Annotated in this window: 49 protein-coding genes and 1 pseudogene (1 of these 50 running past the window's edge); 14 read left to right on the forward strand and 36 right to left on the reverse strand. The window is 55.0% G+C overall.

Annotated elements, in window-relative coordinates:
- Positions 1-643: 643 nt before the first annotated feature.
- The 8 genes from DWA01_RS23020 to DWA01_RS21475 all read right to left on the reverse strand — a co-directional run bounded on the left by DWA01_RS23020 (position 644) and on the right by DWA01_RS21475 (position 8235).
- On the reverse strand, positions 644-847 hold the full coding sequence (locus DWA01_RS23020; protein ID WP_136057803.1) for a hypothetical protein: 204 nt from the start codon (positions 845-847) through the stop codon (positions 644-646).
- Positions 848-992: 145 nt separating this feature from the next.
- Positions 993-2051 (reverse strand): sulfotransferase, encoded by a 1059-nt coding sequence (locus DWA01_RS21445; RefSeq protein ID WP_114287853.1) that lies wholly within the window; start codon positions 2049-2051, stop codon positions 993-995.
- Between the two features lie 295 nt (positions 2052-2346).
- Positions 2347-2598, reverse strand: a complete 252-nt coding sequence (locus tag DWA01_RS21450; RefSeq protein WP_114287854.1) for a hypothetical protein — start codon at positions 2596-2598, stop codon at positions 2347-2349.
- Between the two features lie 32 nt (positions 2599-2630).
- Positions 2631-4145, reverse strand: a complete 1515-nt coding sequence (locus DWA01_RS21455) for a malonate--CoA ligase (RefSeq protein ID WP_114287902.1) — start codon at positions 4143-4145, stop codon at positions 2631-2633.
- Between the two features lie 186 nt (positions 4146-4331).
- Positions 4332-5822, reverse strand: a complete 1491-nt coding sequence (locus DWA01_RS21460; RefSeq protein WP_114287855.1) for a tripartite tricarboxylate transporter permease — start codon at positions 5820-5822, stop codon at positions 4332-4334.
- 58 nt (positions 5823-5880) lie between these two features.
- On the reverse strand, positions 5881-6387 hold the full coding sequence (locus DWA01_RS21465) for a tripartite tricarboxylate transporter TctB family protein (protein ID WP_114287856.1): 507 nt from the start codon (positions 6385-6387) through the stop codon (positions 5881-5883).
- The gene (locus tag DWA01_RS21470) at positions 6387-7382 is read right to left on the reverse strand and encodes a Bug family tripartite tricarboxylate transporter substrate binding protein (protein WP_114287857.1); all 996 of its coding nucleotides are present in this window, start codon (positions 7380-7382) and stop codon (positions 6387-6389) included. Before DWA01_RS21470 ends, DWA01_RS21465 begins: the two co-directional genes overlap by 1 nt.
- Positions 7383-7467: 85 nt before the next feature.
- On the reverse strand, positions 7468-8235 hold the full coding sequence (locus tag DWA01_RS21475; protein ID WP_114287858.1) for a GntR family transcriptional regulator: 768 nt from the start codon (positions 8233-8235) through the stop codon (positions 7468-7470).
- Positions 8236-8308: 73 nt separating this feature from the next.
- On the opposite strand from DWA01_RS21475, the gene DWA01_RS21480 reads away from it, so the two are divergent.
- The 4 genes from DWA01_RS21480 to DWA01_RS21495 all read left to right on the forward strand — a co-directional run bounded on the left by DWA01_RS21480 (position 8309) and on the right by DWA01_RS21495 (position 12472).
- Positions 8309-9547: a CaiB/BaiF CoA transferase family protein gene (locus DWA01_RS21480; RefSeq protein WP_114287859.1), complete on the forward strand. Its 1239-nt coding sequence runs from the start codon at positions 8309-8311 to the stop codon at positions 9545-9547.
- A gap of 19 nt (positions 9548-9566) precedes the next feature.
- Positions 9567-10352, forward strand: coding sequence for an enoyl-CoA hydratase (locus DWA01_RS21485; RefSeq protein ID WP_200832640.1), 786 nt, complete (start codon positions 9567-9569; stop codon positions 10350-10352).
- A complete protein-coding gene (locus DWA01_RS21490) occupies positions 10352-10813 on the forward strand; it encodes a PaaI family thioesterase (RefSeq protein WP_114287860.1) in 462 nt (153 codons plus the stop codon). Before DWA01_RS21485 ends, DWA01_RS21490 begins: the two co-directional genes overlap by 1 nt.
- Before the next feature lie 402 nt (positions 10814-11215).
- Positions 11216-12472 (forward strand): aminotransferase class V-fold PLP-dependent enzyme, encoded by a 1257-nt coding sequence (locus tag DWA01_RS21495; RefSeq protein ID WP_114287861.1) that lies wholly within the window; start codon positions 11216-11218, stop codon positions 12470-12472.
- A gap of 229 nt (positions 12473-12701) precedes the next feature.
- Here DWA01_RS21495 and DWA01_RS21500 read toward each other — a convergent pair whose 3' ends face one another.
- The 21 genes and pseudogenes from DWA01_RS21500 to DWA01_RS21595 all read right to left on the reverse strand — a co-directional run bounded on the left by DWA01_RS21500 (position 12702) and on the right by DWA01_RS21595 (position 37866).
- Positions 12702-13763 (reverse strand): ABC transporter ATP-binding protein, encoded by a 1062-nt coding sequence (locus DWA01_RS21500; protein ID WP_114287862.1) that lies wholly within the window; start codon positions 13761-13763, stop codon positions 12702-12704.
- Positions 13764-13787: 24 nt separating this feature from the next.
- On the reverse strand, positions 13788-15539 hold the full coding sequence (locus tag DWA01_RS21505) for an ABC transporter permease (RefSeq protein WP_114287863.1): 1752 nt from the start codon (positions 15537-15539) through the stop codon (positions 13788-13790).
- Between the two features lie 95 nt (positions 15540-15634).
- Complete coding sequence (locus tag DWA01_RS21510; protein WP_114287864.1) at positions 15635-16966, reverse strand: ABC transporter substrate-binding protein; 1332 nt, start codon at positions 16964-16966, stop codon at positions 15635-15637.
- A gap of 159 nt (positions 16967-17125) precedes the next feature.
- Positions 17126-18394, reverse strand: coding sequence for a sigma-54-dependent transcriptional regulator (locus DWA01_RS21515; protein ID WP_114287865.1), 1269 nt, complete (start codon positions 18392-18394; stop codon positions 17126-17128).
- Between the two features lies 1 nt (position 18395).
- Positions 18396-20402, reverse strand: coding sequence for an ATP-binding protein (locus tag DWA01_RS21520; RefSeq protein WP_114287866.1), 2007 nt, complete (start codon positions 20400-20402; stop codon positions 18396-18398).
- Positions 20399-21715, reverse strand: coding sequence for an ABC transporter substrate-binding protein (locus tag DWA01_RS21525; RefSeq protein ID WP_160116095.1), 1317 nt, complete (start codon positions 21713-21715; stop codon positions 20399-20401). Before DWA01_RS21525 ends, DWA01_RS21520 begins: the two co-directional genes overlap by 4 nt.
- A gap of 496 nt (positions 21716-22211) precedes the next feature.
- Complete coding sequence (locus DWA01_RS21530) at positions 22212-23705, reverse strand: aldehyde dehydrogenase family protein (RefSeq protein ID WP_114287868.1); 1494 nt, start codon at positions 23703-23705, stop codon at positions 22212-22214.
- Positions 23706-23733: 28 nt separating this feature from the next.
- Positions 23734-24522, reverse strand: coding sequence for an inositol monophosphatase family protein (locus DWA01_RS21535; RefSeq protein ID WP_200832641.1), 789 nt, complete (start codon positions 24520-24522; stop codon positions 23734-23736).
- A gap of 12 nt (positions 24523-24534) precedes the next feature.
- Positions 24535-25287, reverse strand: a complete 753-nt coding sequence (locus DWA01_RS21540) for an amino acid ABC transporter ATP-binding protein (RefSeq protein ID WP_114287870.1) — start codon at positions 25285-25287, stop codon at positions 24535-24537.
- A gap of 8 nt (positions 25288-25295) precedes the next feature.
- Positions 25296-25985: an ABC transporter permease gene (locus DWA01_RS21545; protein WP_114287871.1), complete on the reverse strand. Its 690-nt coding sequence runs from the start codon at positions 25983-25985 to the stop codon at positions 25296-25298.
- A complete protein-coding gene (locus DWA01_RS21550; protein WP_114287872.1) occupies positions 25982-26677 on the reverse strand; it encodes an ABC transporter permease in 696 nt (231 codons plus the stop codon). The genes DWA01_RS21545 and DWA01_RS21550 overlap by 4 nt, the downstream gene beginning before the upstream one ends.
- 84 nt (positions 26678-26761) lie before the next feature.
- Entirely contained in the window at positions 26762-27571 is an 810-nt protein-coding gene (locus DWA01_RS21555; RefSeq protein WP_114287873.1) for a transporter substrate-binding domain-containing protein, read from the reverse strand.
- Between the two features lie 35 nt (positions 27572-27606).
- Positions 27607-28869 carry a cysteine desulfurase-like protein gene (locus DWA01_RS21560; protein WP_235008651.1) on the reverse strand — a complete coding sequence of 421 codons (1263 nt, stop codon included), beginning with the start codon at positions 28867-28869 and terminating at the stop codon, positions 27607-27609.
- Positions 28870-28996: 127 nt separating this feature from the next.
- Positions 28997-29842: a response regulator transcription factor gene (locus DWA01_RS21565; protein ID WP_114287875.1), complete on the reverse strand. Its 846-nt coding sequence runs from the start codon at positions 29840-29842 to the stop codon at positions 28997-28999.
- A gap of 434 nt (positions 29843-30276) precedes the next feature.
- Positions 30277-31236 (reverse strand): GDP-L-fucose synthase, encoded by a 960-nt coding sequence (fcl, locus tag DWA01_RS21570; protein ID WP_114287876.1) that lies wholly within the window; start codon positions 31234-31236, stop codon positions 30277-30279.
- A gap of 9 nt (positions 31237-31245) precedes the next feature.
- Complete coding sequence (gene gmd / locus DWA01_RS21575) at positions 31246-32367, reverse strand: GDP-mannose 4,6-dehydratase (protein WP_114287877.1); 1122 nt, start codon at positions 32365-32367, stop codon at positions 31246-31248.
- A 357-nt stretch (positions 32368-32724) separates the two neighbouring features.
- Complete coding sequence (locus tag DWA01_RS21580) at positions 32725-34275, reverse strand: polysaccharide biosynthesis tyrosine autokinase (RefSeq protein WP_235008652.1); 1551 nt, start codon at positions 34273-34275, stop codon at positions 32725-32727.
- Between the two features lie 285 nt (positions 34276-34560).
- A pseudogene (locus DWA01_RS24070) lies at positions 34561-34842 on the reverse strand (Wzz/FepE/Etk N-terminal domain-containing protein); the annotation flags it as partial.
- 78 nt (positions 34843-34920) lie between these two features.
- A complete protein-coding gene (locus DWA01_RS21585) occupies positions 34921-35727 on the reverse strand; it encodes a metallophosphoesterase (RefSeq protein ID WP_114287879.1) in 807 nt (268 codons plus the stop codon).
- Positions 35717-37192: an O-antigen ligase family protein gene (locus DWA01_RS21590; protein ID WP_114287880.1), complete on the reverse strand. Its 1476-nt coding sequence runs from the start codon at positions 37190-37192 to the stop codon at positions 35717-35719. Before DWA01_RS21590 ends, DWA01_RS21585 begins: the two co-directional genes overlap by 11 nt.
- A complete protein-coding gene (locus DWA01_RS21595; RefSeq protein WP_114287881.1) occupies positions 37189-37866 on the reverse strand; it encodes a hypothetical protein in 678 nt (225 codons plus the stop codon). Before DWA01_RS21595 ends, DWA01_RS21590 begins: the two co-directional genes overlap by 4 nt.
- Positions 37867-38080: 214 nt before the next feature.
- Here DWA01_RS21595 and DWA01_RS21600 point away from each other — a divergent pair, with 214 nt between their 5' ends.
- The gene (locus DWA01_RS21600) at positions 38081-38494 is read left to right on the forward strand and encodes a hypothetical protein (protein ID WP_114287882.1); all 414 of its coding nucleotides are present in this window, start codon (positions 38081-38083) and stop codon (positions 38492-38494) included.
- Positions 38495-38547: 53 nt separating this feature from the next.
- Here the strand turns inward: DWA01_RS21600 and DWA01_RS21605 are convergent, their stop codons facing one another.
- The gene (locus DWA01_RS21605) at positions 38548-39147 is read right to left on the reverse strand and encodes a hypothetical protein (protein WP_136057804.1); all 600 of its coding nucleotides are present in this window, start codon (positions 39145-39147) and stop codon (positions 38548-38550) included.
- Positions 39148-39663: 516 nt separating this feature from the next.
- Between DWA01_RS21605 and DWA01_RS21615 the strand changes: the two genes are divergently transcribed.
- The 6 genes from DWA01_RS21615 (at position 39664) to DWA01_RS21640 (ending at position 47333) form a co-directional block, all read left to right on the forward strand.
- A complete protein-coding gene (locus DWA01_RS21615) occupies positions 39664-40326 on the forward strand; it encodes a sugar transferase (RefSeq protein ID WP_235008661.1) in 663 nt (220 codons plus the stop codon).
- A 374-nt stretch (positions 40327-40700) separates the two neighbouring features.
- A complete protein-coding gene (locus DWA01_RS21620) occupies positions 40701-42005 on the forward strand; it encodes a glycosyltransferase family 4 protein (protein WP_235008655.1) in 1305 nt (434 codons plus the stop codon).
- A 233-nt stretch (positions 42006-42238) separates the two neighbouring features.
- Positions 42239-43726 (forward strand): lipopolysaccharide biosynthesis protein, encoded by a 1488-nt coding sequence (locus DWA01_RS21625; RefSeq protein WP_114287887.1) that lies wholly within the window; start codon positions 42239-42241, stop codon positions 43724-43726.
- Complete coding sequence (locus tag DWA01_RS21630; protein WP_114287888.1) at positions 43727-44719, forward strand: sulfotransferase; 993 nt, start codon at positions 43727-43729, stop codon at positions 44717-44719.
- Positions 44720-44852: 133 nt separating this feature from the next.
- Complete coding sequence (locus DWA01_RS21635; RefSeq protein WP_136057805.1) at positions 44853-45998, forward strand: hypothetical protein; 1146 nt, start codon at positions 44853-44855, stop codon at positions 45996-45998.
- Positions 45999-46163: 165 nt separating this feature from the next.
- A complete protein-coding gene (locus DWA01_RS21640) occupies positions 46164-47333 on the forward strand; it encodes a glycosyltransferase family 4 protein (RefSeq protein WP_136057806.1) in 1170 nt (389 codons plus the stop codon).
- Positions 47334-47745: 412 nt separating this feature from the next.
- On the opposite strand, the gene DWA01_RS21645 is transcribed toward DWA01_RS21640, so the two are convergent.
- The 4 genes from DWA01_RS21645 to DWA01_RS21660 form a co-directional block, all read right to left on the reverse strand.
- On the reverse strand, positions 47746-48246 hold the full coding sequence (locus tag DWA01_RS21645) for a Pycsar system effector family protein (RefSeq protein ID WP_114287891.1): 501 nt from the start codon (positions 48244-48246) through the stop codon (positions 47746-47748).
- Entirely contained in the window at positions 48239-51304 is a 3066-nt protein-coding gene (locus DWA01_RS21650; protein ID WP_114287892.1) for an efflux RND transporter permease subunit, read from the reverse strand. Before DWA01_RS21650 ends, DWA01_RS21645 begins: the two co-directional genes overlap by 8 nt.
- A 4-nt stretch (positions 51305-51308) precedes the next feature.
- Positions 51309-52415 carry an efflux RND transporter periplasmic adaptor subunit gene (locus tag DWA01_RS21655; protein ID WP_114287893.1) on the reverse strand — a complete coding sequence of 369 codons (1107 nt, stop codon included), beginning with the start codon at positions 52413-52415 and terminating at the stop codon, positions 51309-51311.
- 554 nt (positions 52416-52969) lie between these two features.
- Positions 52970-53326, reverse strand: a complete 357-nt coding sequence (locus DWA01_RS21660) for a hypothetical protein (protein WP_114287894.1) — start codon at positions 53324-53326, stop codon at positions 52970-52972.
- 132 nt (positions 53327-53458) lie between these two features.
- Here DWA01_RS21660 and DWA01_RS21665 point away from each other — a divergent pair, with 132 nt between their 5' ends.
- Entirely contained in the window at positions 53459-53902 is a 444-nt protein-coding gene (locus DWA01_RS21665) for a MarR family winged helix-turn-helix transcriptional regulator (protein ID WP_160116096.1), read from the forward strand.
- Positions 53903-54083: 181 nt separating this feature from the next.
- On the opposite strand, the gene DWA01_RS21670 is transcribed toward DWA01_RS21665, so the two are convergent.
- A complete protein-coding gene (locus DWA01_RS21670) occupies positions 54084-54959 on the reverse strand; it encodes a DMT family transporter (protein ID WP_235008657.1) in 876 nt (291 codons plus the stop codon).
- A 124-nt stretch (positions 54960-55083) separates the two neighbouring features.
- Between DWA01_RS21670 and DWA01_RS21675 the strand changes: the two genes are divergently transcribed.
- Positions 55084-56469, forward strand: coding sequence for an aminotransferase-like domain-containing protein (locus DWA01_RS21675; protein WP_114287897.1), 1386 nt, complete (start codon positions 55084-55086; stop codon positions 56467-56469).
- A 119-nt stretch (positions 56470-56588) separates the two neighbouring features.
- Positions 56589-56795: a hypothetical protein gene (locus tag DWA01_RS21680; protein WP_114287898.1), complete on the forward strand. Its 207-nt coding sequence runs from the start codon at positions 56589-56591 to the stop codon at positions 56793-56795.
- A 292-nt stretch (positions 56796-57087) separates the two neighbouring features.
- Here DWA01_RS21680 and DWA01_RS21685 read toward each other — a convergent pair whose 3' ends face one another.
- Positions 57088-57671 carry the 3' portion of a S8 family serine peptidase gene (locus DWA01_RS21685; RefSeq protein WP_200832643.1) on the reverse strand. It continues 541 nt past the right edge of the window, so 584 of the gene's 1125 nt are visible here — the last part of the coding sequence; its start codon lies off the right edge, out of view; it ends in the stop codon at positions 57088-57090.

Here is a 57671-nt window from a genome sequence, read left to right on the forward strand (position 1 = left end):
AACAGTGAAGCTGTTAATCACATCATCGACCCGAAAGCCTAGTGACCAGATATGCAGTAGTTTGTTCATCGATTGAACCAAACCGCCCACATATCTCTTCAGATATTAAATTTTCAAAAAACACCGGAGGTCAAAAATCAACGAGGGCGCCAGATCTCCGGCACCACCCGCTCAACTCTTATCTCCGCTACCCCGGCAAACCGTCCGCATCGCTGCGTCCCTGCCCTCCGGAGCACCCCGTCCTTGCTTGCGTTTCCGTGTCGCCCGGCCGGTGAAGTGGGTTTTAGGCCCAGTAACCCAAAGCCGCAAGCGCTAAATCACACAAAGATCCACTTTCCACCCAAAAACCTCGTAACCTTCTGAAAATAAACAATCTTAATCTTCAAATGACCGCAAGACCCGGCAGCAATGCCCCCCGCCCCCACGGAAACAGACCATCTCACAACACACGCAGGCAACGACCCGATGCCCATTGGTGCCGCGACCATCGGTTTGTCGCGGCCACCTCTGCGCAGACAACTCAACAACTTGCTGGCGGATCACGTTCAGTATTCGCTCTGCCTTCTGCAGCGGAGTTGCCGCCTTTTGGCTGGCCTTTTCAGAATGGCCCGCCTCCCGCAGCGCGTTCACCTGGGGCAACTGCTCAGAAGTCGCGATTTTCAGCACAATCATCAGACAGCCGGTCAATGCACTGTTTAATCTCAGTCAGCAGCGTTTCGAGCCCTTCGAAACGGGCGGTCATATCCAGATTCTCCGAGCGCGCCTGCACATCACTCAGGATATCGAACATCCGTTCACCACAAACGGGTTGAGGAAATTCTGTTGCGGTGCGGTCAGGGCTTGCCACGGCACAACAGGACTCCAGCTCGAAATTATACTATCGGCTGATATTCCCAGCTTACGGGCCGGGTGGATAACGTTTGAGACGGAGGCGCGATGTGGCAACGGTGTTGCGGCTGCAGACCGGTAGGAAATTGCCGCCGGAGAGAAGCTCAGGATTGCCCGGATGGTTTTAGCGGGTGATGGTCCGCCGGCCGTTGCCCGGGGTATTGGTACCCGGGGTGGCGCCGCCCTGCGCGCCGGTATCCGCTGCGCCGCAACACCCGAGTTGCAGATGCGGCCGGCCCCCAGCATCTCAGGTCCAGCCCCGTCAGCCTGGCCAGCGCAGCGCGCTCAGGCAGATATTGCCCCGCCAGGATATGGGCGGTTGCATCCCCCAATGCGGGTACCCGGCGGGAGGCACCGTTTATCTGCTGTCTGATCTTTTCACGCAGATCCCGCGGCATCAGACGTTTTAGCACGCGTTGCAATTTTCCGGGCATCCGGATCATGCGCTCAACTGCCGGAAACGCGGGCACACCCGACAGGTTCACCGTTGCATTGACCCGCTCATTCAGCCGGACCTCACAGGGTGCGAGCTCCAGAAACTCACAAAGCATCTGCCAGCTGCGTGGTGCATCTGTCTGAAGGTCCTCATATAACAGGAATAAGATCTGACCCGGCGCGAATAGCCGGGTGTAGCTTTTGATCTGCTCCAGGTAATGGCCGTTTGCCGCATAGCCATGCCCCCAGCTCCAGCCCGCCTGCATCCGGCTCAGTTCCGCCTCCAGCGCATCTTCAAATTTGTGGAGATTTTCCAGGCCGTCTCGCAGGTGGTGAAGATACTGGGAAAATGCCCGGCGCACCGGATCCCGCAAAATAATAATAATTTTTGCATCCGGTCGAGCCTGGTTTATCCTGGCGGCAGCGCCGGCATCGGTAAGATAGACCGGAGACACATCCCCCCTGAGCTTATCGCGAGCACCGGCATACAGCATTTTGTAATCGGCAGCGGTCACTGTAATCAGCGCGACATAGTTGGCGTCAAAATGGCCGGCACGCGGCGCCGCATCCACGCCGCCAAAACTGAAAAATCCTGGTTCCTTTACATCTGGCAGGCAGACATCCTTGTGCTGGCGCAACCAGGACCACAGGGCCGTGGTGCCCGACTTTGCAGCGCCTACGATGTAAAACTCAGGATAACTCTGGGTACACCTGGAAAAATCTGTCATACGCGGGCTCCTTTATCCCGTGGCCGCAGCAAAGATTGCGCAGGCCCCACGTCCCGGGCCTGCGTGAATGAAATCTGTTGCAGCCAGAACAAAATCATCTGTGTCCGGGTGCGCGCGCGCCGCCCAAGGGACCATCTTGCGTGGCCTTATACCCCCTCAGAGCACGGTCTCCCATTGTCAGATAACTGCCTTGGGGACGACAATGGGAACGTCGTTGGCTGCGGATGAATGGATCAATTGGGGTATCGCTCACCCGGCCGGTTCAGCCTCCGACAGAGAAAGCATGACAACTGCATTAACCAAGTTCAATCGCACGGGCGGACAGGGGCTGGGGCAAACAAGTCGAATTGACGCCAACGGATATGGGGGCACAGCCATAGGGCGCACCGCCCTGTCCGGACGGGTTGGTCTGCACGTTGCTAAGGCCGGGCGGGCCGGAACGCCGCATTGCACTGCGTCGGCGCAGCTCAGCCAGGTTTTCAGGCACGCCGGTCATGGTTTCCTGGGCTTCTGTCTGAGCAGCTTCAGCGTTCAAATGATCCGCCACGCGCCGGGGCAGCCTGTGGGCGCAAGTTCAGATCAGCCCTGAAACACATCGCGGAACTGATCTCTCAACAGGTTTTTTTGCACTTTCCCCATCGTATTGCGCGGCAGTTCATCAATCACTTTTATCATTTTGGGGGCTTTAAAGCGCGCCAGACCATCTGAAACCGCCTGATCAATCGCCCCGAGGTTCAGCGCCTGTTCTCCGTCCGCGACCAGCACCGCCAGCACACTTTCGCCAAAATCGGGATGTGGCACCCCGATCACGGCGCTTTCAGACACGCCTGGCTGATCATCCAGCAACAGCTCAATCTCTTTGGGATAGATATTAAAACCACCGGAAATAATCATGTCTTTGTTGCGCCCGACGATGTGAATATAACCCTGCTCATCGATGCGTCCCAGGTCGCCAGTGATAAAAAACCCGTCTTCGCGCAACTCTTCGCGGGTTTTCTCCGGCATCTGCCAGTAGCCCGGAAATACATTGGGACCGCGCACTTCGATCTGACCAATCCGTCCCTGCGGCAGGTTGGCGCCCGTAACTGCATCGGTGATTTTCAGCTCAACGCCTTCAAGCGCGAAACCGACGGTGCCGGCACGGCGCTCGCCATCATATGGGTTTGAGGTGTTCATATTGGTCTCGGTCATGCCGTAGCGTTCCAGAATGCGGTGGCCGGTGCGGCTCTCAAACCGGATATGGGTTTCGGCCAGCAGAGGCGCTGAACCGGAGGTGAACAGACGCATGTGCCGGGTTAGTTCTGGCGTGAAACGAGCGTCACCAAGCAGCCTTGTGTAAAGGGTCGGCACCCCCATCATTGTGGTGGCGGCCGGCATAAGTGCGATCACCTGGTCCAGATCAAACCGGGGCAGAAAAATCATCGCACCACCAGCCATCAGAGTGACATTGCTGGCGACAAACAAGCCGTGACTGTGAAAGATGGGCAACGCATGCAAAAGCACATCCTGATCGCTGAAACGCCAGCACTCCACCAGCGTGCGTGCATTGCTCAGCAAATTGTCCTGGGTCAGCATCGCTCCTTTGGAGCGCCCGGTGGTGCCCGACGTATAGAGCAGTGCAGCCAGATCTCCGCCATCGCGGGCGACGGTGTCAAAACTGTCGGGCTGGGTTTTGGCGCAGTCCGCAAACGTGCCGCTGCCATCCCCGTTCAGGGTAAACAACTGCGTGCCGGCATCCTGGCACATCGGCTGCAGCGCGTCCTGCCCGGCACCATCACACAGAAAAACCGACGCGGTGCTGTTGGTGATAAAATAGTCAATCTCAGAGACGGTATATGCGGTGTTCAGCGGCAAAAACACCAGCCCGGCCTGGGCGCAGGCGGCATAGACTGCCAGTGCCTCCGGCGATTTTCCGACCTGAACTGCCACACGATCGCCTGGTTCAAGCCCCAGTCCGGCAAAGGTATTGGCATAGCGGGCCGCCATCGCGAGGAAGTCTTTATAAGAAAGGACGGAGCCATCCGGCAAAAAGAGAAACGGTGTGTCCCGCCCCTGGTTTGCACCAAAGAGAGTGTCATAAAGGGGATTGCTCATAACGGATCTTTCATAAATCTGAAGAATATTTTCAACGCAGATGATCTGGCCGGGCTCCGTCCTGTCGACCACAGCGCGGCCCGGCGTTGAAGAAACGCCAGCGCCGCTGGGGGCGCTGGCGGAAAACGGACCGCTCTCACAGGACAAACCGGGATCTGCTCCTGTTCCTGTGTCTGAGCCGCGGCTTTACGCGGCGGCCGCTTTTCTGCGGCGCAGGCGGACCTCACTGATCAAAGGCAGCGAGACCGACAGCACCGTCAGGATCAGCAGAGTCACCACAATCGGGCGCCCGAGAAAGCCGGTCCATTGATGATCGAAGATGATAAGCGACTGTTTCAGAGTACCTTCAACCAGACCTCCAAGGATGAGCCCCATGATGATCGGCGCCGCCGCAAAGCCGTACCGCTGCGCCCCGAAGCCCAGCAACCCGGCAAAAATCATCGTCCAGACATCCAGCAGCGACTGGTTCAACGCATAGGCGCCGACGCAGGACAAGATAAAGACCGAAGGCCAAAGAAACTGGATCGGGATCAGGGTGATGCGGGCAAACAGTTTGGCACCAAAAAACCCGAACAGACCGAAGGCCAGATTGGCAATAAGCATGGCGAGGAAGATTGAATACAACAGCGTCGGCTGTTCTGTGAACAGATGCGGGCCGGGCCGCAGCCCCTGCGCCATCAACGCGCCGAGGATAATGGCGGTGGTGGCGCTGCCGGGAATACCGAGTGCCAGTGTCGGCACCATCGCCGCCCCGGTTGCCGCGTTATTGGCCGCCTCCGGCCCGGCAATACCGCGCAGGTCTCCCTTGCCGAACTGCGACTTGTCTTTGGCAAAGCGCTTGGCTTCATTGTACCCCATCATCGCCGCGACCGTGCCGCCCTCGGCGGGCAGCAGTCCAATGAAAGAGCCGATACCGCAGGAGCGCGCAATGGTGCCAAAGCAGCTTTTGATCTCAGCCCAGTCCGGCAGACGCACCGCATTCAGCGCAATCGCCACCCTGCCCTCGTTCAGCTTGCCCGATTGTTTGATGAACTCCGCACCGGCAAACAAGCCGATCATCACCGGAATGAAATTGATACCCTCAGACAATTCCCAATTGCCAAAGGTAAAGCGCTCGATCCCGGTGGTGAAATCCATACCCACCGTCGCGATCAGCACGCCGATCGCACCACCGATCAGGTTTTTAATCGCGCTTTCGCCGCTGATCGTTGCCAACATCGACAGACCAAACAGCGCCAGCGCAAAATATTCCGGCGGACCGAAATTATAGGCCAGCCGCGACAACAGCGGCGCTGCCACGATCAGAACAATGATCGAGAATATGCCGCCGATGACCGACGACACGGCTGCCATGCCCAGCGCTTTGCCCGCATAGCCTTTCTGGGCCAGCGGATAGCCGTCAAATGCGGTGGCGGCGGCGGGTGGCGCGCCGGGCGCATTCACCAGAATAGCCGTGATAGAACCGCCAAAGGTCCCCGCGCAATACAGCGCCGACAGCAAAGCGATTGCCGGCACCGGATCCATTGACAATGTAAAGGGCAACAGCAGCGCCGTGGCCATTGTTGAGCTGAGCCCCGGCATGGCCCCCACCAGCACTCCGCCGAGGGTTCCAAGGATCACAATACCAAGCAGGTACGGATCTGAAAATCCCGCCAGAGCAAGCAGAAAACTGTCCATGATTAAATTTCTCCGATTATTGCAGACTGGCCCACGCGGTTGCGCGTTTCATCCGGGCCTAAAACAGTTTTCCCAACAGGTTAATGATCAGTCCGGGTGGAAAGTTGACGTCGAGCACAACGCCGAACAGCATATAAATAGCGAATGGAAACAGCAGCGCATAAGCGATCAGGCCCGCCGATTTCCCGGCGCCCCAGATCAGTGGCATCACGACGCAAAACAACGTCATCGCCGCAAGCGGTCCAATCGCCTCAAATGCAATTGCGAATGCAACCATCAGTGCGCCGGTCATCAACATGACCGGTTTTGGAAAATCCCGTGCGCGATCTTTGTGTTGCAGGCCAAGCGCCATCATAACAACTGTAAGAGACGCAATCACCGCAAGCACCATGCGGGGAAACGTTGCTGGTTGTACATTCTGGGCCAGCGCCGCCGGAGCCTCCCCGATGTCAAAGGAGATCCAGTAAGTCACCGCCGTGAAGGCGAGCACCACCGCACCGATGGCAAGATCCCGTGGTAAACGACCCGCTTGCGCGGGCCGTTTCATCTGTTGCTGAACCGTCATCAGAGCAAACCAAGCTCCTTGAGCGCGGTCTGGCTGTCGACGAAGATCCGGTCGATATGGTCGTTCCAGCCGTCCATGCCAACCACAGAGGAACCGGTCATGCCGCCGCTTGCCAGATAGGCCTGGTAGACCGGGTGCTGCATCGCTTTCAACAAGCCCTGCTCGAGCGACTCCATGCGATCCTCTTTGATGCCGGAGAGAACAGCAAAACCGCGCACCGTGGATACTTTGGCGTCGATCCCCTGCTCCATCGCGGTCATCACGTCGGGAATGCTGCCAATACGTTCGCCTGCCAGGGTCACAACAGGTTTGAGATCCCCGGACAGAAACTGGCTTTCGCCCTCGGCATAGTTGAGAATTGCCGCATCCATATTGCCGCCAACCAGGCTGGTGACGATGTCGCCGCCGCCCTCAAAGGGAACGATGGTATATTCAATACCTTCGGCCTTTTTGGCGAAATTGTGCAGACCGACGTGATCAGCACCACCGGCAAAAGTCGTGCCCCATTTCAGCCCGCCGCTTTTCTCCTTTGAGGCGCGGATCAGATCTTCAAGACTGTTGATCGGGCTGTTTGCCGGCACCGCAACAACGGTCGGATCATCGGTGGCACGCGCCAGACCAACAAGCTGGTCGATGGTAATCGGTATTTTCTTTTGAATGATCTGGAAAATGTGGCTTTGGGTGATGGTCAAAAAAGTATGCCCGTCACGTGGCTGAGAATTCAGGTACATCAATGCTGCAGAGCCGCTGCCGCCGCGTTTACTGACCACGGTCATGTCCTGCTTGAACACGCGACGTGCGCGCAACATCATCATGCGCGTGGTGATATCAGTGCCACCGCCAGCGCCCGCATGGGTCACCACCCTCATAGTTTGAAAGGGAAAATCTTCCTGTGCAAAAGCAGCACCGGCAAGCGATGAGCTCATGGCAACACCGCCAAAAGCCGCGGCCCCTTTGAGTAATGTTCTTCGATCTGGTTTATTATATTTGTCCATAGCGCCCTCCCTGACACGTTTTGGATATTATGAAATTGCGTTATCCTTCTGTTGCCCCTTCAACAGGGCGTTGTGTATTGTCGTTTCAGATCCGGCCCCAGGACCGGTTGTCGTCGTCGTCCTGACCGTCCGCAGCTTCAGACAGTGTCTTTTTAAAACGTTCCGACCCGGACTGAATGTGGCGCAACGCTTGCGCACGAGCAGCGGTCGGGTCGCCAGAAGCAATGGCGTCCACAATGTCCGCATGTTCGTCCAGTGATTTTGAAATATTCATCGCCACAGACAGACCACGCCGCCGGAACAAATGCATTTCTTTGACGAGACTGTCGTAAACACCCTTGGCTTTTTCATTGCGCGCGGCGTCCATAATCATGTCGTGAAATGCGATATTCAGACTGTAATAAGCCGTGCGGTCATCCGCGACACTGGCTTCCTGCATCAGTTGAAGGTTGTCGCGCAGCGCAGTCAGCAAGTCCGGATCAGGCGCTTCTGCGATATGCTGCGCCGATGCGGCACAGGCCATCGCGAAAATGGCGCCGCGCAGCTCATAAAGATTGCTGATCTCCTGAATCGTGAGCCGGCGCACATAGGCACCCCGATTGGCCACCAGATCGATCAGCCCGGAATCCGCCAGCGAGCGGATCGCTTCGCGCATCGTGCCGCGGCTGACGTTCATATCCGTCGCCAGAGCCACTTCGTTCAGCTTCTGCCCCGAGTCCAGATCGCCAGCCAGGATGCGCCGTTCAATTTCAGACCGCACCTCGCCAGCCAGCGTTTCCCGTTTCGATCCGATAAATGTTTTGTTCTGTTCCATGGCACCGACAAAAGCGTGGATCTTAAAAAATGTCAACATTTAACATTTCAATTGTCAACATTTACAAACCTGCCTATACAAAACGGAACAGATCCGCAGGGAGAACGTGCATATGACGGACCAAACTGCCCCGGAGCATATTGTGGCTCCACCACAAAAGCCTGCGGGGCGCCTGCCCCCGGCAAGTACAGCGCTTGAGCAATTTCTGGTTCTGGACCTGACTCGTGTCCGCTCCGGCCCCACCTGCGTGCGCCAACTCGCCGACTGGGGCGCGGACGTTATTAAAATTGAAACGCCGGTTGATTCCGCACAACTAGGCGGGCCGCGCCACGGCGCCGATTTTCAGAACCTGCATCGCAACAAACGCAGCGTGACCCTGAACCTGAAAACCAAAGCCGGTCTGGCAGCCTTTCGAAAGCTTGCAGAAAAAGCCGATGTGATCGTCGAAAACTTCAGGCCCGATGTAAAAAACCGCCTGGGCATTGATTATGACACCCTGTCAGCCACAAACCCGGGTCTGGTCTATGCCTCTATTTCCGGATTTGGTCAGGATGGCCCTTATAAGGAACGCCCGGGATTTGATCAGATCGCCCAGGGCATGGGCGGATTGATGTCAATCACCGGCCATCCGGGCGAAGGTCCGATGCGGGTGGGCATTCCAATCGCTGATCTGTGCGCCGGACTGCTGGCGGCCCAGGGCATTCTGACCGCTTTGCTGGAACGGACGCGTTCAGGCCGTGGGCAATGGGTGCAGACTTCGCTGCTGCAAGCGCAGGTCTTCATGCTGGATTTTCAGGGCGCGCGCTATCTGGTTGATGACGACGTCCCCGGACAGGCCGGCAACAATCACCCGACCTCAATCCCGACGGGCGTGTTCCGCACCCGTGACGGGCACATGAATCTTGCCGTCGCCGGAGAAGTGATCTGGCAGCGCTTTGCCGATGCGTTGGGACGCCCGGACTGGAAACAGGACCCGCGCTTTCACGACGCGCCTTCCAGATCCGAGAACCGCGATGCTCTGGGGCGGGAAATTGAAGAGGTCACCCTGCAGGCCACTACCGCGGAGTGGATCGACAGGATGAATGCCGCCGGTGTCCCGGCCGGTGAGATCAATGATATCGGACAAGTGTTCCGCGATCCTCAGGTCCGCCACCTCAAACTTGCGCAGCCTGTGGCCAGCCAGGAACGTGGCGACATTGAGCTGATTGGCCAGCCGATCCATATGAGCCGCACGCCAAGCCACATCACCGCTCCGCCCCCGACCGCGGGTCAGCATACAGAAGAGATTCTGTCGCAGATCGGCATCAGCGCAGCGGAAATTGAGACCATGAAACGCGACGGCGTAATCTGACATGCAAGGAATGCCTGAGATGACTGACAAAATTCTGACCGAGCGTGATGGCGACATTGCACGGATCATTTTCAACCAACCCGAAAAGCGCAACGCAGTGTCGCTGGAAATGTGGCAGGCGGTCGAAGCCGCATTGACGGAATTCGCCAAAGATGACTCGATCCGGGTGCTGATCCTGTCCGGCGCTGGCGGGCGTGCTTTTGTGTCCGGCGCCGACATATCAAAATTTGAAAGCGAACGCGCCAGCGAAGCGGGTGTCGCCAATTACAACGCCACCACCAAACGCGTCTACGACCTCGTTGAGGGTTTTGACAAACCGACGATCGCGCAGATTGACGGGTTTTGTATCGGCGGCGGTGTGGCTCTGTCGCTGTGTTGTGACATCCGCATCTGCGGCAAAGGCTCCAATTTCGCCGTTCCTGCGGCAAAGCTGGGGCTCGGGTACGGCTTTGAAGGTATCAACCGGCTGGTCAACGTGGTCGGCCCGTCTTTTGCCAAAGAGATTTTCTTTACTGCCCGCCGTTTCAACGCCGAAGAAGCGCGCATGATGGGGCTGGTTAACCGGGTAGTCGCAGATGATCAGGTCGCAAGTGCCGCAGCTGAAATGGCCGCAATGATTGGTGCCAACGCGCCGATGACTGTCAACTCAGTCAAATTCATTGTTGGTGAAACGCTCAAAGATGAATCGGCACGTGACCTGCCGGCCTGCGCAGATCGCGTCAAACAATGTTTTGACAGCAAAGACTATATTGAAGGCCGCCGTGCATTTCTGGAAAAACGCAAACCGCAGTTTGTGGGGTCCTGATGACCAGGTCTGACCGAAAAGTAGACGTCCCCCAGGCGCAGGCGCATTTTGACACTGTACTGCAGGAACACAGCCAGGATTTTGAAACCTTTTTTCTGGCACGGTTCCTCGGGCTGACGTTCGAATACCTGCCTGAAGACGTTTCAGACAGCGAAAAAGAAGTTTGCAGCATCCGCTTTCCTGTCACTGAAATGGTGATGAACCCGCAAGGCAGCCTGCACGGTGGTGTCATGGCTACAGTGATGGATATTTCGATGGGGCACCTGGTGCGAAAAATCACCGGCCCGGGAGCCACAATTGAAATGAAAGTGCAGTATCTGCGTCCGGTATTTGCAGGTGAGGCCAGATGCGAGGGCCGCTTTACCAAAAAGGGCCGCTCCATCTCCTTCATGGAAAGCCGGGTTTGGGGACCGGATGGCAAACTTGCCGCCCATGCAACCGGCACATGGAAAATGCCCTGACGATTGGCGCGCCGCGCCGCATGAAAAACAGCTCAAAGGAAGGCGGGGATGATTGAGACCATACCAGGTCCTGTCAAAGGGATCCGCCGCCCCCATTCGACGGTCTGTAAATATGAATGCGACCGCAGCTCCTCCGCAATGGGCCTGGCCAGAGACAACAATAGTGGCCTTCTGCCCGCGCCCGAAAGGAATTCCGCTTTGCTTATACCCGATATAATATTTCAACATTAGAAATCACCGGACTGAGCGGCTATGCATTAAGCAATCCGAAGCCTGTCACGCTTCATATCTTTGCTTCTTCTGGTTGGCGCGGGCGGACAGTCATGCGCCACCTGCCCCCGGAAAATACCCTGACGAAATGGCGCATCGCGTCGAGTGAACGATGATCAAAGGAAGACAAGAATGTTTGATACAAAACCGGGTCTGATCGATGAGATCCGCAACCGATTTGCACATGTAGACAGCTGCCCGTTCCAGGGACCGCGGATCTTTTTTGAAAACGCCGGCGGTGCGCTGACGTTGAAATCCGTGGCTGAGACATCGGCAAAAATGGCCGCGATCCCGGACAACCAGGGACGTGACAATCCGGCTTCCCATGAGCTTGTGCGCATTATCAACACTGCAAAAGAAGACGCGCGTGTCTTTATGAACGCACCGGACGGGCAGTTTTTTGTCGGGGAAAGCGGCACTGAATTGCTGTTCCGGCTGATCAGTGCCGCCTGTCTGGCGGGGCCGGACGGTGGCAAGGTTCTTGGCAGCTCTCTTGAACACCCCGCCACCCGCAGCGCTTGTGACCGCTGGGCCAAAATCGCCGGCAAATCCCATATCGTCGTGCCACACAACTCAGACACCGGTTCTGTCAGTGTTGATGATTACATGCCGGAACTGACAGCAGATATCCGTGTTGCCACCATATTGCACACATCGCCCGTTACCGGCATGGCCGTGGATGTGGCTGCAATTGCCGCCGCGATCCGCAAAGTTGCACCAGAATGTTATATCATCGTGGATGGTATCCAGCACGCGGCACATGGCCGGCTTGATATCGACAGCTATGGGATCGATGGCTACGTGATCTCACCCTATAAAGTGTTTTCCCGTCACGGCTATGGTCTGGCATGGGTCTCTGACCGCATGGCGGCAGTCGGACATGACAATCTGATCGGTGCGCCGGGCGAGCCTTGGGAAATGGGCACCCGCGACACCGGTTCTTATGCGACGTTTTCTGATGTGGTGAGTTATTTCGACTGGCTCGGCAGCCAGTTCTCAGATTCAGAAGATCGCCGCACCCGGATCCTGGCGGCGGGTGAAGCCATTCATGCCTATGAGAAGTCCCTGACCGATGCGATGCTGTTTGGCACCGGCAATCTCAAAGGTCTGGCGGATATGGAACGTGTGACCATTGTTGGGGGGGCGGACAATCCCCTGCGCGAAGGCCTGGTCTCGATCGCTGTCAAAGGCGTGCCAACCGTCGACGCTGTGCGTAAATTGAATGAGGCTGGCATCCGCACCCACACGCGCAAGGCTGACCATTATTCCGGCAATATTCTGGACCCGATGGGTCTGGACAGCTGCATCCGGGTGTCGATGTGCCACTATAATACATTGGCTGAAGTGGCGCAGTTTCTCACTGAGATCCGCAAACTTGCTGAAGATTAGAGAACCGCATTCATCTGAGGGGAGCGCTGCCCCCCTCAGACCTGTTCCCGGCGGATCAAAATCCCCGCCGGCACAGAGCACTGCTCGTAGCTCTTGTCCTGTTGGACGCGGTAGTTCTTGTCAGTTTTAAAACGGCCGCGACATGTTTGACTGATGAAGTCTCGCGTGTCGCGGCCGCCCAGGAGGAGCAGGGGCTGACCCCCCTGCATTTAACGGCCGAGGGAAGCCGCTAACTCGCCAGCACGACTGCTGCGCTGGAGTTAATGTTCAGAGAAACTTCGGCGCCGATATCCTGCCAGGTCTCACCAGAAACATGGCTTTGATCGATCACAATCTCTGTACCTGCGGCATCAACCAGATAGCGGATCTGGCTGCCGAGGAATTCGCGGTGCATCACAGTCCCGCTGATCGAGTTGGCACTGTCTTTCGCCACGATCGAGATGTTTTGTGGCCGCAGAACGATAGAGCCACTGTTGACCGTAGTGTCACCAACCGCGATTGCATCGCCTGTTTTGGTGACAAAGCGCGCAGCCGCACCGTCCTTTTCAACCACACCGTCAATGATGTTTGCGGTGCCAAGGAAGTTGGCCACAAACAGATTTGCCGGGGTGTCGTAAAGTACTTGCGGCGAACCAACCTGCTGGATCACACCGCCATCCAGAACCGCCATACGATCTGATGTCGTATTGGCCTCTTCCTGGTCGTGGGTCACAAAAATCGTCGTCAGACCAAGCTTGCGCTGCAGCGCCAGAAGTTCACGGCGCATTTGCACCCGCAGACTGGCATCCAGGTTTGACAGCGGTTCATCCAGCAAAAGCACCTGTGGCTCAACCACAATCGTTCTGGCCAGCGCGATCCGCTGCTGTTGCCCGCCCGACAACTGGTTCGGCATCCGGCCCGCCATCGACAGCAGCCCGACAAGATCAAGCGCAGCTTCAACGCGGGGCCCAATCTCACTCACCGGCATTTTGCGCTCTTTCAGACCAAAGGCCACGTTGTCACGCACCGACATATGTGGCCAGAGCGCGTAGCTCTGGAACACCATGCCGACATTGCGTTTCCACGGTGGCAGATCCACGATGTCGCGCCCGCCGATCAGGATCTGGCCCTTTGGTGTCGGACCAAATCCGGCAACTGCGCGCAGCAGTGTCGATTTACCCGAACCCGATGGCCCGAGGAAAGAAAAGAACTCCCCCGGTTCAATCGTCAGGTTCACCCCAGTCAAAACCTCTGTCTCACCAAACGAAAGGTGAAGGTCTTTGATTTCAATTCCAACCATATTTGTAGTCATTACATCTCTCCCATTTGGCCGCGATTAGTGCGCGTCGCCAGACATTCTCATTTTTTTGTCACGTTCAATGATGCGCTGTGAGGCATAGGTACCGACGCCCACCAGGATCACTGCAACAATACCAAGAGCCGCACCTGCACCACGTCCGGACGGCGTTTGCATGAACAGGTAGATCCCGTAAGCAAGCGGCGCGTCGCTGTCGGATGACACCAGCATGATGGTCGCTGACAGTTCCACCGCAGCTGTGGCGAAGCTGGTAACGAAGCCAGCCAGGATACCACCGGACATCAGTGGCACTACGATGCGCCGGATAGTGCTTTGCTTGGAGGCCCCGAGGCTTTCGGCGGCTTCTTCAAGCGAGATGCTCACCTGCTGCAATGCCGCCATACAGGCCCGAAGCGCATAAGGCAGACGTCGGACCATCAGAGCCAGAGCGATGATCACCCACCAACTGGCCATTGGCTCGCCGGAAAACGGCACCTGGACACCGTGGAACAGGCGCAGATAGCCAATGCCCAGAACCACACCCGGTACAGCCAGCGAAGCAGTCGCCATATAGTCCAGTGCCTGACGGCCGAACAGTTTGGTGCGCAGCACGATATAGGCGATAGCAGTGCCCAGGATCACGTCAGCAGTTGCAGCCAGGCCGGCATAAAGCACCGTGTTGGAGATATAGGTGCCGCTGTTCTCCCACATGACGACAAAGTTCTGCAGCGTGTAGTCGTCGGGCAGCGGAGCATAAGACCAGATCGTGCCGAACGAGAGCAGGAGCAAGCCGATATGGGGCGAAAGCACCATCAGCAGGATCAGGGAAACAGTGCCGTAGGCGATCCATTTCTCGCGGGTGGACAGGTCACGTTTGGACAGACCGCCGCCGCCTTTTTGCACGGTGGAATAGTCTTTGCCACGCATGAACAGGAAGGACACCCAAAGCGAGAAGATCGAGAAAGCCACCAGGATGAACGAGATAACATAGCCCATCGGGTCGCTGATGCCGATTGAAGAAATCCGCAGGAAGGCCTGAGGCGCCAGCATATTGTTCACGTTCAGAAGCAGCGGTGTGCCGAGATCATCAAACACTTTGATAAAGACCAGCACCGCACCGGCAATATAGCCAGGCATCGCCAGCGGGAATACGATGCGACGGAACATGCGCATACCGGTAGAGCCGAGATTTTGCGCAGCTTCTTCCATCGAGCGGTCAATGTTGCGCAGCGAAGTCGACAGGTTGATCAGGATAAAGGGGAAGTAGTGGATACTCTGCACGAGGATCACCCCGTTCAGCCCTTCCATAAACGGTATCGAAATACCGAACTTGTCCCGCAGGATCAGGTTGACCGAACCGTTGCGGCCAAAGATCAACTGCATCGCAACCGCGCCAACAAAAGGCGGCATGATAAGTGGAATGAAGCCAAGGCTCTGAATGATCACTGAGCCGCCGAAGTTGAAGCGGGTGGTGATATAGGCCAGCGGCATCGCGATAATCGTCGCCATTACGACGGAGACGGCCGAGACATAAAAAGAGTTTCCGAAACTCTCGCGGAACAGGGAGGATCCAAAGAAATCTTTGAAGTTGTTCAGTGTCAGAGCGCCGGTATTGGGATCAAGAAACGCGACATAGATGACCTGCAATACTGGAACAATAAGCAAACCAACCAGCAGTATAGCGATAAGAAGGGCGATCGCGGCGGTGCCCCCGATCCGGGGAAACAAGTACTTCGGAAGCCGGTCAGCGATGGAAAGGCCCGGTGCCGAGCCACGTGGCGAATGGGTCATAGTGAAGGTCCATGATTAGAGGGATTGAATTTCAGGGGCGAAATCATCCGCCCCTGAAATCCTTAGAGATGGGACCACGGTGTGGCCCACCCTGGTTACAGATTGGCTGCCTGTTCGGCCAATTCCTTGGCACGACGGTAGTTTTCGACAACCATTGTGTCCCATCTCTGTTCGACTTCTGCCTGGCGTTCGCCAACAGTATCGGTCACTTTTTTGCGCTTCTTGGTGAAGATGCCAGCAAAGTCTTCGTTCAGGCTCTGGGCCTCATCGATCGGGTTGGCTTCGATCAGAGCGCGGGCTTCTGCGATCAGTGCAGCAGCTTCGGGATTGGAGCCGTCTGGATATTTGGCTTCCGCCACCTGAACGGCCCGCACTGCTTCGCGCAGATCATCCAGACGATAGGTGATCATGACGTCAAACAGTGAATTGACCAGATTGTAGCGCGCACCGGATTTGCTGACGTCAAAGTTGACAGCAGAACCGATCGAGCTGTCCTTGAACGGGTTCGGGAATCCCTCAGGCGCACTGGCATAGGTGGCCGGATTGATCGGCAGACGCATGATCGCAGGATCCAGCAGAACTTCCTGGCCTTCAGGTGTCAGCAGATATTCGATAAAGGTCGAAGCTTCTGCGGCGTTGGGACCGTCTTTGACCAGGCCGATATTGGCGGGCACTAGAGCGGTGACAGACGGGTAAGCAAAATCAACCGGGAAACCGGACGCTTTGGACGAGAAGCCAAAGAAGTCGATCACAATGCCAAGGCCAAAGTTACCGGTGTTTACGCCGTCAGGCACACCAAAGCTGCGCTCAGTGACGGTGGCGAAGTTGCCCGCGATCCACTTCCACTCGGCCCAGCCTTTGTCCCAGCCTTCGCCTTGCAGCATGGTTTCAACGGTCAGGTGTGTGGTGCCGGAACGCGAAGGTGCCGACATGCCGACATGACCGAAATATTCGGGGTTCTTCAGATCGGACCACTCAGAGACCGGCTCCAGACCGTTGGCTTTGAGGTAACGTGTGTTCCACATGATACCGTAACCAGCGGCGGCAAAACCAAGGTACTTGCCATCCGGATCGTTCATCGGGAAAGATCCGATTTTATCCGGAATACCGGTGGACGAAATGCCGCCCGCATCGGCCAGCAGACCGTCGCCTTTGAGCACTTCAAACGCGTCCGGGGCGGAAGCCCAGAAGATGTCCGCTGTGTTCGCGCCGGCCAGTTCCTGAATATACTTCACGCCGGCAGAAGTCTTTTTGTTCAGAATCTCAAGATCGATTCCCGGGTTGGCTTCTTCAAACGCGGCTTCAATCGGCCCGGTCATTGAGCTCGGGAACGAGGTAATTACCACGACTGGTTCTGCAGAAAACGCCGCCATCGATGACGCGGCAAGCGCGCATACGGCCAAAGAGCCGCCTAAATAGTTTTTCATATCTTCCTCCCATTTGTTCAGAGATGAATTCGGAAACTCAGCTCTGGGGAAGAGAGTGGGGCGCAAGGTGCCAACCCGTCAATCCATTGTTATAAATAGAGTTTTTTACAAATATCGGGTCACTTCTGACCCTTGTTCTGGGTCAGCTTCGACCCAAATTCAATTCAGACCATATTGTTTCAGCCGCAAATAAAGCCGTTTGCGGGGAATCCCCAATATTTCAGCCGCGTCCCCTTTGCGCCCGCCCGCCTGCATCAGGGCGGTCTGCAACAGATCAAATTCGAACTTTTGCAGAGCGGCATCATATCCGCCGGCGGTGATCCTGGTGCTGCTGCCGGAGGTGCCCAGAACCACATCAAGCCCGATGACCATCTTTTCGGCAGCATTGCGCAGCTCGCGCACATTGCCGGGCCAGTCATAGGTCTTGAATGGGGCCAGATCTTCGGCGCTGATATTGGGCAATTTAAGATTGTGACGCCCGGCAGCTTCGCGGATGAAATGCTCCAGCAACACAAAGATGTCTGTGTCACGTTCCCGCAACGGTGGCAGCAAGACCTGCGCCACATTGATCAGGTAATAGAAATCAGCACGCAATTTCCCTGAGGCGATCAAGCCCTCTGGTTCTTCTTTCAGCGCCGCCACGATGCGCGGCGCTTCCAGCTCATTGCTGCGATCTTCCAAAAAGCGGAAAATTCGGGCCTGGACCGTTTCATCCAGGCTGCCGAGATCATCCAGAAATAACGTGCCCCCCATTGCTTCAGCAATCTTGCCCTGGCCTGAAAACAGACTCTCTTCGATATTCTCAAGGCTCAACGTCGCACAGTTTACTGTGACAAACGCTTTTGATTTGCGCGGTGACATATCATGAATGCAGTGGGCCGCCAGGCCTTTGCCGGTGCCGGTCTCACCGCGCAGCAAAACATCTACATTCAGCGGCGCAATTGCCAGAATATCCCGGCGGCAGATCTTCATCGCTTTTGAGCGGCCGGCCAGGCGTGTTTTCAGACTGCCGCCGGTGACGATCATCTGGCGCAGCGATGAATTTTCCAAGTGCAGGGTGCGGGCCTGCAATGCACGCCGCACAACTCCCACGAGGTATTCCGGCGGGGTCGGTTTTTCGAGAAAATCATATGCGCCGGCCTTCATCGCAGCGATGGCGGTCGCCACGTCCCCGTGACCGGTCATCAGGACAAAGGGCACGTCGGGGGCGCTGGCTTTGGCCTGATCGAGAAATTCCAGACCGGAAATGCCCGGCATCCGGATGTCCGACAGAATGACGCCAGGCCATTCCGGGTCCAGAACCTTCAGAGCGTCGGACGCCCGGCTGAATCCGATGGCAGGGATAACAGCATCTTCCAGTGTCTCCAAAACGGCTTCACGCAGGTCGCTGTCATCGTCAACAACGTGGACAAGGGGGGCCTCGGTCATCTTATTCTCCGCAGGGTAGTGTCATCAGTGCACTTGTTCCGGTTGGATGATTATGCTCCAGCCGCAGATCCCCTCCCATGTCTTTTACGATATTATATGAGATCGACAATCCCAGACCCAATCCTTCGCCGACATCCTTGGTGGTAACAAACGGGTCAAACGCTTTGTCCGGCGGCATATCCCCCAGGCCGATGCCATTGTCCGCAACTTTCAGCGTGTAGGAGTTTCCCTGCCTGGCCCCGCTCAGCACAATTCTGCCTTTGGCGCCTTTTGCCGCGATGGCATCAAGCGCGTTGGACAACAGGTTTACCACAACCTGCTCAATCAGGATCTGATCGCCCTGCACAACAGCGGACTGCAGTTCAGGCTGAATGACAATATCGACGTCCGGGGCGCTGATGCGGCCTTTCAAAAGCAGTTCACTTTCCGAAATAATCGCAGCCAGTTCCAGCCGTTCCGAGAGATATTCCGAATTGCGGGCAAAGCGTTTCAGATGGGTGATTGTCGCTGCCATCCGCGTAACCAATCCGTCCATCCGTTCAATTTGCCGCTGAACTTTGGCGTCAGAGCCTTCATTATATCCCGCTTTCAGCAGATGTATCCGGTGCTTCATCGCCGCCAGGGGCTGATTTAACTCGTGGCTGATGCCCGAAGACAATTGCCCCAAAGCCGCAAGTTTGCCGGCCTGAACCAGTTCGACCTGAGTTTGTTTTAATTCCTCAACTGCGCGGCGGCGCTCGGACACTTCGGCGCTTAACTGCGAGAACGCCGCATCCCGCGCCTCAACGGAGCGCTGAAACGTGCCGACAGCATGGGCCATTTTGCCGATTTCATCCTCCCCGGTATCCGGCAGCCGCCCCACCGGTTTGCCGTCAGAGATCGCCAGCATCGCCGCAGACATTTCCCCAAGCGGCAAGACGATACCGCGGCGGATATAGCCGAACAGCGCCAACGCGCCAATGACCCCGGCCAGAACGGTCAGCCCGATCAACCACCAGACCGCAAGCCTGGAGCGCCGGGCCGAAGCTTCTGTAACCGCCAGAACCGCAGCGCGTTGGTCGGCCCCAATTGTCGCCAGAGCACGTTGAAGATCTGTCAGGTCTCTTTGCACATCATTCAGCAGGACCAACAGCACATCCTGGGTTTCAATCCATTCCTGTCGCAAATTGAAAACGCTGTTTTGCTGCTGAGCCATGGATAACAATGCATCCACGGACTGTGAGAGGGTCAAAAATTCCGTACCAGTGGGCAAAGACGCCGTCATGATATTCAGCCGAGCCAGCGAATCTTCAGACAGGCTTCTGAACTGGACAAGCTGGGCACGATCCAGGGCAACAGCGCTTTGCAACATCAGCGTCACCAGGTTTGCCGCTTCGCCGCCGACTTGCCGGATGCTGTCGCGCGCGGCACGTTCAGCGGCAATACGTATCCCTTGTACAGTGCGATAAAACTGATCCGCGCTGCGCACCATACTGTCAGTGGCAACGGCAATGTTGAAGGCAAAGTCGCTGAGCAGCGGATCGACCTCGTCCTGGATATCAATATTAAGCCAGCGCACCGCCCCCATCATCTCCGTGATCTGTTCTGTCAGCGATTTTCGCCGTTCCAGTGCCATCAGCACATTTTGCAGACGTTGAGTAAAACCTTCACTCAACAGATTGCTGCTCTGCGCGGCGGTGCCCGCATCCGCATCCCTGATCTGCTTTGAAATCGCGACGATCACCTCTTCCAGGGAGCGGCGCATATCCTCATCCGCGCGCCCTTCCTGCTGCCCCACAATCGCAGTGGTGATGCGCGCCAGTTTTGCGGAGTTTTCAGCCAGTTCGCTCGCCAGCGCGATGCGCGGAATATGTTCCTCCGCCAGATCGCTATAATCCCGGCTGACCTGGCTAAAAAAGACAATCGCCACGCCTAAAACCACCCAGACGATGGTGACAATCGCCAGCACAGACACCAGCAACCGCGTCCAGATACTGGGCAGATATCGGTTCAGAAGTGACACAATCATCGCGTGTTTGGCCCCTTCTTATCCAGAACCTCGAGGACATTGCCGGCCCGTATCAATAGTTCTTCCGCCTGAATCGCCCATCGGGTGAGCGAGCGTTGCTGAAATCCGGTCGGACCTGTCAACGCGGTCAGCCGGGTCAGGCTATCGTTCAGAATCCGATCTCCCGCCTCGCGCTCAGACACGGGCATCCGGGTCAAAAGCGCTTTCACACGGGCAAGGTCCTGCGACTGCCGACTGTCTCCCCGGGCCAGAATCTCGCGATACTTCGCCCAGGCCAGCCGCCGTTTTGGCAATCGGGAAGTTATGAATTGGTCAAACAACGCATTCACTGCCCAATAGCGATCTCGCGCCAACAGCGCATCGTATTGCAGCCAGTTCAGTTTCAGCGCGTAAGTGATTTCAGGAGGGATATTGCGCGCGGATTGCCGGATGGTGTCATCAACTGGCACCCGCCAGACGCTTGGCATCAACAACAGGGTCTGTCCTTCTTCCGAGAGCACAAATCTGATGAACGCCATCGCTTCCTGTTCAGAGACACCGCCTTTCAGCAGCCCGATCTGCGCCGGTATCACCATCACCGGTTTGCCATAGCTGAAGCTCACGCCCTGATCCCGGCGCGACTGGGCCAGGAAGTCGATCGTAATTCCAAGTTCAAACCGCTGCTTTTCCACTCCATCGACCACGCCAAAACTGCGCGATGTCAGCGTGCTGATATTGGCGGTGAGCGCCAGAAGATACGACCAGCCCTCTTCCCAGCCGCGTACCTGTAAAAACCGCTCAACGAACATATGAGCAGTGCCGGAACGCGACGGGCGGGCCATGGCAATCTGGCCGGCATAACGATCCTGCAGCAAGTCTTCCCACTGCCTGGGGGGCATGATCGCCGAGTCCCCACGTTGCGCCCAGCCAATTGATGAATAGGCAAAGGGATAAAAAGCAGCGGCTGCATTCGCACCAGATGCGCTCTCCTGCCCGCCCCTGTTATCCCGCCGAAACGCATCCCGCGCATTCAGGACCTCAAAGGCCTCCGCCGACGACGCCCAGAAAATATCAAACGCCCGTGGATTTCCCCGCACGATCTCGGCAATTGAGGCATTGGTATTTTTATTCAGAACGATCACAGATATTTCCGGGTTCCGGTCTTCGAACGCCGCGATAAAGGGCTCAAAAAACGCCTGCGACATTGAGGTCAGAATGCGCAGCTCAGCAGCGGCGCCGACCGAAACCGACGTAAAATACGCTGCAAAAACGGCAGTAAAGAGACGAACAGAAGCTGCTGCAAAAACGTCATGCAAACGGTGTTTTGGTCCCATACATCTCTCCCCGGTGTCAATTCTGCGCCACCTGCCTCCCAAAAACAAATTTTTGGCGGCACGTCTATGGGCAAACAGGTTTCCCACTTTCCACGGGATTTGCAAGACCAATGCGGGTTTGGGACACATGCTGCAGCGACCGGTGACCGGCCTCCTCTGCCAGGGATCTGAACGATATAAGGATCAGTAAAATGGGTTGGTGACAACTATCAGATTGCGCCACTGCCACAACGATCAATCGGGCGCATGTTGGCAAGGGGGGCCACACCGCAGCACGACCAGCGTAAAACCTTCGCCGGACCGGCAGTCTTTGCTCCAGACTGGTCTGTTGGTTCGGCTTCAGACGCAGAAAACCGGAGCCGCGATGGGCGACCTCCGGTGGAAAATTTTGCATGAGGGGCGGCCGCGGCCGGCGCCAAGACCAGGAGCCATTGCTGATCCCCTTCCAATTGTGGCGTTTTTGGAAGGGGGGGGCAAAGTTGAATACAGGCGGATGCTACCCCGTCTGGTTGTCAGCCTGTTTCAGATACCAGCCCCAGGGGCTGTTGTCGTCAAAGCGGGTGATTTGTTTGGTCTCGAGATAGTTGTTCAGTCCCCACTGGCCCAACTCACGGCCGATTCCCGATTTTTTGTAGCCGCCCCAGGGGGCTTCGACAAAGGTCGGTTGCGAGCAATTGATCCAAACGATACCCGCCCGGAGCGCGCGGGCGACCCGTTCACAGCGGGCATCATCTTTGGACATCACCGCAGCTGCCAGACCAAATTCGCTGTCGTTGGCCAACCTGACCGCCTCAGACTCTGAACTGAAGGATTTGAGACAAACAACAGGCCCAAATATTTCCTCCTGCCAGATCACACTGTTTTCATCGACGTCCGCAAAAATGGTGGGGGCAACAAAATAGCCTTTGCAAATATCCGTATGCGCCCCGCCACAGACCAGTCGCGCGCCTTCTTCAACGCCGGTTGCGATCAGACCGAGAACTTTGTCATACTGGGATTTGTTGACCAGAGGCCCAAGTAATACGCCCTCATCCATGCCGTCGCCGATGGTAATTTTCCGGGCCTCCAGCTCCAGCCGGGCAACCAGTTTTTCATAGATCGTGTCTTCGACCAAAACCCGCGACGTGGCCGAGCAGACCTCGCCCTGGTTCCAGAAAATGCCAAACATGATCCATTCAACGGCTTGTTCAATATCGCTGTCGCCAAACACGACAAAGGGAGATTTTCCACCGAGTTCCAGCGACAGGTTTTTGATGTCTTTCGCGGCCGACTGCATGATCCGGGATCCGGTTGTCACCGAACCGGTAAACGCGAGCTTGTCGATGTCAGGGTGTTCGGTCAGCGGCTGGCCGGCGCTGGGACCGAAGCCGGTTACGATGTTCAGAACCCCGTCGGGCAGCCCTGCCTTTTGCGCAATGTCGCCCAGTTCAAGCGCGGTCAGCGCGGTGACCTCGGAAGGTTTCAAAACCATCGTGCAGCCCGCAGCAAGCGCCGGTGCTACTTTCCACGCTGCCATCAGCAGCGGAAAATTCCACGGAATAATGGCCCCGACGACGCCCACAGGTTCTTTGACAACCCTGGTCGTAAAACGGTCATCACTGACAGTGATGTTCTGCGCGTCTTCCGCGTCCAGCTCCTCGGCCAGACCGGCGTAAAAGTTGAAACATGCGGCGGCGTCTTCTATATCCCAGCGCGCTTCTGGCAAGGGTTTGCCGTTGTCAAGCACCTCCAGCCGCGCCAGTTCTTCGGTTCGGGCCTCAATATTGGTGGCAATATTGCGCAGAACTTTGGCCCGTTCCGCCCCGGTCATTCCTGACCAGGTGCCAGCATCAAACGCGGATTTGGCGGCTTTTACCGCTGCATCAATGTCCGCAGCCTCCGCCGAAGCAATCTGGTGGACCACCTGCTCGCTTGCCGGGTCGATCACGTCAATCATGCCGCCGGATTGCGCCGCCACCCAGGCCCCGTTGATAAACAGTTCTGATTTCATTTCGCTCTGTCCTCCCAGGAACCGTTTGTCATTTTTCTGCAAGGATCAAAAGCGCTGCCTGCAGGCAGTCCTTGTCCCCCGCAGCAATAACTTTCCCCGACCAGTCGAGCGAAATGTCCTGCCCGTCCCAATCGGTTATGAAACCTCCGGCCCCCTGAATAACGGCGGCGCTGGCGTAGACATCAAACGGTTCCAGACCGCTGTCCACGGCCAGATCTGTCCGCCCCGAGGCCAGCGTGCCATAGGCGAAACATGAACCGCCATACTGAACATAAGGCACCAGTTTGCGCAGTTTCGAGAAGCGTGCGCTTTCACTGTCGCTCATAAAGTCCGGACTGCTACAGGTGACAAACGCCTGGGACAGATCACTGCAGGTCTTAACGCTCACGGGCTGACCGTTGCGCTTTGCAAACAGATGCGCGACGCCAGTCCAGCGATCCAAAGTCGCCGGGTGGTCCATCACACCGATGAAGGGACGGCCGTTCCAGGCCAGGCCGATCAAAGTACCATAGACCGGAATCCCTGCGATAAAAGGCGCGGTGCCGTCGATCGGATCCAGCACCCAGACGAATTCGGCGTCAATGTTTGTATTGGGGAATTCTTCGCCCAGAACACCGTGATCCGGGAATGCTTCCGCGATCATTTCCCGCATCCGCTTTTCGATCGCCTTGTCGGTGTTGGTGACAAAAGAAGCGTCGGCTTTGGTGTCGATGATCTGGGTTTGTTGCGCAGCGTCGAGCAGCATCTCCCGACTGGCATCGGCCAGTTTTTCGGCAAAGGCCAGGAATTCTTCATGGGGGGGGAATTGGGATGTCATCTTTTGCATCTCTTAATGGGTCAGGATCTGGCTGAGGAATTTCTTGGTCCGCTCATTGCGCGGGTTTTTAAAGAACTCTTCGGGTTCCGCTTCTTCGACGATTTCACCCGCATCCATGAAAATAACGCGGTCGGCGACAGAGCGGGCAAAGCCCATTTCGTGGGTGACACAGATCATGGTCATGCCCTCTTTGGCCAGATCAGTCATCACTTCCAGCACCTCGTTGATCATCTCAGGATCAAGCGCTGACGTCGGTTCATCAAACAGGATGATTTCGGGCTTCATACAGAGGGCGCGTGCGATCGCGACCCTCTGCTGCTGGCCGCCGGACAGTTGCACCGGATATTTTTCAGCCTGTTCGGCAATCTTCACCCGCTCCAGAAAATGCATCGCGGTCTCGCGCGCTTCGACCTTGTTGATCTTGCGCACCAGACGCTGGGCCAGCATCAGGTTTTTCACAATTGTCATATGAGGGAACAGATTGAAGCTCTGGAACACCATGCCGACTTCACGCCGCACCGCATCAATGTCTTTGACGTCGTCGGTCAGTTCCTTGCCGGCAATAATAATATGGCCCTGATCGTGTTTCTCCAGACGGTTGATACAGCGGATCATAGTGGATTTACCCGATCCGGACGGGCCACAGACCACGATCTTTTCGCCGCGTTTAACTTCCAGGTTGATGTTTTTCAGCGCCTGAAAAGTGCCGAAAAACTTGTCCACGTTTTGCATTTCAATCAAAGTTTCGGATGCAGAGTTGGTCATAACGGGCCTCACGGTTTCACGTAGCGGCTCAGATATTTTTCAATCCGGCCAAAGGTTTTCTGGATGCCCCAGGTCAGGACCATGTAGATGATCGCGAGCGATATGAAGATTTCATAAGGTGCGAAGGTCTGGGCAACGATTGTGCGCGCTATACCGGTCATATCCATCAGCGTGATGGTGCTGGCGAGCGAAGTTGCTTTCATCAGGCTGATGAAATCATTGCTGTAGGCCGGCAGGGCAAGCCGCGCTGCGATGGGAGTGGTCAGGTAGATAAACTTGTGGCGCGCGGACAGTCCCAGCGCCGATCCGGCCTCAAGCACGCCGCGGTCCACGCCCAAAACGCCGCCCCGCAGAATTTCGGACACATAGGCTCCCGTATTCAGCGACAACGCCACAACGGCGCAGCCAAAGGGTTCACGCAGGATGGGCCAAAAGATGCTTTCCCGGATGAACTCGAACTGCGGAAACCCGTAGTAAATGATAAAGATCTGCACCAAGATCGGCGTGCCACGAAAGACATAGATGTGAACCTGCGCCGGCCAGGACAGGTACCATTTACCGCTGATCCGCATCAAAAGCAGTATCACCGCAAGGATCAACCCCAGAAAGGCCGACAGAGCCATCAGTTGGAATGTGATGCCGATGCCAGCCAGCATTTTTGGAATGCTGTCGGCGATTAAAGACAGGTCAAAAATCATCGCGCGCCCTCCGTGGTGCGGAGACCGAATTTTTCCAGCCCCATTACGGTCAGGGTGATGATGGTGGAAAACCCGAGATAGATAGCGCCAACGACGATATACATTGTGAACGGTTCTCCGGTGGTGCCGATCGCTTGTTTGGCGACAAAGAATGTTTCATTCAGGCCGATGATTGAAATCAGTGCAGTGTCCTTGATCAGCGACAACATGTGGTTGCCAAAGGCGGGCAGCGCCAGACGCCACATTTCCGGGATGCGAATGAATACGAAAGTTTGCAGGTTCGACATCCCCAACGCACGCGCAGCTTCGATACTGCCGGGTTTGACGCCCAGAAACGCGCCGCGGAAAGTTTCAGTGGCGTAGGAGCCAACGATCAGCGCGATGGCGAAAGTTCCCGCCCACATAGGTGGCACATCGACAAATTTTATTTCCGGGTTAAACACCTGTGCCACAGAAGTCAGAAAGATGGCTGACCCGAAATAGAGCAGCAAAATCACCAGAATTTCCGGTGTACCGCGAAAAATAACGGTGTAAGCAGCAGAGATTTTCTGCGCCACGCGGTTGTCTGAAAGCTTGGCTGCAGCACCAATCAAGCCAAAGAGAACCATTAGTAAAAGCGAGAAGATAAACACCTGGAGAACGACCATCGATCCCCAGAAATAATCATCCCACCATCCAGTTACAGCGTCCATTGGTTCCCCCACAGTTCCGCTTTTGTTTAAAAGCCCGTCGCGGCAGCACATCCTTATGCACTGCCACAACGGATTGATCAGATCTTACATTGTGCCCCATTCCGGATTGTGGATCGGGAACGGGAAGATTTTCAGGGCGTATTCGGTCATTGAGCCGTTGTTGATCAGTTCGCGGATCGCAGCGCTCAACCGGTCGCGCAACTCGTCCTGACCCTGCCGCAGACCAATGCCCACTCCGACGCCGAAATATTCAACTTCACTGATGGCCGGGCTGGCGAAGGCAAAACCGCTGCCGTCCTCTTTGTCCAGGAACCGAAGCTGGGCTTTCATCGGGTTGGTCATGATCAGATCAACGCGACCGTTTTTCAGATCAAGATACAGCGGCTCAGAACCATCATATAACACGATTTCAGCGCCAGGCAGTTTGGCATTGAACCAGTTTTCATATGTCGACGCGCGCTCTAGCCCCACACGGAGGCCGTCAAAGTTTGCAGAAATAGGGTCGCCATTGTCGTCAAACAGGTTCAGATCCCCGTCCACTTTACCAATCAGGCGCCCAACGGAGTCACGGTAGGGGCTTGAGAAGTCGATCTTTTCCATGCGGGCGTCGGTGATCGACATTGAAGCCACAATCAGATCGAATTTGTTGGCCAGCAGCGCCGGAATCATGCCGTCCCATTGCTGACAGACAAACTCCAGATCGGCCCCGATGATTTCCGCAACGCCTTTGGCCACATCCACATCGTAGCCGGTCAGTTCACCGTCGGCAGTGCGATAGTTAAATGGTGCATAGGTACATTCCATGCCCACGCGCAGAACTTCGGCAGATGCGGTGTTGACCGCCAGCAGCGCCACAGCCCCAACGGCCAGTGATTTCAAAGACAGAAAGTTCATATCATCCTCCATGTTGTTGTTATTGGTATCGTTTCTTATTTGCTATTGACCTGAAGCCCTCTTGTGGCGGCATCGACTGCCTCCACAACGCGGGTGACTTCTTCGTTGGTATTGTAGTGCGCCAGCCCGACGCGCACGACGCCCTCCTCTTCCGGAATGTTCAGGAAGCGGGTCGGCTCATAGGCGTAATTGTGCCCGTGCCAGACGTAAATGCCAGCGTCCGCCAGAGCTTTGGCGATAACACCGGGCATAACTTTGTCGTGCCGGATGGAAATTGTTGGCACCCGCTGGTGCACCCGGTTGGGATTGGTGATGCCAAATATTTTTATGCCGGCAATATTACCCAGCCCGTCGATCAGTGTATTTGTCAGCGGTTCTTCATAGTCACGCGACTGTTGATAAGCGGCCGCGATAAGCGCACGCCGCGACCCCTCTGCTCCGGTACGGCTGCCCAGATCTTCAAAATACTGCACTGTGGCGGAAAGACCCGCCAGAAGTTCAAACTGAGGGGTGCCGGCTTCAAACCGGTCCGGCAGTGCATCGGAAACACAGCGCCCCTTGTAGGGATGCAGGGCCGCCAACACCTCTTCTTTGCCCCAAAGGATACCCAGGTGAGGGCCAAAAAACTTATAAGAAGAACAGACCAGGTAATCACAGCCCAGCGCCTGTACATCGACCAGGTGATGGGGTGCCAGCTGAACCGCATCCACAAAAACCTGCGCACCGGCGTCGTGGGCCAGGCGCGTCAGTGCGGCAATATCATTGATTGAGCCGGTCATATTGCTGGCAAAGTTCAGGCAAACCAACCTGGTTTTATCTGTCAGAACGGCGGCGAGATTTTCAGGCTCAATCAGCCAGGTTTCACGGTCAAAATCAACCCAGCGGATGTTGAGCCCTTTGTCTTTGGCGATCTCAAGCCACGGGCCAATATTGCCTTCATGCTCCACCCGGGAGACAATGATTTCATCGCCGGGCTGAAAATCGCGGCAGATGCTGCGCGACAGATGAAAAGTCAGGGATGTCATGCTCTGACCGATGATCACCTCGGCAGAGGACTTTGCGCCCAGAAACAAGGCGATGTCCTCATGCGCCTTAAGTGTCACCGCATCGGTGTTCAGGCTGGTGGTAAAGTGTCCACCCATATTGCTGGCGTTGGTCAGCATATAATTTGCTATCGCACCAGCGACAGATTTCGGAACCTGGGTTCCGGCAGGGTTGTCCAGACATACCCTGGAAACGTCGTTGTCGGTCAGCGACAATGCCGGAAACAGTGCGCGAATATCAGCTACGGGAAACACCAAAAGTCCACCTCATTCTTAGGTCCCGCGGTTGCAGGTCTATTTAAGATTACCAGGGCAGTATGTCCCGGACAGGTGGTGGCGAGTATCATCCTAAGGGATGAGTACTATGTTGGAGATCCCGGAGCTAGTTTCCCATTTCCATCATTTGCTGAACAAACAGACTGAACAGTTCTGCCTGCGAGGATATCTGCAGTTTGGAGTATATATTCCGGCGATGTGTTTTGACCGTCGGCAGTGAAATTTCCAGGTTCAGTGCAATTGAAGCGCTGGAATGGCCCTTGAGGATCAGCTGGACTACAGAATGCTCCCGTTCGGTCAGCACCTGTTTGCCAAAATCCAGGATCCGGAACTCCATATTCGGGTTCGCATCCGATGATTCAAAATCCTGCGCTGCAAATTCAACATGCTTGATAAGCGCGCTCGACAGAGCGGGAAAGATGTCCTGCAGCCCGGCGTAACAGCTTTGAGTCTGATTGCTTTCCAGAGCGTTCATAAAACACAGCTCTACCATCTTTTCGCCCGGCAGCGGGATCAACCCCAGAACTTCGATCATATTTCTGGGCCAGCCTGGTGTGCGATAGCCGATGGTTTCCTCGTCATCGATCCAGATGTGTAAGTCAGTCTTCGCAATCTGATTTTGTGCGCTTTGGGGTAAAAAATCGGTCATGACATAAGCACCGGCAGAAACGCCTTGCTGAAAGGCGCGATACACCGGGTTAATGACGTAGGAATATTTCACATAATTTTCTATGCCGGTCTGGAAACTCAGCGCCTCCTTAAAACATCCCAAAGTCATAGGCGCGCTGTCCTTGCTGTAAATGCAGATAAACAGCCCGTCGAAACGCAGATGCTGTTCGACCACCTTGGCAATGTCGGGGAAAAAGGTTTCCGTGCCGATCACATCTATTATTTCAGCATAGAACTCACTGGCAGAAAGAAGATTTGAAATGGCCGTTGGCGCAGTGGTCATCAGAACAACACTTCCTATCTGTAAAAACCGAAAGTTCGCTCTTCTGTGTTCAACGATACGATGCGGTATTATCGTATATCCGGCACCGCGAGTTTAGCACAAGAGAAAATAAAATTCCACATAACAAACAGTAAGTTGCACTGATTGACGTCGAAGAATTATTGTGTCCCAGGTCTGTCGCGCAAGGCAGGCGGCGCTGTGTCCACGGCGCGGGAATGTTCGTCTTCCCGGTTCTGTTCCTACCAAGTTCCGCCGGAGTGTTCGTTAACAGATTTTGTGGTGCACAGGACCGGCTGCTGCAGGCGAATGGCGCATTCACGCCATCTCCAACGTGGATTACACTGCGTTCCGGATTGAGCCGTTTTAGAACTGACGCCTGTTCGGGTTGCTCTGAGACCCAGGCCCGGACCGCGCAGCACTCACCCGAAATCAACTTACACTTCGCGTAATTCCGCGTGGTTTTCCAAAAACCATTCATAGGTCGCGGCGATGCCGTCACGCAGCGGGGTGTTTGCCCGCCAGCCCATGCCGGCCAGGCGGGAGACATCCATCAGCTTGCGCGGCGGACCATCGGGTTTTGAACAGTCAAAGCGGACGTGTCCGGTGAACCCGGTGACGTCAGCCACCATGGCTGCCAGCTCAGCGATGCTCACGTCCACACCGGTGCCCACGTTGATATGGGACAGCATTGGCGTGGTATGGGCGTCGTACTCGGCCCTGGGCAAGCCCATCACAAACAGAGAGGCCCCGGCCATATCATCCACATACAGGAATTCACGCATCGGTGTGCCGCTGCCCCAGATCACCACCTCATCGGCACCGCTGCGGGCAGCTTCATGGAAACGACGCATAAGGGCCGGCAGCACGTGGCTGTTTTCGGGATGAAAATTGTCACCGGTGCCATAGAGGTTGGTCGGCATAACCGAGCGGTAGTCCGTGCCATATTGCCGGTTGTAGCTTTCACACAGTTTAATGCCGGCAATCTTGGCTATGGCATAGGGCTCGTTGGTGGGTTCCAGCGTACCGGTCAGCAGCGCGTCTTCCCGCATCGGCTGTTCAGCATTGCGCGGATAAATACAGGAACTGCCCAGAAACAGCAGATTTTGCACACCTGCCCCATGCGCCTGATGGATGACATTGGCCTGCATCATCAGGTTTTCATAAATGAAACCTGCGGGGTACGTATTGTTGGCATGTATGCCACCGACCCTGGCCGCCGCAAGGATCACCGCATCCGGGCGCTCCTGCTGCATAAACTCGCGCACTGCTTCCTGGTCGGTCAGATCCAGTTCACAGTGCGTCCGGGTGATGATCTCATCCCTGCCCTGCGTCTTTATCTGCCGCCCGATTGCAGAGCCGACCATGCCACGATGTCCTGCCAGAAAGATTTTCATAGACTGACCTCAGTACTCAGCGGCTAAGGGCATTTCCAACCCTTGCGCTTTCAATATCACTTGCCGTTTTACAATTTTCAGATCTTCGGCCACCATTTCTGCACACATCTTCTGCGTAGTGATTTCCGGTTTCCAACCCAGAACTTTGCGCGCTTTGCTCGCGTCCCCCAGCAAGGCTTCAACTTCCACCGGGCGGAAATAACGAGCATCAATCCGCATCACCACATCGCCGACGGAGAGCGCAAGTGCGTCGGAACCGGAAATGTCGTCGACAATGGCGATCTCATCAAGGCCCTCGCCCTCAAAACGCAGCGTGATCCCCAACTCCTTTGCCGCCCAGGAGATGAAGGTGCGCACCGAGTATTGTTTGCCGCTGGCGATAACAAAATCTTCCGCCACATCCTGCTGCAACATCATCCACTGCACGCGCACATAGTCTTTGGCATGGCCCCAGTCGCGCAGCGCATTGATATTGCCCATAAACAGGCACTCATCCTGGCCCTGGGCAATATTCGCCAGACCCCGGGTGATTTTGCGGGTGACAAAGGTCTCGCCGCGCCGCGGGCTCTCGTGGTTGAACAGGATACCGTTGCAGACATACATGCCGTAGGCCTCTCGGTAATTCACGGCGATCCAGTAAGAATAGAGTTTTGCCACCGCGTAGGGGCTGAGCGGGTGAAACGGCGTTGTCTCTGTCTGCGGGGCCTCCTGCACCAGACCATAAAGCTCCGAAGTCGACGCCTGGTAGAACCGGGTCGTTTTCTCAAGCCCAAGAAAACGCACCGCTTCAAGCAGGCGCAAAGTGCCCAGCGCATCAACATCTGCGGTATATTCCGGGGCCTCAAAACTCACTGCCACATGGCTTTGTGCCCCAAGATTGTAGATCTCATCCGGCTGGGTTTCCTGAATGATCCGGGTCAGGTTTGAGCTGTCGGACAGGTCGCCATAATGCAGCTTCAGCCGTGGATTTGCCTCATGCGGATCCTGATAGATGTGATCAATCCGCTGGGTGTTCAGCGATGAGGCCCGGCGCTTGATGCCGTGAACCTGATAGCCTTTTTGCAAAAGAAATTCAGCCAGGTAAGACCCATCCTGGCCGGTGATACCGGTAATAAGTGCAGTTTTCGCCATTTGACTAATACACCTTTCACAAACAATAAATTAACTTCCCATTTCTTTCAGCGGTAATCGTCCATCTACGCCGGTATCATTGCTGCGACTGACGCGGTTATTTTATCAAATTCTGCAAGTATCCCTTCTGATGACAGACCCTTTCTCCAACACCGCCACGTTAGCGTCTCCAAAACTGAGACCGTTCTGATGTTCCGTTAGCTTTGATGAAAGGGACTGCACAGTAGTCCAAAATCAGCGAAATCGAGTGCCTCTCTGTTTCTGATACGCTTGCCAGTCCTGCAAATTTACAGAGCTTCCAATATGATAATATCAAATTTGAACCACCACATTGATCCGGCAGATCCACCCGATAGTCTAATCCGTGTAATACTCGTCATAACGGTAGCCGGTCACGCTGCTCTCATCATGGCTGAGAACCGAAAAAATCGGTGTACCAGGGCGAATACTATCATTCAATTGCGCAAAAGCAGAACGCAAATCGTTTTGTCCCGTCACCCCAAAACGCACGCAGTTCACGATGACATCAGCATGAGGCGCCACATAACGGGCATCCACGACCGGGAGCAACGGTGAAGTGTCCAGAATAATTATATCCATCACGGCACGGGCATTTTTCAACAGATTTTCAAAAAGACTGGACTGGAGCAATCGGTCGGCTGGCATCTCACTGCGGCTCCGGCCTAGCACTGCCAGCACAGGGGAACGAGGGTCCGCAGCGTAGAATTGTGCATCTTCCGCCAGCATTCCGGGGTCCCGGAGATAATCCAGAAATCCGTATTCAGGTTTGAGACCAAGGTATTTGTGCAGGCTGGGTCTGCGTAAATCTGCATCCAAAAGCAGGGTTGATTTACCCGCCAGCGCATAGGTCCGGGCAAGGGCCATCGCAACAGTGGTTTTACCCTCAGCAGGCAGGCTTGAAGTAACCATGATCACCGTACAACCACTACCGTTTACCCGGGCACTCTGATCGATTGATGCGCGCAGACGTCGCATCGATTCTGAATACACCGAAAGAGGCGCATCAACGATTGTGTCTGCGACGGTAAACTGGCCCTTTTTCTCATCGATCCTGGGGACAGCTGTGGCCACTGGTGCCGGCAACACCATAGCCAGATGTGAAACGGATGTAACGCCACCGACGTAGAATTCATTCAGGAACGCAAGGCCAGTACCAACTCCAAGAGCCGCAACCAAAGCCAGCGACATTATCAAATTTGTGTTGGGGAAACTTGCTTCTCGCGGCGACAATGCAGCTGACACAATCCGACTATCAGCGATCTGCACCATCGCCTCTGCGTCCAGATCGCGGGTCCGCGACAAAAGAGTTGCGTACTGACGCTGCGCGATTTCCGCTTTCTGTTGCAACTCGTAAATCTGCGTCAGCGATGTCGAAGACAAATCTCCCTGCAGCACCAGACGACGGATCCCGGATCTGGCATCACGGGTGTCATTTTCCAACGTCACAATGTCAGACTGCAGTCTTGCGATCGCTGTTTGGGTGCGGTTTTTCAACGCCTCATCCATACCTGCCAACTGAGATCGCAGGTCCATTTTCTCCGGGCTGCCCACATTTGCACGTCCCAATCGGCGACCAAGCGCCTTGCGCTGTCTCGCCAGCGCCTCAAGGGCATCATCTCCAAGTGACTGAGCCAGCGCCCCCCAGTCTCCACGGGACAAAGCACTTTTCGCACCGGTCAGCTGCAGTTCTGCGCTGAGCCGGGATGCAGTGGCTGTCAGCAATTGTCCCCGCAATGCACCCAGGCTGTCGCCGCCGCCTTCCTGCTGCAAGCGGTCGAAATTTCGGTCAATAAAACTGTCCAGCGCATCCTCAGAGGCGACCAGCGAACGGCGGGAAGACTCTGTTTGCGCCAACAAAATATCACGGGCCGCAAGCGACGCGTTCACTTTTGACCGGATCTGCAGGTGGATATATGTCTGCGCCAGAGCATTCGCAAATCTGGCGGCCCGGTCCGGGTCTTCCGCCGAAACGGACACGGCGATAAGATAGGTCAGCCCACGCCGCCGCACGGAAATCGCATCTCCGAACCGGTCAAGCGTGGCGTTCAACAGTGCCCCCCCAGTTTCAGCCTTTGCAGTGCTGATCCCAAATGCGGTTTTAATTTTCTCACTCAGCCCGATCTGTGGCCCAAACTCAGGGTCGCGCAACAGGCCAAGCGCTTCCACAGTCGCCATGGCGACGGCAGCTGACTTTAATATTTCGACTTCGCTTTCCACCCGTGCGTTTTCTGCTGAACCCGGCATAGAGGTGCTTTCATCAGGGTACAGAAGGTTTTTTCTTGCCGGATCAACAAGCAGAAGTGCTGTCGACGTGTACAAAGGGGTGACATAAAACAAATAGATCAGCGCGCCGCCCAATATTAATAAAACAGAGAGCAGGATCAGTCGGAATTGCCGGCGCAGAAATGTCAAAACGCTTTTGAGATCAATTACTTCCTGAGGAGCGTTTGGCATAAAATTACCTTTGAAATACTTAGTGTGACACTCATCCCGCAGCTAAAATATCCGCCCGCCCCGCGCTCTTAAAACGCATCAATTATCACCAGACGATGTGATTATGGTAAGTGCCCCGCCGGGCGTGATTTTGACCGCGCTCAACTTCCCAGACGTATATGCCCCCGTATCCGCGTCGGTCCGGGCCTCTGTAAACAGTACCTTATCCACAGGTATATGGCCATGAACCGCGTGTATCAGACGTGCCTGAGCATCCAGCAGCGTCGGATCTCCCCAGAGCAGATCTTCCTTTTTCTGATCCGCAACAGGTTTCGCCCCGTCATAGCCTGCGTGAGAAAACAGATACTCTCCGACAGAAAGACTGACTGGAAGTTGCTCCAGAAACGTGCGGTGAGACTGAGGAATACAGACATCTGACATCTGCTTCAGACGGGTTTCAGATAATGCAAAGCCAAGGCCTGCGTAAGGCACCATCCCATAAGACAACAGTGTTTCACGCCCGCCAAACCCAAGCCAGGACATATTCCATGATGGCGCATTCAGGAATTGCAGCATCATCTCCTCGTGGTTCCCCATCAGAGTCAGACGCTGAAATCCTGCAGGAGCGGGTTGCAGAAGATGCTCGATCATTTCAGCACTTTGCGCGCCGCGATCCACGATGTCACCAAGCAGAACAATAAGTTTTCGCCCCGGTGTCCCTGCCCCGTCCGCGATGATTTTTGTTTCCAGCGCGAGATACAGCTCCAGGCAACCGTGAACATCGCCAACGACATATATGGCCGCCGGAAATGTTGTCAGCGACACCCGCCTGATCGTGCTTTCATCTTCATTTGACCGTTGAGGGCGGCCAAAGACGCGTGCCAGCAAGGATAGTTTACCAACCATCGGACCGGGCCCTCTTCCGGCGCAGCTGCGCCGCGCCCATACCAAGGATCGTCAGAAACAAAAACACATTGGCTTCCATCTCCAGACTGAAATCAACAAGTGAATGAAACGCGCCCAGCACTACGATCCCGGCGGCGGCAACTGAAATAGCATAGTCGTTTTTGCGACTTCGCAGGACCCGGACGATCCGCAGCGTGATGTACATCACAGCAATCAGCGGCAGCGATCCAACAATCAGGCCCATTTCCGCCCAAAGCGTCAGATAGGTAGAATGTGCGTATTCCCAGGTCACGGAAACAGACAACGGAGGCCTGTGAAACAGTTCAAACGCCGCACGGAAATTATCCAGCCCGTAGCCTGTCCAGGGGCGCTCCCGGATCATACCAAGCGTCTGGCGCCATAATTGAACGCGGGTTTCGCCGTTTTGAACGGTGAACAGAGACCGTTCAATCAGCGCCCGCCCAAAAAGGACAAGTGTAGCAACGACGGCCAGCACACCAATGCCCAGCGCCTGTAAAACGGCGCGCGCGGAGTTACCCGTACCTTTGCTGCGCATAACTACAAACGCAACCAAGGCCCCCAGAAACGTCGCAAAAACCCCCATGCGCGATTGCGACGCAAGAAGTGCCAGAGCAATTAACATCAGGTACATCCACAAAAAGACTGTTTCAAGCAGGTCCGGACTTGCCATGCTGTTACGACCAGGCCTGCGCATATGCGGACGGTTTGCGCGCTCCATCGTCAAACATAACCCCAGAATCTGCCCCATTCCCATAAACGTGGCAAATGAGTTGCGGTTGATAAAGGTCCCTGTCGCCGCACCAATATACGCGGTCTTTTCGCCCCAGAAAAACTGGTCGCCAAAGAGCGTGAGCGAAACCATGGCCCACACCGCATGTGCCACAAGGCCAAAAAACAAAGTCCACGCCATACGTCTGATCCGTGTCGCCTGTGTAGTCACTTCCAGAACCAACATGAACAACGCGCCGTAACTGGCAAATCGCAATGCTCCCAGGATCGTTGCGCGCGGCACCAGGGAAATTGTCTCCGGTATTAAACCATTCGATTGAAAAAGCCCCAACGGAAGGATTTGCAACAGGGCAAACAGCCCGAAAGAAACGCCGGCAATAAATACAGGCCTGTGGGCGGCAGACCGCAATGGTCGCTTTGGATCCAAACGACTGAGTGTCACGATCTGGACTATGAGCGCCAGGTTCAAGACAAACGACCAGACCATCCATGGCACGGGACGATTGGATCCCATTGGAATGGGGGCGATCAGAACCAGCGCCACAAGGAACAGCGCCATCCGGTCATTAAATGTGCTGACCGTGCGTGCGCCTGACTTGCTTCGCCCGCTCTCCTTGACGATCTCAGTCCCGAAGCTCAATTTTTCGGTCGGCTGAACGCCATCAGGCCCGGTCGCTGGATATTCCAACGTCGATTTTCGCCGGCCGGGTTTCATTGGCTCAGGTCCTGCGCCTGACGCCGTTTGCGAACCTCATTGAGGAATTTATTCTGTACCTGCGATGGTTGCTGCCCGGCGGCCTGAAGTACGGCGTCCTGAACCGCTGGGAAGCGCACAAAACGATCGGCCACGACTTTTCGGGTACTCCATTCACCCAATAGCACCGTTACATCCCGCTCAAATCCTTCCTTCGCCGCATCACTCAGTTGGTCAAATGCACCGATCGAAATGTCCATGCGCCGGCTCGCAAGCCATCCCTCAAACGCAGCAGTCTGGCGCGCCAGGATTAAGGCCCGGTCAAACCCGTCCTGGTCTCCCAGTCTCGAATAAGAAACCGCCGCAGCCAGGTGCGCGACGGACATCGAAGGGCTTGCCGCAAGAATTTTCTGCGCAAGTAATAAACACGACAGAGCAAGAGCCTCACGGCCCGGTTCAGGATACATACGCGCGCCGAGAGACGTTTGACCAGCATAACACCTGTTCATCAGCCGAACCTGAGAACTAATTGCATAGGGGATAGAACCTGGCTTGCCTCGCCTGAATTCAAGCATCTGCTGATCGAGAGGCGCGGCATCCGCCTGATAGGCAATATATTCCGCGCGGCCGATAACCAAAGACCCCGCCATCACAGCAAGTGCACCAGGTAAAATTGCAATGCGGAACATCTTCATTGTGAAAATCCGCCAACATAAGGCCTAAAAAATATTTATTGGCCGCAACCCACTGTTTGAGAAAAATAATAAGACGCGCGGCTTGATATCAATCCAGTATCGCATACCAGATCCTGATATTGTTAGTGATTTTCAAATTTCCTTACACTAATGTGCTTCGCGCATAAGCAGGCCAGTTTATTACACACAGATTTTTTCTGTATGAGGCTACCCCATGAAAAACATCGTTATTGCAATATCCTTCGCCGCAGTGGGCGCGATCTCGACTCCCTCTGCAGCACGCGCGCAGGCTGCCACTTTTGATTCTGCACAGGTGACCGCTGTTTGTGCGGCCTCGTCCACACAGTGTCAGGCACTCGTCGCTCAGATCATCGCCCAGTTGAAGGTCGCAGAATTGTCCGCCGCGGCCATAAATACACAGCTTGGTGTTCTCGCCTCTTCCATTGTGACTGCGGCCCAGGAAACGCCCGCTGTTGCCGCTGCGCTTGCTGATACGTTGCGGACCGTCGCAGTCGCGTCAACGGATCCCACTCAGGCCGAGCAAATTCGCGAGGTTGCGACAATTGCCTCCGAAGGTGGCGCCGGTTCCGTAGACACAACCACCGCCGTGGGCGCCAGCCCTGCATAAATGTTTCGACCTGAATGCTGGAAAGCGTTCGAAATATCGGGCGTTTTCTGTGATTATGCGCATTCAGAAATGCCCATCCGGATTAGCTCGCGGCCACTCATCTCATAAAACCCGACTGTAATCATACGCCCGGTTTCCATGTACCAATGGCGCAACGACGCCGGATAATAAGATCCCATAACCGCAGACCAGTACTCGAATTCCCTGGGCGGCAGAGCGAAGCCATATCGCGACGAACCCGGGCCATGAAAACCGAATGTTACATCTGCCATGACGCAAGTGTCCTGAAGCCCCAGATACATCGTACAGGCAGACATGCAATAACCGCTGCGAATTTCGACATGTCGCCCCGAACGCCGGATTTTTTCGATCAGCGCAACGCGCTGCGCGAGGTTCCCCCCAGGATCATCCCGCACAATTATGCCGTGGGTTTTTTGTGCCGCCTCCACGGGCAGCGACAACAGGAAAATGGCCAAAACCGGCGCCGCCAGCAACATTAGTGCTCGACCAGGGGCGTAAAACAATGCAGCAGGCCGGTGCAGCCAACGCGCGTCGTCCCCTTGCAAGCGATGCAGTGTCATGGTTTCACCATACTGGCGCACGTACCCGCCGCGACATGACGACAAGCCCGTCTCGTCGCCTGTAATGATCAAACCTTCGCCGCGTAAAAATGTTCTTATCGTGACGCCCGGAAGATGCCACCATTTGATGAAAATTTTAGGGACCGCGCCCGCAACCCGTGGCACGAATCGCAGCGACTCACGGCCGGGCCATCACCAGTTCAGACAATTATTGTTGTCTGTTTCGTCTCGAAATCGCGTCATTCAGAGACACGTTTAGCGGTTTTTTTAAGTCAAATTTCAACCGGCTAACAGGCAAGACCAGCGCCAGATTCGCCGGTGTTTAAGGTCCGGAAGCACCGGTTAAAAATGCTGCAAATTAAACTGATTACCGTACCACACAAATCAGAACGACCAATAATTCCGCTTCGTTTCCGGCGCCGTCAGCAAGATAATTTCGCGTCCAAAGTTCGCCCGCGATCGCCTTAAAGGCGTAACGCTTCATTAAGAATCGCTCGACTTTTTTGTCAATTAGGGCTAAATAAATCTGGGGTCTCTTAATCGGTTTACTTACCGCTTTCATTAGTGAGGTCCGATGTTGTGATTGATATTTCGGCAACGACATCCGCCAAACATCAGGTTCTTTTTTCGTTTCGTTCGACGCTGTATTCGCGTTTCGGAAAACGAATTTTTGACCTGCTGCTCGCGCTCCTGCTTTTGCCAGTAATCAGCCCGGTTATTCTGATGCTTTGGTTGATTGTCAGTTGTGACGGTGGTTCCGGTTTTTTTGGCCATACGAGAACCGGCAGAAATGGCCAGGAGTTCCGCTGCTGGAAGATCCGTTCAATGGTTTTGGACGCGGAACTTACCCTCAAAGACCACCTGGCCAGCGAGCCCGTCGCCGCAAGGGAGTGGCTGAGAAATTTCAAACTTGTTGACGACCCGCGCATTACCAAATTCGGCAGTTTTATCCGCAAAACAAGCCTGGATGAACTTCCTCAAATTCTGAACGTATTAAAAGGGGAAATGAGCTTTGTCGGTCCGCGCCCGGTCACGCAGAGAGAGTTGAGAAAATATGGCCTGTCCAGGAGTGCTTATCTTGCGACGACACCAGGAATTACCGGCCTTTGGCAAGTGTCCGGCAGGAATTCTGCCAGCTACGACGAGCGCGTTGAATTCGATACCCGATACGCTCAAAGGAAAAGCTTTGCTCTGGACTTATGGATCATATCGCAAACCGCAACTGCTGTGCTCAAGCAAACCGGGCAGTGAGTTGTAACGTTCCGGACAGCCGTTGCTCTCAGTTTGATCCACTGCACTTTGGAAACGCTGCTTCGGATGGGACATTCACCCGGTTCGCTTAAAGTTGAAAATAAATATCGTTGTGTTTTTTACCAGGGGATTGGAATGAAACGAAGCGCACCTTTGCGCGCAGACAGAATAATGACGTCTGCCAACCCGAGTGTATTACGGACCATTGGCAAAGCCAGCGGGAACTCTTTTAGCACGAGATACAACAGGGCTACGGAAATGCGGGTGAAACAGTAAGCCCTGCATTTGGGGCCGACGCCTCACCAGCGACCAGATACAAAAAGATATGCATCGGACCACAACACAAACTTTGCGGGAAGGAGAGGATGTGACCCATGTATGATTTCAAACAAGTTCGCCCGCATGCATGGCCAGGAACCAATGTATCTCCTCGGATGAATATCCTGGTGCATGACTATGCGGGTCACCCGGCTCCGGTGGAACTGTCGCGGGAACTTGCGCGGCGTGGCCATCGCGTGACACATGCCTATTTCGCCGCTGACCCAGGCCCCAAGGGCCAGTTACAACGCGCAGAGAATGATGCTGAGGGGCTGCATTTCCTGCCGTTAGGTGGCGATATTACCTATTCAAAAACCAATTTCATACGGCGACGGTCTGGCGACATAGCCTATGGTCGTGCACTGGCCAGCCACATTCGAACGACCTGCCCCGATATTGTTATTTCCGGGAATACACCGACTGAATCCCAGGAACGGATCGTTGCAGCGTGTATCGATACAGATGTCCCATTTATCTATTGGTGCCAGGACTTCTATTCCATTGCTGCGTCGCGGCTGCTGGCAACGAAACTGCCGGGGCCAGGGCATCTGATAGGGGGCTATTACCGTTTCCTTGAACGAAGGCAAATGAGACGCGCCACCAAAGTCGTCCACATCACAGACGCGTTCTGTGATCAGACAGATTGCTGGCGCATTGCGCGAGATAAGGTTTCCGTAATTCCGAATTGGGGCGCCATTGACAAAATCAGTGTTCTGGCCCGCTCGAATTCCTGGGCAGCGGCGCAGGGCATGACGGCAGAAACGCGATATCTCTATTCCGGTACACTGGCTCTGAAACACAACCCGGCCTTGTTGGCAGCTCTGGCCAACTCATTGCCGGACACTCAGGAGGTTGTCCTGGTCTCATCCGGGGCTGGCGCTGAAACACTGCTGGCAGCTGTTGCGTCGGGAGAAGTTAAAAATATGCGTGTTTTACCGCTCCAGCCATTTGATCTGTTTGACGAGGTTCTCGCTTCTGGCGATATTCTGCTGGCTGTGATTGAACGAGAAGCCGGCACCTTCTCAGTGCCATCGAAAATTCTGTCCTACCTTTGTGCCGGACGCCCGATCGTCCTTGCAGCACCAAAGGACAATCTCGCAGCGAAGATCCTGCTCGAAACCGGCGCCGGTAAAGTCGTCCCGCCCGAAGACATCGAAAGCTTCGTATCGGCCGCCAGGGCGTATGCTCAATTTCCTGAGACCGCAGTAGCTGCTGGAAAAGCAGGCCGCGCTTACGCGGAGAAGGCTTTTGTCCTTACGCCAATAGCAGACAGGTTTGAGCAGGTATTCAGGGCAGCCCGACGTCAGACACAGAATGTCCAATCGCTGCCGGGCCATCGGAAACACATGCGCTCAGATTAACGCACGTTCTTTTGGGAGATAACAATGCAAGGAACCGTCAGACGCCCGCCAAAACCTGTATCGCGGAAGAGACAATATTATTCTTCTGTTGCTTCAGGCTTGCGGCGTGCTGGCCAGGCCGCGGTTCACGACGGGTTTTCTCAAGAACCGGTTGCGATAACCGGTCAGACCCCGCCCCGCTTCCGGCGAAGGTTCGGGCGCGTCTTGCCGTGTCCCCCGGTTCTGGCTCGGGAATGAAAACCGGTACAGAGATCATTTTCCAGGTCCGCCGCAATTTCTTGCGGACCGGCGGCGTGACAATTTTAACCTGTTTCCTGAATGCCACGCTCAACCTGGTACTTCTGGGCTGGTTTGCCCGTGAAGGCGGCGTGGCACTGGTCGGAACTTGGTCGCTGCTCAACGCGATTCTGATGTATGTGCTGGTACTTGATTTCGGTCTGACGAATGCTTTGACAAGAGTGATTGCAATCAAAGGGGCGGTCGAAGCTGCCCCGTTGGTCCGCTGGCTTCTGACGCGTCTTGCCGGCCTCATCTGTCTGGGAGTTTCGGCACATTTTCTAATCTGTCTTACCAGCGGGGCTTACAGCGAAATAGTGATCGCCTGGGGGCTTGCCGGGCTGGCGGCCTGTTTTCAACTGGCTTCGAACTGGCTGATCTGCTTTCGGCTTGGGCGGTACCAACAGTATTATTTCAACCTGAAATCAATCGTTCGTGTCGCGGTGCAAACCAGTCTCATTTTCACCTTCTACGCGCCTATTGACCTCCCTGCTCCGGTTCTCTTTGGCGCCGCCTTAGCATTTGCCGGATTCTGTGAATTGCTGTTCGCGGGATTTATTGTTCGTGGTCCTGATCTTAAGTCTGTCACCGCGGCCACCTCTGCAAATTTTTCCGACATACGGCAACTTTCGCGCGGATTTGGCATGGCTGACGCCATCAACCGGGTCCGACAGCCCGTATTACAAATATTGATCGCTTCCATTGCAGGAAACGCCGCCCTCGGGGTCTTTACGATCGCGCTGAGAGTTCCAACAGTTTTGAGCCAGTCGGTGAGCGAAGCTATGCGTGTCTTATTTCCCGGCTTGTCAAATCTGCAAAAATCTAGCGACCGCCCGATTGTAACAATCATGTTGCGGAACGGCTTTTTAGTTCAGCTGCTTATTGTCGTACCTGCCTGCATATTTTTGTTAATTGCCGCCGAAGATATCTTGGGTCTGTGGCTGGGACAGACGACACAAACCCAAATTTCTGCAACGCGGCTTATCACCATTGGCATTATGATAAACAGCCTCTCAGTCCCGTTTTTTTGGGCGTTGAATGCCTTTGGATATGCCAACCGGATTGCCTGGGCTGGCCTCGCGGGACTGCTCATCAGCGGTGTATTTGGCACTTCCGCTTTACTGCTGCTCCCAAATCCAATTCCCACATTTTGCGCAATATATGCATTTTCTCAAATATTGACTGCGGCGCTTATCGCCTGGTGGGCCGAAAGCCGGGCTGGTCTTTTATTCGCAAGTCTTAGTCAAATTCGCTGGGCAAATATCCTGCTGTTTTGGACGGCATTTATCGTATTTTCCCTGGGACTATTTGCGGGTCTCACAGACCACAGCGCGGAATTTCGGCTTGGCTCTGTCAGCCTTATTGTCGCGGCGGCAAGCGCCGTTGTCCTTGGTTCCCTGTATCGCAACGGTGGTTTCCAACACCCCAATCCGATGGAGCCCTGAATGCTTGAGGGGACAATATTCCTTGGCCGCCAATTGCTGCGGCAAGCCATCTGGGAAACGTGCAATCGCCATCGTCCAGGCGGACAGCCGAATATCGCACTCATCGGCTCGCGCCGCAGTGGCTCAACCCTGCTGATGCAGATTTTGGGCCGGGCGCGTGGCCTGAAAACAATCAATCAACCCTTCGCACCAGCCGTCGCGACAGCACACCAGATGACCCATTTGCCATGGCCTGCGGGTGGCTTCTTCCTTGAACCAGAAAGCGAAGAACGGGACGCCCTTAAGGACTACATAAAAAAGATCACATCTGGCTCAATCCATGTTCAGGAGCCCTGGCGTTTCTGGTCATCAGATTTTCATTTTCGCACCAGTCGCTGCGTTCTGAAAACCACCGACGCCCATTACCTGGAGGCCCTTTTTGAAGAAATGGGATTTCTGATTGTGCGATACTTCCGACACCCGGTTCCACAAGCGATATCCTGCCGTCGCAATGGTTGGGACGACAAACTCGCGCATTTCCGGGCCCGCTCGGGGTTTGTTGACGCGGTACTGTCTGAACCTCAGCGCGAGATATTTGAATGGATCAGGCATGGCGGGCAAGCTCTGGAGCGCTTCGTGTTAGGTTGGTGCTGCGAAAACCTGCCGCTCTTCAGCCCGGTCTCCTCTGGTGGAATTACAGTTTTTTACGAAGACCTTGTGCAACGCCCCGAAGCTACAATTTCAATGGTTGCTGAGCACTGCAGTTTAACGGTAACGAAAAAAATGGAAAAGATGGCAGGACGCCCCTCTGTCTCGGTTAAAACACTGAGCGAAGCCTCCACATGTGACGCAATAAAGTCCGGCAATACAAAGTCTGTTATCAGCCGGTGGACGCATCAGCTCACTCCTCCGGAAATTGTTTCAATACAACGAATTTTGGATTGTTTTCCAGGTTGCCCCTATAAGTCCCAAAACGCCACCCGGCATATCAGTTTCCAAAATGTATCAGGGTAAATTTGATAAAATATATTCTGGTATGAACCATGACAGAAACAACAACAGGCCAGGCGCAGGCCTGTTTCTACCCATTATAATTATAGTTCTGTATCTCCAGATTGAGCTTTGGATACCATACGGACCTTACCTGGTGTCAGGGGTATTGGCAGCATTGTTGCGGCCAGCCACAAAATCCGAATATCTTGCCGTCGCAGCACTGGTTCTTCTCGGTACGCTTTCGGTTTCCCTGAGCGATCTGCCTGGTGCAACGTCGCAAGAAGTCCTTGGGCGGATCCGTTCCCTGGGGATATATTTCCTCTCAATTATGGCAGGGTTTGGCACATATCTGGTCGCCCGGGAACGCGACGTAGAAAAGCTACACAGGTTCTTCAAGCTTCTGTCATTAATCATTTTTTCCGGCGCGCTGTTAGAGAACCTCGGGCTCATTCGCGACTTAAGCAATAGCTTCAGAAGCTACGTTTTTACGTCTGAAATCCTCTACGTAAATGATCTGCGAGACATTCAGCAATATGGGTTTATACGTCCAAAATTATTCACTTCAGAACCCTCTCATTTGGCGAAGTTTCTCGGTTTATTTTTATATCTGGCTGCATTAACAGCTAAGTCCCGAAGCCCACTAAATATGCTTACGTTGATTGCAATTTTGAGCATGTTCGCGGTGCAAAGCGCCGCGCTTCTGCCCGGCGCTCTGATGACCATTATTCATCCGTTTTTATTTGCCAGGAATAAGTATCCCCGACTGTTCAGCTCAATGCTTATGCTGTTGGTTGTGGCCGTTTCAGCGGCCTTCATAATCGGTCCCGAAGCCGTTGGTCGCCTGGGCCTGGATGGAACTGCTCTCGAACCCAGCGCATATCTGAGATTGGTTCGGCCGATGCAGGTCGCATATCACGTACTTCAGGAACGGCCGCTGTTTGGATCAGGTCTTGGCGCTGAGGCATCGCTTCACAATTTCATTATAGCTGCTCTGAGTGCCGATAACGTGCCCTGGTTTGTCAGAAACCAATCGGTCGGATCTTTCGTTTTTGGCAACATTCACTTTGCGCTGATATTACAGTTTGGTGTTCTGGGAACGCTCCTGTTCATTGTACTGCTCTCGCGCCTTGTTGGCAGACTGGCAGGTGACCATCGAACGCAGTTCTTCCTTTTTTTCGTTTTGTACGGCGCAACAGTCGGGTCTGTTAATACACCTATATTGTGGGGACCTGTTTTCCTTGTCCTTGCGACCTTACGAGCGAGCGAGGCATCAATCACCGCTCAACCTGAAATGGATTAAAATGGTGTCTCAGACCTGTTCAGAAGCTAAGTCATTTGTCTGTTTCGGATCTCTGGCGGCTGGCATTGCAGCTTTCGGGCAGAGAGGCTTCTGCGGGCTGCTCAGGCGGCGCAATTCAATATCTGCTTGTTGATTGGCGCCCTGACTAAACAAGGGGGAATTTTTGTGAAAATATTCTTTATTACCAAAGCTTACCCCTACCCCGCCCATTCTGGAGATTTTCAGTTTACCGGCGGCATCATTGAGGCGCTGGCAGAAAGAAACGACGTTGAGTTAACGGTATACTGTTGTGGCGGATTGCCCGTAGCCCCCGCTAAAAACGGTCGCATAACCTGGATTGCCGGGCACCCGAAAGTGGACCGTCGGCGGGACCTTATGTCCCTGATTTCGCGCGATCCGCGCCAGGCTTCCCGGACAGTATCGCGCAGCGATCTTCGCGACATTTCAAAGCGCGTCGCGCTAGGCGATTTCGAAGTTACGATTCTGAACGAATCCTGCACCGGATCTGTTGCCGGCGTATTGGGCGCGTCGCGGAAAATCTACCTGTCGCACAATGTCGACACTGTAATCCGGCCCACAATCGCACATGCAATAAAAAACCCGCTCAAAAGATTGCTCCAGATTTTTGATGCCTCAAAATACAGCGGCCTGGAAAGGCGCCTTATGAACCGCGTCGATGGCATGACCGCCATAAGCGAAACCGATCTGCGCTGGTACCAAAAGGAAATGCCGGCCACACCATCCATATTGCTCAAACCCGGGTATTCCGGTGCCAGACTTCCCGCCCGCCATATTGACGCTTCAGTGCCCCTGGTTGTTGCGCTGGTCGGATCATTCTTCTGGAATGCAAAACAGCGGAATCTTTTTGACATTCTGGATGCCTACGTCAATCGCCTCAAAACCGCGAACCTGCCATTTTTCCAGCTCAGAGTGGCGGGGAATATGCCTGCTGATCTTATTGAGAAGCTCAGAAAGAAATATACCAGTGTCCAATTCACCGGCGCCTTTGAAGATCTGTCTGATGTGTTGAAAGATGTGCGGATTGCATTGGTTCTGGAACGGCTTGGCGGCGGATTTAAGCTAAAGATACTGGATTACGTTTTTCACCGTGTTCCTGTTCTGGCCTTTCCTGAGGCTATGGCTGGAACAGGATTTGCCCCGGGTACAGACTTCATTTCCTGCAACTCATATCGGGACGCAATGATCACGGTTGCGGAGACTATTGAAGACTGTCCGCTTTTGAACCGCATCCAGGAAAGCGCCTGGCACCATGCCCGGTCCGATTTTTTGTGGAGCGACCGTGCGGCGGATATTGTTCATCTGGCCCGCAAGTGAAAGAGCGCTGAATACCGGATCTGTCCTTGCCCGGATTTACCCGTCGCCAGAGTTTCTGGCGCCGCAAGCCGCATGATTTAAGCGAGACCAGGTGACGGAATACCGCCCGTTGCCGCGATGGCGTCATAATCGTGCCTCTCGCATCCCGTCGGGAGGCAGTCCCTCTCATAGCTGGCTGGTTCCATGGCAAATGGCATCGCGCAGCCGGTCTGAGCGCAGATGAGAGCCGCGACATGCTTGCAGAGAGCTGTCAGCTAACCCGCCTCCAAAATGAACGGCCTGGCGAATAAACGTCGCACTGTATGCATCAATGCGCAAACGATAAAGCACTCCGTAAGACTATGTACGGATTAACGGCCGCGCCACGCTACGCTGCGGCTTCTCATTGGGTTCTCTGCATTGGTTAAGCAGTTCAGGACACTAAAATCTGCACGACGAACAGGGCAAAATAGGCAACCATCGTTAACCCCAGCCCGAAGACAAATCGTTTTCGTTTTTTGTGCCGCAATTGAGATACGCGCAAAAGTTCACAGCAGACTTCGTTGAATGGATCACACTGGCGCACCGCGTCCACAAACTCAGCTTCTGAGATTTCGGGATTATCTTCGATGTAGAGGATACCACTATCGTCACGATGCCCGCTGTTTAACGTCGCCCGGGAGGGGTACAGAACCAATCCGAACTGTAAGATTGGGATCATAAATATCAGCCAGAAAGCAACCACTTTCCAAGTATTCAAAGTCGCATCCGGAACAAGTATCGTCTGGAGCTGTCCGGCGATCCCAAGCGAGAAAATATAGCCAACGACCGCGATCTGCGCTTTTGTATCATACGCACGGACGGCGGTGTTTGCCTCGCCCAGCGCGGCCATTAACACCGAAATCCGGATGCTTGCTTCCTTTCCGTCAGGCATTGATGTTTTCGCCCGTCGCAGATTCCTGCTGAGCCACCGCCCCACGGAAAAACAAGCGATAGGCGGGCGGAACAAAAACCAGGGTCAATGGGGATGCAAACACCAATCCACCAATCATAAGAGTCGCCATTGGTTCAAACAATGCACCCCCAATGAGCGCCATCGGCAACAGCCCGAGTACAGTTGTCAGAGACGTCAGCAAAACAGGCGTTACGCGCTTTTTGGCTGCCGTAACAATGGCATCGTCAAGCGCGAGCGTTTCACGTTCTATGTCGATTTGGTCGATCAGTACGATCGCATTGTTGATGATAATTCCCATCAAAGATATCAAACCAAGTGTCCCGAAGAAAGACAGCGGCATATCCGTCAGCAGCAGTGCCAGCGGCGCTCCGACCACGATCAGAGGAATGGTCATAAACGTCAACGCAACACGGCGGAAGGAATTGAACTGGAAAACCAAAGCCGCGATCATGACCATGACAGCGATCGGCATACTGGCCAGAAGCTTAGCGTTCGCATCTGCGGAGTCCTCGCTTTCCCCACCGATACTTACGTCATAGTCCGGCCCAAGGTCGAGACCTGCCAAAACCGGAGCGATCAAAGCTTCCACTTCGCTTGCGGACAGTGCACTGCTCTTGCCCGAGATTGTGATTTGGCGCTCCTGGTTTTCACGACGAATTTGTGAAAACTCCAGCGTCGGGCGGAAGACGGCGACTTGATCCAGCGAAATGAGCCCTGATTTGGTGGGCAGCGACAAGTTTGCCAGATCCTCAATGCTATCGCGAAAAACGTCTTCGGCGCGTAGAACGATAGGAATGCCGTCAGAGCCTTCCCGGAATGTCGAGTATGTCGTGCCAGTAAAAAACGTTGCCATCACATCTGAAATTTCACGCGAAGTTGTACCAAGTTCCCGCGCTTTTTCCTGGATGATCTCCATACTAATCTTCAGTGTCTTGTTGCCCCAGTCGTTCTGATTAAGCACGATATCAGGCACTTGTGCGAAACCAGCTTCGACCCGAAAGGCGGCGTCCAGCATGGTATTGGCGCCGGGTCCGGTAATCGACACTTCCACAATGCCAGATTCACTGCCCCCCATAGACAAGCGGGTCACACGTGCCCTGGCTGCAGGAAATTTTTCAAACAGGTGTCGACGCGCGCGCTCGGCGGCATCGACAGCCCCTTCGAAAGATGAGGTATTCACGACGATGAACGCGCTTGCCGGATCGGTATTTCCTGGCGACAGAGCTAAGTAAAAACGAGGACCACCGTGGCCGACAAAGGCAGTCGTATTGAGCACTTCCGGGTTGACCTCTTCGTCACGCAGCCAGGCGTCCACCGCAAGGGTTTCTGCTCTTGTGGCCGAGATGGATGTGCCTTTGGGCAGGTCGAGGTAGATCAGATATTCTGCCCGCTCACTCAATGGGAACATTTCTGACCGCAGGCTGCCGAAAGTTGAAACACCTGCAACGACCAGCCCGTAGCTGACAACGATGATGGGCAGGCCCCAACGCAGGGTATTGCGAATTAACACGCCATAAGCAGCAACAAGCCGGTTTTCTCCACCCGTCTCAGCCTTCGGGCGCAGTGTTTTGGCAGCCAGGAATGGCAAGATATAGTGCGCAGTCAACCACGATCCGGTCAGCATAATCGCCACGACGGCGCCCAGCGAGAACGCAAATTCGCCTGCGGTGCCTTCGAGGATAAGCATCGGAATAAAGGCGGACACGGTTGTAACCGAAGCGACCGCCAACGGGACAAAAAATTGTCCGCCCGCCTGAATGGCGGCGTCTTCAGGGCTGGCGCCTTTTCGTATTCGTACTTCGATATCTTCCACGACAACCAGGCCGTTATCGACCAGCAAGCCCAGTGAGATGATTACTGCGGCAATCGAAATCTGTTCCAGATCGATGCCCAACAGTGACATACCTATCAGCGCGAAAGTGACCGTGAACGGGACAATGCAAGCAACAATCAGCGCCGGGCGCATCCCCAGGAACACAAGCATCACCGCCAGCACAACCACAAATGTCTGCGCTACATTCGTCAGCGCGTTGTTGATTGCAACCGTTACATTCCCCTCCTGGAAGGTCGAAACATTGTAGCTGACACCAATCGGTTGCAATTGTTCCAGTGCGGCAATCTCAGTTTTAAGAATTCGCCCGATCTGCTGTATGTCCCGGTCATCGGCCATTTCAACGCTGACCAATACTGCAGGTTCTCCGTTGAAATAGACCGGTTTCGTCATCGGATCGACATACCCTCGCCGCACCGTCATCAAATCGCGCAGACGGACCAAGTCTGATGTGCTCTCTATCTGAGTCAGAACACCCTCGATATCTTCGATGGACTTCAGATCACCGTTCGCTTCAAGCACAATATTGACACCAGAGGCATCAATCTGCCCTGCCGGCAGGATCACATTCTGCGCCTGGAGGTCGCCGATGACTTTCTGGATTTGCACGCCGACGCTAGCCAACCGGCGACTGTCGATCTCCAGCCAAATTCTCTCTTCCTGCTCCCCTGACAACAAGACTTTGGTCACGCCGCTGATCTTATAAAGCCCCGTGCGCAAGTCTTCGGCAGCGTCCGACAATTCCCGGTACGAAAAGCCTTCGCCCGTGACTGCGATCGTTGCGACGGACACATCGCCATAGTTGGTATTAACGAACGGGCCATAAGCGCCGTCTGGCAAGTCGCTGGCCGCCTCTTCCATTTTTGTGCGGAGATCCTGAAACACGCTGTCCAGCGCCTCTCCGGGCAGGGATTCAGACAGTGCAATTGTCAGCTGTGCTTGTCCGACAGTCACAAGTGTAGAAATATCATCCACTTCGCCGATTTCCCGCGCAGCACGCTCCAGCGGTATTGCAAGCAAGTCTTCGACGCGTTCAGGTGCCATTCCTGGAAACTGCGCTGTGACGATGGCGCTACGAATGGTGATGGCCGGGTTTTCGCGTTTTGGCAGCGAAAAATAGGTCATAATTCCCAGCAACAAAATGACGATCATTACAAGGACGGTCAGCCGTGACTTTTTGATCCCAAAGCGTGTTAATCCCTCCATTCGACTATTCCCCGTCGCCAAGTAATTTAACTTCCTGACCGTCCTGGAGGAACGATACTCCGGCCGAGGCAATCTGTTCGCCGACCTGCAACCCATCGATTATGATCAGAGAGTTACCGCTGATACCACCGACAGTCACTTCGCGACGCTTAACTGTACTTGTATCAGGATCGAAGACATAAACGCCCATTATTGAAGGTTGTCCCGGACCAGACGGCTGCCCTGATTTTCCGTCGTTAATAACCACGGTCAATGGCACCGTATATCCTTCGGCGACAGCAAGCTTAAATTCAATCGCCGCCTCGACCGCCATCCCTGCCTTAAGCAATGGATTCGTCTCTTTAAGTTCAAGCACGATCGGGAAACTCGAGACAGCATCGGCGCGGGAACCAATTTCGCTTACAACCGCATTTAGCGTGATATCAGGGCGATCGGCCAGGCGGACAGTTGCACTTTTACCAACGACCAGGCGATTGACCGTGTCGAAATTCACTGAAAACGCGACTTCAAAACCATCGCTCGGATAAATCTGGGTAATCGGTGTCGCAACTCCGACAGTCGCAAAAGACTCAACTTCAACAGAATTAACGATCCCGTCAAATGGCGCCTTTATCTGAGCTTTATCCAGATTGTTTATCGCTGTCTCAAGGGATTTTTGGGCTTGATCGAGACCCGCATCGGAAATTTCTGATTGGGTGCGTGCGTCATCTACCACGACACGGGTGGTCGCCCCGCGTTCAAATAATTCTTGTTGCCGTTTGAGATTTTTCACCGCGTTTTGCGCAGACGCATTTGCTTCTACAACCGAGGTTTCAGCAACTTCGACCTGAAGCTGCAGCGACGCCGGATCCAGCCGCGCCAGAATATCGCCTTTGCTGACCTGCTGGCCGACATTAAGCAATATTTCTTGAAGTTTCCCGTTAACTTCAAAGGAAAGCGTCGTGATTTCAGAGGGTTCCAAAACCGCCGGGAATTTACGCAAACTGAAACGCTCCACTTCGGACACTTCATGTGTCTTCAGGCCACGGATCATTTTTTCGACACTCGGATCCTCTTCTTCGCACCCGGACAATATCAGCACCAGTCCAATAAATATAAGATTTCTCATCATAATCGTTACTCCGATGACTGATCAATTTGGTAAAGTAGATAGCGAAAATCGCATAAAAGCAATTAGCTTGACGAAACACAATATGTGCCATCCCGATCGAACACGAAGGCGTAAAAGGCATGGCGTTCCGAAATCACATCTCCTGATCTGCTGCGCTGGTCCAGAGATAAACTGAGGGCGGCCTGGACAGATGAATTTGAAAGCAGGGCAGCATTCCTCCGCTTCCACCGGAGCCATCGGAGCAAAGTTCGTGGACACCTCTGGCCCAGACCGAATTTGCATCTGCCCCCCCCGATCGGCGGAAGCCTCGCCTTTCGCGTCACAACACTTCTTCTAATGGGTCACAGTTCCGACGTTGAGGCACACCACAACTCACCCATCGCACGGCTTCACTTAGCCGACGTAGAAAGCGATACGCCCGCGGCTCTGTTTCTGAAAGCTTTCAACGCTTGCGCGGCTCAGAAGTGTTGAATTGGAAGCTACCGTGCGCAGGGATCGCAATCCACCTCGTGGTTTCAGCCTTTCTTGTCGGGCGTCCTGGCCCGCCATCACGCTCAGAGGTTCACAATGATGTAAGCGGTCAGGCTGCCGTCGAGCACCTCCTGGTAATAGACGCCGCCACAGAACGAGTAGCGCTGTCCGTGCCTGATGACGATGGAACAACCGCGAGGTAACGCGCGAAAGAAATGATGATGGTTATTGTCATAGCGCCGCTCTACCCGGCGAACCGCCTGCCGCACTTCACGGCGCACTTCACGGCGAAATCCGTTTCGATCCCCCGCCTCAACAACTGACGCTGTGAACATGGGATTTACCGGAGTTTCAGTGCCACTATATGCCGGACGAATGGCACCGCCGACAAAAATCGCTGCTGCAGCAACTGTGATGAGAAGGGTCATTCCGAGTTTCATTTTCTTTCTCCTGGTTAATGCGCAGCGACGCTGTGCGGCTTCAACCTGTTGTGTGAGGGAAATCCGACTATCGTCATCCATCACCCTTGGTTGATAATTGACAATTACGCCCGCCGATTCTAAATGTCAACCATGGGTGATGAAAAGAGTGACCTGATCTGGTCAGACAGTATTCGAGCGTTGGTTCAGGAGGTCTCCGAAAAGATCGATGACCGCGCGCGCGACCTGCGCAAACAGGCTGGCATGAAAGATGTCCGTCCTTCAGATGCCAAAGTGGCCATGCTGGTGGCACGGCGTTCGCGCGGTTTGACAGAAATCGCGACTAAACTCGGCATCTCGCGTCAGGCTGCCCACAGATCGCTACAACGGCTGCAGGAAATGGGGGCGGTATCATTCGAGCATCCGCCGGGTGGCAAACGCGAGAAGATCGCGAGTCTCACACCGCTCGGTGCAAAGGCCCAGGACGCAATTTCCAGCGTGATTGAGCACATCGAAACCGATGTGGCAGAGATTGTTGGCAAAGATGGCATAGAAGATTTGCGCTCGGCTTTACGTGCCCTCTCCGCGAACCTATAGGCCCCCCTGAATTCGGCATGCATACAGCCTGATAAATTGGCTAAGATTGCAGCGGTGAACTGGTCACGGTCCGTTCGTCAGTTCTGTCAAAATGTTGGTGACGCAATATTTTAGTCAGCGTGCCTGATTGAAATACATGTCGCCACGTCCGGGTAGACCAGGGGATGTAGGCAGATACCCGCTAAGCAAAGCGCTTTGCGCCCGCGACGCAGAAGCCAACAAATACGGACACGCTGATCATGCTCAAAGCAACCGGTTCCCGTAGCAGCAGCCCCGCCAGCATCAGTCCGAAAAATGGCTGCAGAAGTTGCAACTGGCCTACGGCTGCGATGCCTCCAAGGGCCAGTCCGCGATACCAGAACACAAAGCCCACCAGCATGGAAAAAACTGAAACATATCCGAGGCTGATCCACGCTCCCACACTGATACCGGTCCAGATATCGGGCAAGTTGCTCAGAGCGAGAAGCGCCGTTACAGGAAGCGCCAGAACCAACGCCCATGAGATCACCTGCCAACCGCCAAGGCGGCGCGATAATGTCGCCCCTTCGGCGTATCCGAGGCCGCATAAAACAATAGCACCCACCATTAACAGATCACCTTTCAAGGACGCATCGCCACTCTGAGACAAGGCAAAGAGCGCAACGGTCAAACTACCCAGACAGGAAAACAGCCAGAACAGCGGTTTTGGCATTTCACCACCGCGCAGGACACCAAAAATCGCGGTTGCAAACGGCAACAGGCCAATAAAGACAATCGAGCGCGCCGAGGTGATATGCTGCAACGCCATGGCCGTGAGCAACGGAAAACCCACAACCACCCCAAGTGCCACGATCGCGAGAGATCCGATATCCCTGCGCCCGGGGCGCGATTGGTTGAAAAGCACCAGCAATCCGATGCCAAGCAAAGCCGCTATCACCGCGCGCGCCGACGTCAGGAACACAGGGCTGAACCCGCTCACCGCGATGCGGGTCGCCGGCAAAGAGCCGCTGAAAATAATGACGCCAAGCAGCCCGCTGCCCCACCCTTCTTTTGTTCGTTGCCCCATCGCTGTCTGCACTGTGCTTTCCTTTCAGATTTCACCCATATTTAGATGAAAGAAGCTGGTACAGACAGGCACGGATCAATACAGTTTATAGAAACTGTATTGGCGCAAACACTCATACACTTTGAGGGACCACCCAATGAAACACGGGACACGCACCACCGGGGTGATCGAAGCAATCCGTCGAAAAATTGCCAGCCGCGCCCTGGAGCCGGGAGAAAAACTGCCCTCAATCCGGGGTTTTGCCGCGACGATGCAGGTGTCGCCTTCGACGGTGGTGGACGCTTATGATCATCTGGCCGCAGATGGAGTGATCATTGCACGCCGCGGGGCGGGCTTTTTTGTGGCGGCGACCACACAACCCTTTGCGGTTTCCGAAGTCGGGCCACGTCTTGACCGCACGATTGATCCTTTCTGGGTGTCGCGTCAGTCATTGGATGCCAGCCCTGATATGTTGAAACCAGGCTGTGGCTGGTTGCCTGCCGACTGGATGCCGAATGCCTCAATGCGGCGCGCGCTTCGCAGCCTGGGACGGGCAGACGATGCTCTGCTGTCCGACTATGGCAGCACACGCGGCGCTTTGAACCTGCGCCGTCTGCTGGCCCGGCAATTTTCAGACGAAGGGATATTTACCGGCCCCGACCAGATCCTGCTGACGCCTTCCGGAACGCAAGCCATTGACCTGATCTGCCGTTTCATGCTCCGCCCGGGGGATACGGTGCTGGTGGATGACCCGTGTTATTTCAACTTTCAGGCTTTGCTGCGGGCGCATCAGGCCAAAGTGGTCGGCGTGCCCTACACAAGGAACGGCCCGGATACCGAACAATTTGAACAGGCTCTGATCCGCCACAAGCCGCGTCTCTACATCACCAATTCGGCGCTTCATAACCCGACGGGGGCTACGATCTCGCCGCAGGTGGCGCACAAGATTCTGAGTCTGGCCACCGCCCATGACCTGATCCTCATTGAGGATGACATTTTCGCGGGCTTTGAACCAGAGCCCTCACCGCGCTTTGCCGCACTTGACGGGCTTGACCGCGTGATACGGATCGGCAGTTTTTCCAAAACCCTGTCGGCCTCGGTCCGTTGTGGCTATATTGCTGCCCGGCCCGATTGGATTGAGGCCATAAGTGATTTGCAGGTGGCAACGAGTTTTGGCGGGCCAAGCCCTGTGGCCGCTGAGCTGATCTATACCATCCTCAATGACGGCAGCTACCGCAAGCATATGGAGGCGCAGCGCACGCGCCTTGCCCGTTGCCGCCGCGAAACGGCGACAAGACTGACATCGATCGGGATCACACCCTGGCTGATGCCGCGCGGCGGATTTTATCTTTGGTGCCAGTTGCCGGACGCGGCAGACGCCGCAGATCTTGCGCGTGCGGCGCTGGTTGACAAAGTTGTCCTGGCGCCCGGGAACGTATTCAGTGTTTCCCAGGCCATGACCAGCTTCATGCGGTTCAATGTCAGCCAGATGGAAAACCCCGAAGTCTTCAAAGTCCTGGGGCGCGTGTTGAGACGCGCGTAGGTGAACGGCCCTTAGTGAACCTTCATTCATACTGCGATGAATGACTGGTTAGGGTGGCCGGCTTGGCAAATTGGATACGGCTGCCAAATTGACGCTGAAATTGACCTTACGACGCGCATATGACGGCCTGCAGCGCCGATGGACTGGAAAGCGTGAAAACCGCGCGGAACAACAACGATGTAGCGGCAGCGGTTCTGGCGCGCCAGATCAAAACCCGTATTGAAGAGACGATGGTACCGCGCCTTGGCGAGCTGGTGGCGTTTGCCGCACGCCTGCGGTTCTCAGCGGCCCAGCATGTGGCGTCTGAACGGCGGCGCGGACTGTGACTCTGGGTGTTTGCCGGCGCGCTACGCCGACTGAACGCCGGGGCGCAGAACGCGAGTCCGCCAACTTACTGAAAGCGGCGATTGCCACCAATGGTACGCCCGATGACACCGGGCACGGCTCCATGTACCTGATCGGAGCAAGATGTACCTGATCGGGGCAAGATGTACCTGATCGGAGTAAGATGTACCTGATCGGAGCAAGGTCGGGCTTGCAATAAAAATAGCCCGAATGTCCCTCCTGGGGACGCCCGGGCTTCACGGCAGCGTCTCCGCTGCCGTGAAGCCCGGGTCGTCAGTTGACAGAGACCGGCGCCAGCGCACAGGAAATACAGGCTTCGCCCTGACCATGCAGCGCTGCGTTATAGCCCAGAATCGTGTCCTGCCGCGCGGTGGTCAGCAACTGGCTCGCCACCTGGGTCGCAGAAGCGGTGGTGAATTTGCTGGAAACAATGGCCGCATAGCCGCTGACGATGGGCGCGGCAAACGAGGTGCCGTAAAGCCCGGTGGTGCCGCCATCCACGCCCACCACGAGGAACTGATCCTGCACGGTGGTATTGTTGCCGGCGGTGTTGGAATACCAGGCCAGAGACGCTTGATTATCCGTGCTGCCGTTCCAGTCCAGAGCGCCGACAAAAATTGCCGATTGCGCCCCGATCAACGCGGTGGCGAGGAAATCCTCATTGCCATCGCTGTTTGTGCCGCCAACAACGACCGCATCATTGCCCGCCGCTTTGGAAATCACCGCCTGGCCGTTTTGCGCATAAGAAATGATCGAGGCTTCCTGCGCGCCCCAGCCGATCTGTGACACATCATAGATCGCATTGGCATACATGCCGTAACTCAGGTTCAGCACGTTAAAGCCTGGGGCGAGGGCAA

The organism is Candidatus Halocynthiibacter alkanivorans (assembly GCF_003333265.1).
Taxonomy (GTDB): domain Bacteria; phylum Pseudomonadota; class Alphaproteobacteria; order Rhodobacterales; family Rhodobacteraceae; genus Halocyntiibacter_A; species Halocyntiibacter_A alkanivorans.

Coding starts and splice junctions, on each gene's coding strand:
- DWA01_RS21545 (WP_114287871.1), bottom strand. CDS start 25,985: ATGATTTTTGACCTGTCTTTAATCGCCGACAGCATTCCAAAAATGCTG.
- DWA01_RS21555 (WP_114287873.1), bottom strand. CDS start 27,571: ATGAACTTTCTGTCTTTGAAATCACTGGCCGTTGGGGCTGTGGCGCTG.
- DWA01_RS21465 (WP_114287856.1), bottom strand. CDS start 6,387: ATGACGGTTCAGCAACAGATGAAACGGCCCGCGCAAGCGGGTCGTTTA.
- DWA01_RS21475 (WP_114287858.1), bottom strand. CDS start 8,235: ATGTTGACATTTTTTAAGATCCACGCTTTTGTCGGTGCCATGGAACAG.
- DWA01_RS21515 (WP_114287865.1), bottom strand. CDS start 18,394: ATGACCGAGGCCCCCCTTGTCCACGTTGTTGACGATGACAGCGACCTG.
- DWA01_RS21460 (WP_114287855.1), bottom strand. CDS start 5,822: ATGGACAGTTTTCTGCTTGCTCTGGCGGGATTTTCAGATCCGTACCTG.
- DWA01_RS21660 (WP_114287894.1), bottom strand. CDS start 53,326: ATGAAACTCGGAATGACCCTTCTCATCACAGTTGCTGCAGCAGCGATT.
- fcl (WP_114287876.1), bottom strand. CDS start 31,236: ATGAAAATCTTTCTGGCAGGACATCGTGGCATGGTCGGCTCTGCAATC.
- DWA01_RS21495 (WP_114287861.1), top strand. CDS start 11,216: ATGTTTGATACAAAACCGGGTCTGATCGATGAGATCCGCAACCGATTT.
- DWA01_RS21485 (WP_200832640.1), top strand. CDS start 9,567: ATGACTGACAAAATTCTGACCGAGCGTGATGGCGACATTGCACGGATC.
- DWA01_RS21650 (WP_114287892.1), bottom strand. CDS start 51,304: ATGGAGGGATTAACACGCTTTGGGATCAAAAAGTCACGGCTGACCGTC.
- DWA01_RS21510 (WP_114287864.1), bottom strand. CDS start 16,966: ATGAAAAACTATTTAGGCGGCTCTTTGGCCGTATGCGCGCTTGCCGCG.
- DWA01_RS21480 (WP_114287859.1), top strand. CDS start 8,309: ATGACGGACCAAACTGCCCCGGAGCATATTGTGGCTCCACCACAAAAG.
- DWA01_RS21520 (WP_114287866.1), bottom strand. CDS start 20,402: ATGATTGTGTCACTTCTGAACCGATATCTGCCCAGTATCTGGACGCGG.
- DWA01_RS21655 (WP_114287893.1), bottom strand. CDS start 52,415: ATGATGAGAAATCTTATATTTATTGGACTGGTGCTGATATTGTCCGGG.
- DWA01_RS21625 (WP_114287887.1), top strand. CDS start 42,239: ATGAAAACCGGTACAGAGATCATTTTCCAGGTCCGCCGCAATTTCTTG.
- DWA01_RS21505 (WP_114287863.1), bottom strand. CDS start 15,539: ATGACCCATTCGCCACGTGGCTCGGCACCGGGCCTTTCCATCGCTGAC.
- DWA01_RS21630 (WP_114287888.1), top strand. CDS start 43,727: ATGCTTGAGGGGACAATATTCCTTGGCCGCCAATTGCTGCGGCAAGCC.
- DWA01_RS21675 (WP_114287897.1), top strand. CDS start 55,084: ATGAAACACGGGACACGCACCACCGGGGTGATCGAAGCAATCCGTCGA.
- DWA01_RS21595 (WP_114287881.1), bottom strand. CDS start 37,866: ATGAAGATGTTCCGCATTGCAATTTTACCTGGTGCACTTGCTGTGATG.
- DWA01_RS21590 (WP_114287880.1), bottom strand. CDS start 37,192: ATGAAACCCGGCCGGCGAAAATCGACGTTGGAATATCCAGCGACCGGG.
- DWA01_RS21565 (WP_114287875.1), bottom strand. CDS start 29,842: ATGACCACTGCGCCAACGGCCATTTCAAATCTTCTTTCTGCCAGTGAG.
- DWA01_RS21535 (WP_200832641.1), bottom strand. CDS start 24,522: ATGACATCCCAATTCCCCCCCCATGAAGAATTCCTGGCCTTTGCCGAA.
- DWA01_RS21680 (WP_114287898.1), top strand. CDS start 56,589: ATGACGGCCTGCAGCGCCGATGGACTGGAAAGCGTGAAAACCGCGCGG.
- DWA01_RS21665 (WP_160116096.1), top strand. CDS start 53,459: ATGGGTGATGAAAAGAGTGACCTGATCTGGTCAGACAGTATTCGAGCG.
- DWA01_RS21620 (WP_235008655.1), top strand. CDS start 40,701: ATGTATGATTTCAAACAAGTTCGCCCGCATGCATGGCCAGGAACCAAT.
- DWA01_RS21490 (WP_114287860.1), top strand. CDS start 10,352: ATGACCAGGTCTGACCGAAAAGTAGACGTCCCCCAGGCGCAGGCGCAT.
- DWA01_RS21540 (WP_114287870.1), bottom strand. CDS start 25,287: ATGACCAACTCTGCATCCGAAACTTTGATTGAAATGCAAAACGTGGAC.
- DWA01_RS21445 (WP_114287853.1), bottom strand. CDS start 2,051: ATGACAGATTTTTCCAGGTGTACCCAGAGTTATCCTGAGTTTTACATC.
- DWA01_RS21455 (WP_114287902.1), bottom strand. CDS start 4,145: ATGAGCAATCCCCTTTATGACACTCTCTTTGGTGCAAACCAGGGGCGG.
- DWA01_RS21525 (WP_160116095.1), bottom strand. CDS start 21,715: ATGGGACCAAAACACCGTTTGCATGACGTTTTTGCAGCAGCTTCTGTT.
- DWA01_RS21585 (WP_114287879.1), bottom strand. CDS start 35,727: ATGGTTGGTAAACTATCCTTGCTGGCACGCGTCTTTGGCCGCCCTCAA.
- DWA01_RS21550 (WP_114287872.1), bottom strand. CDS start 26,677: ATGGACGCTGTAACTGGATGGTGGGATGATTATTTCTGGGGATCGATG.
- DWA01_RS21530 (WP_114287868.1), bottom strand. CDS start 23,705: ATGAAATCAGAACTGTTTATCAACGGGGCCTGGGTGGCGGCGCAATCC.
- gmd (WP_114287877.1), bottom strand. CDS start 32,367: ATGGCGAAAACTGCACTTATTACCGGTATCACCGGCCAGGATGGGTCT.
- DWA01_RS21470 (WP_114287857.1), bottom strand. CDS start 7,382: ATGGACAAATATAATAAACCAGATCGAAGAACATTACTCAAAGGGGCC.
- DWA01_RS21600 (WP_114287882.1), top strand. CDS start 38,081: ATGAAAAACATCGTTATTGCAATATCCTTCGCCGCAGTGGGCGCGATC.
- DWA01_RS21500 (WP_114287862.1), bottom strand. CDS start 13,763: ATGACTACAAATATGGTTGGAATTGAAATCAAAGACCTTCACCTTTCG.
- DWA01_RS21645 (WP_114287891.1), bottom strand. CDS start 48,246: ATGCCTGACGGAAAGGAAGCAAGCATCCGGATTTCGGTGTTAATGGCC.